The sequence below is a fragment of the Snodgrassella alvi wkB2 genome, from assembly GCF_000600005.1.
GTDB classification, from domain to species: domain Bacteria; phylum Pseudomonadota; class Gammaproteobacteria; order Burkholderiales; family Neisseriaceae; genus Snodgrassella; species Snodgrassella alvi.
In genome coordinates this window covers 57,672-115,342 of the sequence record NZ_CP007446.1, presented here as the reverse complement: position 1 = coordinate 115,342, position 57,671 = coordinate 57,672, and the positions used below count along the sequence as shown (strand labels likewise).

42 protein-coding genes, 3 tRNA genes and 3 rRNA genes (2 of these 48 cut by a window edge) are annotated in these 57,671 nt (G+C 42.8%); 12 read left to right on the top strand and 36 right to left on the bottom strand.

Going from position 1 to position 57,671, the window contains the following annotated elements; all coding sequences use genetic code 11:
* Nucleotides 1–764, top strand: the 3' portion of a protein-coding gene (locus SALWKB2_RS12665) for a tyrosine-type recombinase/integrase (RefSeq protein WP_080690475.1). Its footprint begins 364 nt before the window's first position; only the last 764 of its 1,128 coding nucleotides appear in the window; the start codon falls outside the window, past its left edge; it ends in the stop codon at nt 762–764.
* Here SALWKB2_RS12665 and SALWKB2_RS00455 read toward each other — a convergent pair.
* The 3 genes from SALWKB2_RS00455 to phoB form a co-directional block, all read right to left on the bottom strand.
* Nucleotides 723–798, bottom strand: a tRNA-Lys gene (locus SALWKB2_RS00455). The genes SALWKB2_RS12665 and SALWKB2_RS00455 overlap by 42 nt on opposite strands.
* Before the next feature lie 13 nt (nt 799–811).
* On the bottom strand, nt 812–2,173 hold the full coding sequence (gene phoR, locus SALWKB2_RS00450; RefSeq protein WP_038648572.1) for a phosphate regulon sensor histidine kinase PhoR: 1,362 nt from the start codon (nt 2,171–2,173) through the stop codon (nt 812–814).
* A 38-nt stretch (nt 2,174–2,211) separates the two neighbouring features.
* Entirely contained in the window at nt 2,212–2,898 is a 687-nt protein-coding gene (phoB, locus tag SALWKB2_RS00445) for a phosphate regulon transcriptional regulator PhoB (RefSeq protein ID WP_025329739.1), read from the bottom strand.
* An 821-nt stretch (nt 2,899–3,719) separates the two neighbouring features.
* Between phoB and SALWKB2_RS00440 the strand changes: the two genes are divergently transcribed.
* Together SALWKB2_RS00440 and SALWKB2_RS00435 are read left to right on the top strand one after the other, a co-directional pair.
* Nucleotides 3,720–7,358, top strand: a complete 3,639-nt coding sequence (locus SALWKB2_RS00440) for an autotransporter outer membrane beta-barrel domain-containing protein (protein WP_025329738.1) — start codon at nt 3,720–3,722, stop codon at nt 7,356–7,358.
* A gap of 459 nt (nt 7,359–7,817) precedes the next feature.
* Nucleotides 7,818–8,165, top strand: coding sequence for a hypothetical protein (locus SALWKB2_RS00435; RefSeq protein WP_144353303.1), 348 nt, complete (start codon nt 7,818–7,820; stop codon nt 8,163–8,165).
* A gap of 291 nt (nt 8,166–8,456) precedes the next feature.
* Here SALWKB2_RS00435 and proB read toward each other — a convergent pair whose 3' ends face one another.
* From proB to SALWKB2_RS00360, 15 genes are all read right to left on the bottom strand, one after another.
* Nucleotides 8,457–9,590 carry a glutamate 5-kinase gene (gene proB, locus SALWKB2_RS00430; RefSeq protein WP_038648569.1) on the bottom strand — a complete coding sequence of 378 codons (1,134 nt, stop codon included), beginning with the start codon at nt 9,588–9,590 and terminating at the stop codon, nt 8,457–8,459.
* 129 nt (nt 9,591–9,719) lie between these two features.
* On the bottom strand, nt 9,720–11,162 hold the full coding sequence (nuoN, locus tag SALWKB2_RS00425) for an NADH-quinone oxidoreductase subunit NuoN (RefSeq protein ID WP_025329735.1): 1,443 nt from the start codon (nt 11,160–11,162) through the stop codon (nt 9,720–9,722).
* Nucleotides 11,163–11,172: 10 nt separating this feature from the next.
* Nucleotides 11,173–12,666, bottom strand: coding sequence for an NADH-quinone oxidoreductase subunit M (locus tag SALWKB2_RS00420; RefSeq protein WP_025329734.1), 1,494 nt, complete (start codon nt 12,664–12,666; stop codon nt 11,173–11,175).
* 37 nt (nt 12,667–12,703) lie between these two features.
* Entirely contained in the window at nt 12,704–14,728 is a 2,025-nt protein-coding gene (gene nuoL / locus SALWKB2_RS00415; RefSeq protein WP_025329733.1) for an NADH-quinone oxidoreductase subunit L, read from the bottom strand.
* A 26-nt stretch (nt 14,729–14,754) separates the two neighbouring features.
* Nucleotides 14,755–15,060, bottom strand: a complete 306-nt coding sequence (gene nuoK, locus SALWKB2_RS00410; protein ID WP_025329732.1) for an NADH-quinone oxidoreductase subunit NuoK — start codon at nt 15,058–15,060, stop codon at nt 14,755–14,757.
* On the bottom strand, nt 15,057–15,713 hold the full coding sequence (locus tag SALWKB2_RS00405) for an NADH-quinone oxidoreductase subunit J (protein ID WP_025329731.1): 657 nt from the start codon (nt 15,711–15,713) through the stop codon (nt 15,057–15,059). The genes nuoK and SALWKB2_RS00405 overlap by 4 nt, the downstream gene beginning before the upstream one ends.
* A 9-nt stretch (nt 15,714–15,722) precedes the next feature.
* Nucleotides 15,723–16,202: an NADH-quinone oxidoreductase subunit NuoI gene (nuoI, locus tag SALWKB2_RS00400; RefSeq protein WP_025329730.1), complete on the bottom strand. Its 480-nt coding sequence runs from the start codon at nt 16,200–16,202 to the stop codon at nt 15,723–15,725.
* Nucleotides 16,203–16,220: 18 nt separating this feature from the next.
* Entirely contained in the window at nt 16,221–17,270 is a 1,050-nt protein-coding gene (gene nuoH, locus SALWKB2_RS00395) for an NADH-quinone oxidoreductase subunit NuoH (RefSeq protein ID WP_025329729.1), read from the bottom strand.
* Between the two features lie 2 nt (nt 17,271–17,272).
* A complete protein-coding gene (nuoG, locus tag SALWKB2_RS00390) occupies nt 17,273–19,525 on the bottom strand; it encodes an NADH-quinone oxidoreductase subunit NuoG (RefSeq protein WP_025329728.1) in 2,253 nt (750 codons plus the stop codon).
* A gap of 32 nt (nt 19,526–19,557) precedes the next feature.
* Nucleotides 19,558–20,853, bottom strand: a complete 1,296-nt coding sequence (gene nuoF / locus SALWKB2_RS00385; RefSeq protein ID WP_025329727.1) for an NADH-quinone oxidoreductase subunit NuoF — start codon at nt 20,851–20,853, stop codon at nt 19,558–19,560.
* Nucleotides 20,853–21,326, bottom strand: coding sequence for an NADH-quinone oxidoreductase subunit NuoE (nuoE, locus tag SALWKB2_RS00380; RefSeq protein WP_025329726.1), 474 nt, complete (start codon nt 21,324–21,326; stop codon nt 20,853–20,855). The genes nuoF and nuoE overlap by 1 nt, the downstream gene beginning before the upstream one ends.
* Nucleotides 21,326–22,579, bottom strand: coding sequence for an NADH-quinone oxidoreductase subunit D (locus SALWKB2_RS00375; protein WP_025329725.1), 1,254 nt, complete (start codon nt 22,577–22,579; stop codon nt 21,326–21,328). The genes nuoE and SALWKB2_RS00375 overlap by 1 nt, the downstream gene beginning before the upstream one ends.
* Complete coding sequence (locus SALWKB2_RS00370) at nt 22,572–23,159, bottom strand: NADH-quinone oxidoreductase subunit C (protein ID WP_025329724.1); 588 nt, start codon at nt 23,157–23,159, stop codon at nt 22,572–22,574. The genes SALWKB2_RS00375 and SALWKB2_RS00370 overlap by 8 nt, the downstream gene beginning before the upstream one ends.
* A 13-nt stretch (nt 23,160–23,172) precedes the next feature.
* Complete coding sequence (locus SALWKB2_RS00365; RefSeq protein WP_025329723.1) at nt 23,173–23,652, bottom strand: NuoB/complex I 20 kDa subunit family protein; 480 nt, start codon at nt 23,650–23,652, stop codon at nt 23,173–23,175.
* Nucleotides 23,643–23,999 (bottom strand): NADH-quinone oxidoreductase subunit A, encoded by a 357-nt coding sequence (locus SALWKB2_RS00360; RefSeq protein WP_025329722.1) that lies wholly within the window; start codon nt 23,997–23,999, stop codon nt 23,643–23,645. The genes SALWKB2_RS00365 and SALWKB2_RS00360 overlap by 10 nt, the downstream gene beginning before the upstream one ends.
* 432 nt (nt 24,000–24,431) lie before the next feature.
* On the opposite strand from SALWKB2_RS00360, the gene SALWKB2_RS00355 reads away from it, so the two are divergent.
* Nucleotides 24,432–24,740, top strand: a complete 309-nt coding sequence (locus SALWKB2_RS00355) for a chorismate mutase (RefSeq protein WP_025329721.1) — start codon at nt 24,432–24,434, stop codon at nt 24,738–24,740.
* Between the two features lie 45 nt (nt 24,741–24,785).
* Here SALWKB2_RS00355 and murJ read toward each other — a convergent pair whose 3' ends face one another.
* A complete protein-coding gene (gene murJ, locus SALWKB2_RS00350; protein ID WP_025329720.1) occupies nt 24,786–26,324 on the bottom strand; it encodes a murein biosynthesis integral membrane protein MurJ in 1,539 nt (512 codons plus the stop codon).
* 247 nt (nt 26,325–26,571) lie between these two features.
* Here murJ and asd point away from each other — a divergent pair, with 247 nt between their 5' ends.
* Nucleotides 26,572–27,687, top strand: coding sequence for an aspartate-semialdehyde dehydrogenase (gene asd / locus SALWKB2_RS00345; protein ID WP_025329719.1), 1,116 nt, complete (start codon nt 26,572–26,574; stop codon nt 27,685–27,687).
* A 228-nt stretch (nt 27,688–27,915) separates the two neighbouring features.
* On the opposite strand, the gene SALWKB2_RS00340 is transcribed toward asd, so the two are convergent.
* Entirely contained in the window at nt 27,916–29,304 is a 1,389-nt protein-coding gene (locus tag SALWKB2_RS00340; RefSeq protein WP_025329718.1) for an L-cystine transporter, read from the bottom strand.
* 395 nt (nt 29,305–29,699) lie between these two features.
* Here SALWKB2_RS00340 and thrB point away from each other — a divergent pair, with 395 nt between their 5' ends.
* Nucleotides 29,700–30,620 carry a homoserine kinase gene (thrB, locus tag SALWKB2_RS00335; protein ID WP_025329717.1) on the top strand — a complete coding sequence of 307 codons (921 nt, stop codon included), beginning with the start codon at nt 29,700–29,702 and terminating at the stop codon, nt 30,618–30,620.
* A 28-nt stretch (nt 30,621–30,648) separates the two neighbouring features.
* Here thrB and SALWKB2_RS00330 read toward each other — a convergent pair whose 3' ends face one another.
* Entirely contained in the window at nt 30,649–31,401 is a 753-nt protein-coding gene (locus SALWKB2_RS00330) for an SDR family oxidoreductase (protein WP_025329716.1), read from the bottom strand.
* Nucleotides 31,402–31,489: 88 nt separating this feature from the next.
* Here SALWKB2_RS00330 and SALWKB2_RS00325 point away from each other — a divergent pair, with 88 nt between their 5' ends.
* Complete coding sequence (locus SALWKB2_RS00325; RefSeq protein ID WP_025329715.1) at nt 31,490–31,831, top strand: winged helix-turn-helix transcriptional regulator; 342 nt, start codon at nt 31,490–31,492, stop codon at nt 31,829–31,831.
* 362 nt (nt 31,832–32,193) lie between these two features.
* Here SALWKB2_RS00325 and SALWKB2_RS11500 read toward each other — a convergent pair whose 3' ends face one another.
* Nucleotides 32,194–34,794, bottom strand: a complete 2,601-nt coding sequence (locus tag SALWKB2_RS11500; protein WP_025329714.1) for an autotransporter outer membrane beta-barrel domain-containing protein — start codon at nt 34,792–34,794, stop codon at nt 32,194–32,196.
* A 761-nt stretch (nt 34,795–35,555) separates the two neighbouring features.
* Between SALWKB2_RS11500 and SALWKB2_RS00315 the strand changes: the two genes are divergently transcribed.
* Nucleotides 35,556–37,934, top strand: a complete 2,379-nt coding sequence (locus tag SALWKB2_RS00315; RefSeq protein ID WP_025329713.1) for a glucose/quinate/shikimate family membrane-bound PQQ-dependent dehydrogenase — start codon at nt 35,556–35,558, stop codon at nt 37,932–37,934.
* Nucleotides 37,935–38,042: 108 nt separating this feature from the next.
* Here SALWKB2_RS00315 and leuS read toward each other — a convergent pair whose 3' ends face one another.
* The 4 genes from leuS to SALWKB2_RS00295 all read right to left on the bottom strand — a co-directional run bounded on the left by leuS (nt 38,043) and on the right by SALWKB2_RS00295 (nt 43,470).
* A complete protein-coding gene (leuS, locus tag SALWKB2_RS00310) occupies nt 38,043–40,682 on the bottom strand; it encodes a leucine--tRNA ligase (RefSeq protein ID WP_025329712.1) in 2,640 nt (879 codons plus the stop codon).
* Nucleotides 40,683–41,037: 355 nt separating this feature from the next.
* Nucleotides 41,038–42,795 (bottom strand): phosphoenolpyruvate--protein phosphotransferase, encoded by a 1,758-nt coding sequence (ptsP, locus tag SALWKB2_RS00305; RefSeq protein ID WP_025329711.1) that lies wholly within the window; start codon nt 42,793–42,795, stop codon nt 41,038–41,040.
* A complete protein-coding gene (locus SALWKB2_RS00300; RefSeq protein ID WP_025329710.1) occupies nt 42,795–43,064 on the bottom strand; it encodes an HPr family phosphocarrier protein in 270 nt (89 codons plus the stop codon). The genes ptsP and SALWKB2_RS00300 overlap by 1 nt, the downstream gene beginning before the upstream one ends.
* Before the next feature lies 1 nt (nt 43,065).
* Entirely contained in the window at nt 43,066–43,470 is a 405-nt protein-coding gene (locus SALWKB2_RS00295) for a PTS sugar transporter subunit IIA (protein ID WP_038649119.1), read from the bottom strand.
* 473 nt (nt 43,471–43,943) lie between these two features.
* Between SALWKB2_RS00295 and SALWKB2_RS11785 the strand changes: the two genes are divergently transcribed.
* Nucleotides 43,944–44,147 carry a tRNA (cytidine(34)-2'-O)-methyltransferase gene (locus tag SALWKB2_RS11785; protein ID WP_306216486.1) on the top strand — a complete coding sequence of 68 codons (204 nt, stop codon included), beginning with the start codon at nt 43,944–43,946 and terminating at the stop codon, nt 44,145–44,147.
* A gap of 114 nt (nt 44,148–44,261) precedes the next feature.
* Here the strand turns inward: SALWKB2_RS11785 and rrf are convergent.
* From rrf to SALWKB2_RS00270, 5 genes are all read right to left on the bottom strand, one after another.
* Nucleotides 44,262–44,375 (bottom strand): 5S ribosomal RNA (gene rrf, locus SALWKB2_RS00290).
* Between the two features lie 103 nt (nt 44,376–44,478).
* Nucleotides 44,479–47,368 (bottom strand): 23S ribosomal RNA (locus SALWKB2_RS00285).
* A 326-nt stretch (nt 47,369–47,694) separates the two neighbouring features.
* Nucleotides 47,695–47,770, bottom strand: a tRNA-Ala gene (locus SALWKB2_RS00280).
* 16 nt (nt 47,771–47,786) lie between these two features.
* Nucleotides 47,787–47,863, bottom strand: a tRNA-Ile gene (locus SALWKB2_RS00275).
* 77 nt (nt 47,864–47,940) lie between these two features.
* Nucleotides 47,941–49,479 (bottom strand): 16S ribosomal RNA (locus SALWKB2_RS00270).
* Together the 16S, 23S and 5S rRNA genes with 2 tRNA genes alongside form the textbook arrangement of a ribosomal RNA operon.
* A gap of 1,039 nt (nt 49,480–50,518) precedes the next feature.
* Between SALWKB2_RS00270 and SALWKB2_RS11495 the strand changes: the two genes are divergently transcribed.
* From SALWKB2_RS11495 to SALWKB2_RS00255, 3 genes are all read left to right on the top strand, one after another.
* On the top strand, nt 50,519–51,292 hold the full coding sequence (locus tag SALWKB2_RS11495) for an energy transducer TonB (RefSeq protein ID WP_025329709.1): 774 nt from the start codon (nt 50,519–50,521) through the stop codon (nt 51,290–51,292).
* Nucleotides 51,293–51,375: 83 nt separating this feature from the next.
* The gene (locus tag SALWKB2_RS00260; RefSeq protein ID WP_025329708.1) at nt 51,376–52,041 is read left to right on the top strand and encodes a MotA/TolQ/ExbB proton channel family protein; all 666 of its coding nucleotides are present in this window, start codon (nt 51,376–51,378) and stop codon (nt 52,039–52,041) included.
* 2 nt (nt 52,042–52,043) lie between these two features.
* Nucleotides 52,044–52,460, top strand: coding sequence for an ExbD/TolR family protein (locus tag SALWKB2_RS00255; RefSeq protein ID WP_025329707.1), 417 nt, complete (start codon nt 52,044–52,046; stop codon nt 52,458–52,460).
* 710 nt (nt 52,461–53,170) lie between these two features.
* Here SALWKB2_RS00255 and lpxA read toward each other — a convergent pair.
* The 5 genes from lpxA to bamA all read right to left on the bottom strand — a co-directional run.
* Nucleotides 53,171–53,947, bottom strand: a complete 777-nt coding sequence (lpxA, locus tag SALWKB2_RS00250) for an acyl-ACP--UDP-N-acetylglucosamine O-acyltransferase (RefSeq protein ID WP_025329706.1) — start codon at nt 53,945–53,947, stop codon at nt 53,171–53,173.
* Nucleotides 53,948–54,018: 71 nt separating this feature from the next.
* Nucleotides 54,019–54,477 carry a 3-hydroxyacyl-ACP dehydratase FabZ gene (gene fabZ, locus SALWKB2_RS00245; protein ID WP_025329705.1) on the bottom strand — a complete coding sequence of 153 codons (459 nt, stop codon included), beginning with the start codon at nt 54,475–54,477 and terminating at the stop codon, nt 54,019–54,021.
* 4 nt (nt 54,478–54,481) lie between these two features.
* The gene (lpxD, locus tag SALWKB2_RS00240) at nt 54,482–55,543 is read right to left on the bottom strand and encodes a UDP-3-O-(3-hydroxymyristoyl)glucosamine N-acyltransferase (RefSeq protein WP_025329704.1); all 1,062 of its coding nucleotides are present in this window, start codon (nt 55,541–55,543) and stop codon (nt 54,482–54,484) included.
* A 10-nt stretch (nt 55,544–55,553) separates the two neighbouring features.
* Nucleotides 55,554–56,051, bottom strand: coding sequence for an OmpH family outer membrane protein (locus tag SALWKB2_RS00235; protein ID WP_025329703.1), 498 nt, complete (start codon nt 56,049–56,051; stop codon nt 55,554–55,556).
* A gap of 24 nt (nt 56,052–56,075) precedes the next feature.
* Nucleotides 56,076–57,671: the 3' portion of an outer membrane protein assembly factor BamA gene (bamA, locus tag SALWKB2_RS00230; protein WP_025329702.1), read on the bottom strand. The gene runs 780 nt beyond the window's last position; 1,596 of the gene's 2,376 nt are visible here — the last part of the coding sequence; the start codon falls outside the window, past its right edge; it ends in the stop codon at nt 56,076–56,078.

Sequence of the window (57,671 nt, the reverse complement as noted above, 5' to 3'; positions counted from 1 at the left end):
TAGCCTTGATTCGATCAATCTTAAATGCGTGTGTTCAAGATTGGGATATGCTGGAGCAGGCACCAAAACTCAAACTATTTAAGGAGCCTAAACACCGAATGAAATGGCTAAGGCCAGCGGAAGCCAAACGACTGTTAAATAATTTGGTTCCGTATATGGCTGATATGGCTGAATATGATTTAGCTACTGGTTTAAGGCAGAGAAATATTTTTAATTTGAGATGGTCGCAAATCGATTTTTTAAAACGAACATGCGAATACTATCCTGAAGATATGAAATCAGATAAACCGTTAGTGATACCATTAAATGATACTGCCATAAAAATTCTAGTTAAACAATTAGGTAAACACGATGAATACGTTTTTTTAAATTCACGTCATAAACCTGTTAAATCTCTTAATTACAAACTATGGCGAATTGGTGTGGCTAATGCAGGCATTGATGAAGACTTTAACTGGCATGATTTAAGACATACATGGGCTAGTTGGCTAGTCCAAGATGGAGTTTCATTGTATGCACTAAAAGAAATGGGGGGCTGGAAATCTTTAGAGATGGTGCAAAGATATGCTCATTTGGCACCAGAGCATTTAATTCAGCATGCATCAAAGATTGACAATATCATGGAAAATGAATGTCACAGTTTTGTCACAGGTGCTTGTTTAGATGAAGAAGTAGTAACCCTAGATAAAATGCGTAAAATATTGAAAAATATGGAGGAAAAATGGTGGGTCGTGAGCGATTCGAACGCTCGACCAACGGATTAAAAGTCCGCTGCTCTACCGACTGAGCTAACGACCCAAGAGCGCGCATTTTAGGCAGGAGTGCGGCTGCTGTCAAGTACTTTGCTATTATTCATTTGCGGTAATATGGCACTAAAAGTGCTGCCTTTCCCGGTAATACTTTCAATCTGTAATTTACCGCCATGTTCTGCCAGAGCGTGTTTAGCAATGGCCAGCCCAAGACCTGTACCACCGCTCTCGCGTGAGCGGCCTGAATCTACACGATAAAAGCGTTCGGTAAGATGAGGAATATGCTCCGCAGCGATACCATGACCCGTATCGCTCACTTGAAATACAATTTGCTGACTACAATCCGGCACATTCTGTTCCATATAGAGCCGGATAGTAATAGTTCCATATTGCGGAGTATAGCGTACAGCATTAAACAGAAGATTACTGAATGCATTATATAAATCCTGCTGAATTCCCTCTACCCAGATATCTGCAGCTATTTCACAGATAAAACGATGTTTATTTTCAGACAAAATTTCAGCTTCATATACCACCTGCTCAACCAGAATACTCAGGCACAACGACTGTTTACATAAAGATGCAGTAACCTGATTTTCCAGTCGTGATAAGGTTAATAAATCTGCCAGAAGATGATTCATGCGGGTTCCTTCTTTACTCATCAGTGCAATAAATGACTGACGCTGTTCCTGCGGCAAATCCGGCATATCAGTTAAAGTTTCCAGAAAACCATTGATTACAGTTAAAGGAGTACGCAGTTCATGTGAAACATTGGCCACAAATGCTGTTCTGGTAGCATTCAATTGTTCGGCAGCAGTAATATCCTGAGTAATAATCAGTGTTGCCTGTTCATCAAACGGAGTACGGATAATATTTAATACACGTGGTAATCCGCTATTTATATTTTCAAGTGTAAGCTTTATATTCAACGACTCTGTTACTGGCTCATCCAAAAATCGCCGGAAATCACTATTTTCAATCAGATCAGCTAGCATACTGTTATTGTCTTGTTCAGCAACCAGATTCAGATGTATTGCAGCCAGATGGTTCAGCCACTGAATATGTCCATCCTGCCCGAGGATTAATACGCCCTCTGGTATGGTTTCAGCAATGCGGTTAAAGCGTAACAAGGCGACACCCAGTTTCTGTTTGCGCTTTTTACGGCTACGTGCCTGTAGCATCAAAGTATTGAAAATATTGTTCCAGATCCCGATCCCCTGTGGCACATTACGTAATTTCGGTCTTTCCAGCCACCGAACCAGTTTAAATAAATGATACCAGTAACCCGCCAACCACAAAAAAAACAGGCAGCACAAGCTGATCAGCATGAATTGCAGGCCGCCAGCCAGCAATGACGCTACGACAACCACTATCAGGGTTGCCAGTATTAAATATAAATGATGACGCAGTTCAGACAGAAGCATATCATTTCACAGAAGATAAATTTAAGAAGTATTTCCGGCTATGGTGAAAAGCGATAACCGCTGCCACGCACTGTTTGTATAAGGTGGTCATGCCCCACTGTTTCAAGTCCTCGTCTTAACCGGCGAATATGAACATCTACCGTACGCTCCTCAACAAACACATGATCACCCCAGACAAGATCAAGAAGCTGGCTGCGGGTGTATATACGATCCGGATGTGTCATAAAGAAATGTAATAACTTAAATTCACTGGGGCCGAAGGGAATGGTTTGTCCGTTTACTTGTACACGCTGCTCCTGCGGATCGAGTTCCAGACCATAAATACGCAGTGGTACACTGGTTTTTTGCGGTGCACGCCGGCGCAAAAGTGCATTAATTCGCGCAATCAGTTCTCGTGGTGAGAAAGGTTTAGTAATGTAGTCATCTGCACCTAGATTCAGCCCCTGCTCTTTATCTGTTTCTTCACCTCGTGCTGTTAATAGAATAATGGGTAAATCACGGCTGCGAATATCATTCCGCAGCTGCCGAATAAAATCAAGACCGGAAAGTCCGGGTAACATCCAGTCCACTAGCAGCATGTCAGCCAGCCTGGATTGCAATAACGGCTGTGCTGCTTCTACACTAGGTACACATTGAACAACAAAGCCGGCCTGCTCGAGAGTAAATTGAATCAGGGTAGAAATTGCAGCTTCATCTTCTACAACCAATACCATAACTTCTGCCATATATATTTCCTGACCAGATTAATTATCTATTGTGACAGATTAAGAAAATATAAAGCCAGCAACTCAGCCAAAACCTGTGCCACAACATTCTGTTGCCTACATTGAGTGCCGGACTGACTATTGCAAGGCTAGCAATACAATATAAGCTTACAATACATTAAGAAGCAATATACACAGCCATCCCATATTAATTGTATTGAGCAAACTCCACCATTTAATTTCTTATTATGAACATCAGTAATTAATAAATTTTGATTTATCGTGATTAATAGTATGATTTTCTCAATCAGTTTACTATAAATCTTCAGCCGTCTGCATTTACTAAATAATATGTAACCGGTTACGTTGTTCTACGGGTATAACGATAACGTTATTAAAAATACTGCAGATACTTTTGAAACCAATTTACAACAAATCAAAGATTTAAATTACCTGATTATTATTTTAATCTAATTCCATCTTCATAAAATATAACTGTTTACTCCCAAATCTGCTTACTAAAACATACATTTCAACAAATATATTAATATAAATAAATATACCATAAACATAAAATATCAGGCTAAGGCTTCAGTTATCTGCCATATCTCATAGAAATCCTAATTTTTTTATTTTATTTAATCATTATTATTATTTATATAACTAACAAATAATAACATTTTTTTATTAATTATCAAATAGTTAAATTTTTGACTTAATTGATTTTTTATTGTCGAATTAATACTGGATATGTCTTATTTCTTAATGTCCGATTAAATGATTGTGTAACTAATTGCTGTAACTAAAGCATCATTATTTTTTAACCTGACTATTTTATTAATATGAATAAAATCTACAAACTTATCTGGAATGCACAAGTACAGGCATATGTTGTTACCTCAGAACTAGCTCGTAAAGTGGGTAAAGCAGCACAGCCCAGGCTGGTAAGCATTATAGGTATCAGCATAGCAACCTCTGGTCTGACTTATGCACAATGTCCGCTTTCGTTTCAAAACAGCAAATTTTGTACAACATTCAGGTCAAATACACCTGGTATCAGTACATATGCGGATACCACTATCAGCAATAACCGTATTGAAAACCGGGATCCTTCCAGTCAGACTATCAATACATCTACCGATGAATTAAATCAGACACTTACCATCGTTAATCAAAATGGCGCAGGAAATTTAACCGTAAACGCAAACAATAAAAACATCACTAATATTGATGCAACAAATAATAGCCAGACAGGTTCGATTATCATTAATGCCACCCAAGATATGTTATCTGACTCTGTCAGTGGTATTTATATTAATAATGCCGGTACCGATGCTAAACTTTCAACAGCCTCTATTCATAGCAAACAGCGCAAAGGTATTAGCATTTATAACGGAGGCAGCGGTTCCACACAAATAACAGCTAATGGCACCATTATATCTGATAATGATGATGCCATTTATGCTATGAATAATACTGCAGCAAAAGATTTATTTATTACTACCGGAGCTGTTATTGGTAAAGCACATGGCATTTACGCATACAACAATGGTACAGGATCAGCGACACTTATCGTTAACCAAGTTATTGAATCAGGCACTACCGATGCTATCTGGGTTAATAATGCGAATGTATCAGCCAAAAACATAGCTATTACAACCAAAGATACCGTAAAAGGCAATACCAACGGTATTTATGCATACAATAGTGGTAAAGGTTCTACAACCATTACCACTAACGGCGATATATATGCAAATAATGGTAATGGTATTTATACAGAAAATCATGGTGAGAAATTAACTGTTACCAGTAAAAGTGTTCAAGGTACAAATACCGGTATTTTCGCTATCAATTCTGGTACAGATTCTACTGAAATTACGTCTGAAGGTAATATTTCCGCTACATCCGGTAACGGAATCTTTGTTAATAATGGCAATAATACAAAAGACCTGACTATTAACACTCATGCTATATCAGGTGCTGATAATGGCATATATGCAACCAATAATGGTACAGGCGCAACGACAATCCACAATAAGACATCCGTAACAGCAACCCGTAATACCGGTATCAGTGTAGTAAATGCAAACCAGGCTACGGGATTAAATATTGAATCAGCGGTTATCAATGCCGGAACTAACGGTATTTATGCAATGAATCATGCGTATGGTGCAACAGAAATTACTTCTAACGGATCAATTACAGCTACAAACGGATATGGAATCTGGGCTGAAAACGGAGAACAGGCCACGGATGTCAAAATTACTCAGTTAGATGGAAGAATTAGCGGAGGAATCAGCGCAATTGAGATACACAATTCTGGTTCAGGTAGTACTACACTTACCCTGGCCAATCAAATAAGCGGAGGTACGGAAGCAGGTATTGTTGTTCTGGATAAACCAAACAGTACAACAACTATTACCCTTAATACCGGTACCAGTGTTTCAGCAACTTCTGGTCGGGCTATTCGTGATGGTGATGGTAATGCCAATGTTACGCTGAATAGCGGTTCAAACGTCATCGGGAGTATTGATCTGGGTAACGGTAGTGACACTCTTTCTATCAATCGCGGAGCCATTATCAGTAATATTACTGTAGTCGATGGCGGGGACGATACCAGCAGTAATGACGGAATGACTGATATACTGAATATTAATCAGTCTCTGACTGGTTCTACCACGGGTAATAATAATGGTATTGCTGGAAATATTGCTATTCGTAACTGGGAAAAAATAAATCTTGCTCAAAACAGTATGCTCACTCTGAGCGGAGATTTGAATACTAATCAGCTTAATATCGGGAATGGTACCACAATCAATCTTATCGGTTCCCTAAGACAGGCACAGATTAATGGCGATGTATTTAACTCAGGCAATATTAATCTCAATAGTAATTTCACCGGAGACAATTTAACGATTAACGGAAATTATCAGGGTAATGGCGGTAAACTGACTCTGGATCTGAAACTTAATTCTGCTTTAAAAGATAATGACAGCATTGCTGACAATACTGCCGATAAACTGACTGTTCAGGGTAATGTGACAGGTAAAACCACCATCAGATTTGCCAGCATTGATGGTCTTGGCGGCGATACCGGAAATACCAATGGCATTGAATTGGTACATATTAATGGTAACAGTACCGGAGATGCTTTTGCACTGGAAGGCGATCATTTAGACAGAGGTGCATATGAATACCATTTGTTTAAAGGTGATTTGCAGCAAAACGGGAATAACTGGTATTTACGCTCTCAAAAGCAAACAAACCCGGGGGATGATAACTCCGGGGGCGATAACTCCGGGGGCAATAACTCTGGTGGTAACAACTCTGGTGGTAACAACTCTGGTGGTAACAACTCTGGTGGTAACAACTCTGGTGGTAACAACTCTGGTGGTAACAACTCTGGTGGTAACAACTCTGGTGGTAACAACTCTGGTGGTAACAACTCTGGTGGTAACAACTCTGGTGGTAACAACTCCGGTAACGGCAACTCTGGTGATAGTGGTACGACAACTAAACCATCAAAACTCAGACCACTATACCGTAAAGAAGTACCATTATTTGCCGCAGTTGCCTCTCAGTTACGACAGGCCGACAGCCTGATGCTCGCTAATATGCATCAGCGTATCGGTTCCACTCCTCTGCCCGATGAACGTATGAGCTGGGGCAGAGTGATTGCCAGCCGTTCTGATATTCAGCAAAACGGGCCGGCCAATGCCCGTACTACCGGTAATTATGCCGGTTTACAACTGGGCAGTGATATCTGGAGCAACAACGGCTGGCGTGCCGGCGGATATGTCGGTTATCTGCACGGCAATCTCGATGTTGACGGCTTTACCAGTGGTATTGATACCAGAGCAGGTAAAAACACAACCAAATCTTACTTTATCGGCGCATATGGTAATTACACCCGTGAAAATGGTGCTTATGCAGATTTTGTAATACAGGGTGCCCGCCATCATGTCGATATTAAACCGGATAACAATCCGTCCGGTAAACAGAAAGGTCATGGCGTTACGGCTTCAGTAGAAATAGGTCAGCCGTTTACTCTGGGCAGCAGCAACTGGAAGCTTGAACCGCAGGCTCAGATTATCCATCAGTGGCTGGATTTAAATGATTCTGATATCAGCGGACGTACTACAGTCAGTCACGGACACAATAATGCCTGGCTCTTCCGCCTTGGCGGAAGACTCGAAGGCAGCTATCAACTGAATAAAGGAAGTCTGCGACCCTATGCCCGGGTAAATTTCTTTTACTCACCTGATGGTGCCGACCATACCAGTTACATTACTAATGTAGCCACAACCAGATTAAATGCCGGTGCCTCTCATGCCAGCACTGAGCTGGCAATTGGCGGTACTTACGATATTACAAACAAAGTAAAAGCTTATGGTGAAATCGGCCATACATGGTCTAATGGTGGTGATGCACATACCAAAGCACCGGTAAATGGTTCTGTCGGATTAAAGATTAACTGGTAAGGCTTAATAAATAAAGAAGCCGGTAATTATTTCCAAACTGAATCATTTCTCTTTGTAAAAAACAATACAAATCATATTGGTTATTCTGGTATATGCAGAATAACCAATATGCATTATTATCATCTTTTTCATTTTATATTACATAAAACAATTCAATACTATGCATTATTCCGGATCTAATATTAATTCATAATTTCAGCATCCGCCGGTTTTCTTTTAAAGAAGATATTTACTGCTTAGCATGAATTTATTTTAAATAATTTATTTACAGCCCTAACTAAATAAGCGCCGGTTTAGTTGATCAGGCACAACACTACATTAATTTTAATGGCAATTGTGGCAAACTCATTTTTGTTAATGATATATTATCTATTTGACAATAATTTACTAATATATATGAATAAGCAGAGATTTAACAGAAAAGAGTATATTATAAATAAGTTATGTTTTCTACTGTTTATGTCTGTTATTTTATATTATCCCCTGAAATTTGCTAAATATCATTTATTTGATTTAAGTTATCAGGAAATATTGGAGTTTGCCTGGCGACCCGATAGGTGTGAGTCACATTCTGGAGAATCGAAATTAGAATGTTCCTGCGACCACGGTATCATTGGACTTGACGATAAGAATCATAAAATTACTAAAGATGGATATTTATATTGTAGACATCAGCTCCAGGGTAAAGTGGTGTTAATAGAAAAACCTAGTTTTTTCACAACAGGAGAAATACTTACAGGTGGTTACATGAAAATTATTGATTCAAAAACAGGAGACATTTGTTATTATGATTCTGTCATAGAATAATCGCACCATAGCGATAAACTCAGTACCCATAGCCTGAGAAGATATTTACTACCTATATAGTGGCAATCTGTCTACATGGCAGATTATGCTCAGATATCCATAAATTTACCTGATACTGAAAACGGCACTTTTTGATAACACAGACAAATTTAATGACGGTATATGTATTTATCAGGCTACTTTAATCTGCTTTATTAAAAACAAATCTTAGATTGGTTGCTGTTTAAGCTTACAGCCTGCTGGTATATATTATCTCTTTATCGGATTTGGCAGAATTTTTCAATATCCGCTTCAATCACGACGTAATACCATATTATCCCGATGGATCAGTTCCTGTTCTGCCACATAGCCCAATAATTCTTCTATAGCCTGAGACGGCTGCCGCAATAAACGCCCAATTTCATGATCATTATAATTAACCAGTCCGCGGGCAATTTCTTTACCGGTCTGATCACATACTGCCACTAATGCGCCACGATCAAAATGACCACTTACAGCAACACAACCGATAGCCAGCAGACTGGAGTGCTGTGTTTTCAGTGCCTGTTCCGCACCCTCATCAACGGTTAGCTTACCAGCCAGTTGTACCTGCCCAAGTAACCATTGCTGGCGTGCGCTCAACCGGCTACCGGCCGGGGTAAATAAAGTACCCGTTTGTGCACCTTCCAGTAACCGGACTAATACATTTTCAGCATACCCGTTGGCGATACAGGTTGCAGCACCGCTTAAAGCAGCCCGTCTTGCAGCCAGTACTTTGGTATACATACCTCCGGTGCCCACGCTGCTGCCTGCTCCGCCAGCCATACTTTCCAGGTCTGGATGATTGGCAGCAATTTTATGAATCAGTCTGGCTTCAGTATGCTTACGCGGATCTCTGTCATACAAACCATCCTGATCTGTCAGAATAATCAGTACATCAGCTTCAATCAGGTTAGTTACCAGAGCACCAAGGGTATCATTATCGCCAAGTTTGATTTCATCAATGGTAACTGTATCATTTTCATTAATAATCGGTACTACTCCCTGCTCCAGCAGAGTGCGGATAGTACTACGGGCATTTAAATAGCGGGTACGATGACTCAAGTCATCATGTGTCAGCAGAATCTGTGCTGTCCGGATATGCAGTGATTCAAACGCAATCTCATATGCCTGAGCCAGTCCCATTTGCCCCACTGCGGCGGCAGCCTGTAATTCATTAATTGCTTTGGGACGTACCTGCCAGCCCAGCCGTTTCATACCTTCTGCAATAGCACCACTGGATACCAGTACTACCTGAATACCATTCGCACGTAATTGCGCAATCTGCTGTGCCCAGTTATTCAGGATATTCTGATCTACCCCATGTCCGCCATTGGTCACCAGACTGGAACCTACTTTTACTACCACACATTCAGTCTGGCGGATATCAAATTCTGAGTTATTCATGCTTATTATGCAGTTGTTATGTCAACGGTTGAATAGTTATTTTACCTGTGCGCATTTGTTTTGATAAGTGTGTACGGCTGTTATAAAAACAGCAGCCGTAGTGGCTGCTGTTGAAAGACTAAATTCAGATTAACTATGCAGTAATGCCTGTACACACCAGTTCATTACACCATCAGGCAAAATACCCCATAACAGCAATAATAAACCATTAACAGATAAAACGATTTTACCGAGAAAAGTCATATTGAATGCCGGTTCAGCAACAGAATCCGGACTATCGAAATAGATGGTTTTAACCACACGCAGATAATAGAAAGCACCAATCAGCGACATGATTACTGCATACACAGAAACCCACAGATAGCCGCTGGCCAATAACGCTTTAATAACGGCCAGCTTGGCATAAAAGCCCATCAATGGCGGAATACCGGCCATTGAAAACATCGCCAGCAGCATTAAAAATGCATACCATGCATTTTTCTGGTTCAGACCGGCAAGATCACTGATATTCTGGCATTCAACATCCTTGCCGGAGAGCAGAACCAGAATAGCAAATGCTACAGAGGCCATTAAAGCATAGGTTATTGCATAATACATAGCCGCAGCACAGCCAGACTGACCGGACAGAAGAGCCAGCATAATGAAACCCATATGGGCTACTGTTGAAAAACCAAGCATACGTTTAATGTTGGTTTGCATGATAGCAGCCAGATTACCCACAAACAGTGAGGCAATACCCAGCAGCAACAGTAATTCACGCCAGCTTTCCCACTGAGTCAGCAGACCGTAAACCAGGATACGGAAAGCGAAGACTGTGGCTGCAATTTTCGGTGCTGTACCCACCAGTGCAGCAACTGCAGTCGGCGCACCCTGATACACATCCGGCACCCACATATGAAATGGTACACCACCCAGTTTAAATACAATACCGGCAACAATAAATACCAGTCCGAGTTTCAATAACCACGGATTGGTTGTTTCCTGGCTGGCAGCAAGCACCTGCTGCAGCTGTAATGTACCTGTTGCACCGTATATCAGGGAAATACCGTATAACAGTAAACCTGAGGCCAGTGCACCAAGCACAAAATACTTCAATGCAGCTTCAGCAGCACGACCACTATCACGCTGCAAGGCAATTAAAGCATAAAGCGCCAGCGAAAGCAGCTCCAGCCCGACATATAAAGTCAGGAAGTGGCTGGCTGAAACCATAATATTCATGCCCAGCAGTGCAAACAGGGTCAGCGTATAGAATTCACCCTGATAAATATGTTTAGCACGCAGATAAGTCTGGCTGTAAATAAATAAGGCAATAACCAGTACATACATGCATAACTTGGCCAGTTGAGCCATGCCGTCCAGTACAAACATATCATGGAAGGCATATTGCGGCTGTTCTTTCCATACCAGACACTGTACCGCGGCGGTCAGTATCAGACCGATAACTGACAGGGTACAGGTTATCCAGCGTTGCCGGTCATTAAGCCATAAGTCCACCAGCAATACTGTAAACAGTACTACAGTCAGCACCATATCCGGTGCAGCGGGAAATATTGTTAAATCTGTCCAGTTCATTCACATTTCCTTACAGTTTGCTTTGTGCCGCTTGGACTATCAAATCATTTGCTGCCTGATGCACGACAGCGATAAACGGTTCCGGATACAAACCAAATCCCAGTACCGCTACAGCCAGAATCACCAGAATTAGCAGTTCGCGTTTGTTTACATCTTTTAATTGCGCAACTTCCGGATTTTTGATGGCACCAAAAACAACCCGTTTAAACATCCACAAGGTATATGCTGCACCATAAATCAGGGTTAACGCCGCCAGTGCACCAACCCAGAAATTGGTTTTCACTGCACCGACAATGACCATAAATTCGCCTACAAATCCTGATGTACCGGGCAAACCGGCATTAGCCATAGCAAAGAACAGCATGAAAGAAGCAAATACCGGCATACTGTTTACAACACCGCCGTAAGCTGAAATATCGCGGGTGTGCATCCGGTCATACATCACACCGATACTCATAAACATAGCGGCTGAAACAAAACCATGCGAAATCATCTGCATAATGGCACCTTTAAAGGCCCAGTCATTCAGATAGCCGCCGGTAAACAGGAAAAAGCCTAAAGTGACAAATCCCATATGGCTAATGGAAGAGTACGCCACCAGTTTTTTCATATCAGTTTGTACCAGTGCCACCATACCGATGTAAATTACCGCCACCAGGCTGAGCACGATGATTACCGGCGCAATATAACGTGCTGCATCCGGCAAAATAGGCAGAATAAAGCGCAGGAATCCGTAACCACCTATTTTCAGAGTAATTGCCGCCAGTACCATTGAACCACCAGTCGGCGCTTCTACGTGAGCATCCGGCAACCATGTATGCACCGGCCACATCGGCACTTTAACCGCAAAAGACAGGAAGAAAGCGATAAACAGCAGAATTTGCGCCGTCATCGCAAGGTGCTTGATATTGTGCCATTCTTCAATAGAAAAACTGCCGGTCTGATTAGACAGATAGACAAAACCAACCAGCATCAGTAATGAACCCATTAAGGTATACAGAAAGAATTTGATTGATGCATATACCCGTCTCGGACCACCCCAGATACCGATAATCAGATACATCGGAATCAGCATGCCTTCGAAGAATACATAGAATACGATGGCATCCATTGCTGCAAATGCGCCATTAATCAGTCCTGACATAATCAGGAAAGCGGCCATATACTGCGCAGGCCGTTTCTGGATTACCTGCCAGCCGGCCAGAACAACCAGTAAAGTAGTAAAACTATTTAGAATCACAAACAGAACTGACAATCCATCCACACCTAATGCATAGTTGATGTTGAGACTCTCAATCCAGACATGAAATTCTTTAAACTGAAATCCGCCATTTAAACGGTCGAATTTAAAAAACAGCGGTAAGGTTATGAGAAAAGAAACCAGCGCCCCGATTAAGGCCAGCACTCTGGCTATACCTGCGTGCTTGTCTGAGCCGGTAGCCAGCACTGCGACGCCAGCCACTACAGGCAGCCAAATCGCCAAACTGAGTAAGTTATCGTACATATTTATAGCCTAAAGATACCAAGTTGAATGCCCGCAATTAACCGCCAAACATTGTTTTAAGCAACGGCCAGAAAGTCCATGCCACCAGTACAAACACACCCACAACCATTGCTGTAGCATAGGTATAGATGTATCCGGTCTGAATACGCCGTATCAGCGCTGCTACAGCAGCGACAACGCGTGCAGCACCATTAACAATTAATTTATCAATAATGAAAACGTCGCCAACTTTCCAGAACAACGTTCCCAGCAGACGGCTGCCTTTGGCAAACACGTTATAGTAAATAGTATCCAGATAGTATTTATTATCCAGCAGGGTATAAACCGGACGTATAGATGCAGCAATTCTGGCCGGAATCTGTGGTTTTTTCATATAGAAGAACCACGCCAGTACAACACCGGCAATCACCAGCCATAACACAGGAGTTGTCAGACTGTGCAGAGCCATAGCAAATATGCCGTGGTACTCTTCCTCTACGGATGCCAGTGCAGGATGTGCAGCACTGTTAATAAAAATCACATGCTGATAAAAATCACTGAACAGCATCGGCTTCATTGCCCACATACCTACAAATACTGAAGGGATGGCCAGCAGAATCAGCGGAATGGTTACCACCAGCGGGCTCTCATGCGGATTATCCTGTGGTTTCAGACCATGATGTTCTTCTGCATGATGATGTTCGCTATGTTCGGCTTTGCGCCATTTTTCTTCGCCATGAAATACCAAGAAATACAATCGGAATGAGTAAAATGCGGTGACAAACACACTGGCTACCAGCGCTACATAGGCCACACTGCTGAATGGCAGCGTTGACGCTTTTACTGCCTCAATAATTGAATCCTTGGAATAGAAACCGGAGAAAAATGGTGTGCCAATCAGCGATAATGAACCAATTAGCATACAAATCCATGTTACCGGCATGTATTTACGCAATCCGCCCATATGACGCATATCCTGATCATGGTGCATACCCATAATCACACTACCGGCAGCCAGAAATAACAGAGCTTTGAAGAAAGCATGGGTCATGACATGGAAAACAGCAATATTATAGGCAGAGGCACCCAAGGCTACCGTCATATAACCTAACTGTGACAAGGTTGAATAAGCAATCACCCGTTTAATATCATTCTGAATCATACCCAGAAAGCCCATAAACAGCGCAGTAATGGTACCGGATACCATAATCACACCCAGAGCAGTATCAGACAACTCATACAGGGGTGACATACGAGATACCATAAAAATACCGGCTGTTACCATGGTTGCCGCATGAATCAGAGCTGAAATCGGTGTCGGACCCTCCATTGAATCCGGTAACCAGACATGCAACGGAAACTGTGCCGATTTACCCATTGCGCCCACAAACAGCAAAATGCAGGTAACGGTAATCAAAGACCACGGATGACCGGGAATCAGTTCGATAGTGGCATTTTTGACCTGATCAATATGCTGAAAAACATCAGCATAACGAAGGCTGCCGCCGAAATAAGCCAGTACCAGACCAATACCCAGTACAAAACCGAAGTCGCCGACACGATTAACCAGAAATGCTTTCAGATTGGCAAAAATTGCACTGTCACGTTTAAAGTAAAAACCAATCAGCAGGTAAGACACCAGCCCCACAGCCTCCCAGCCGAAGAACAACTGAATGAAGTTATTACTCATTACCAGCATCAGCATGGAGAAAGTAAACAGTGAGATATAGCTGAAAAAGCGCTGATAGCCGTCATCATCACTCATATAGCCGATAGTATAGATATGCACCATCAGCGATACACTGGTCACAATCACCAGCATAGTGGCAGTAAGGGTATCAATCAGAAACCCTACTGAGAAGTCCAGACCGCCCATGGTCAGCCATGTATACACATTTTCATCAAAGGGCTGACGGGTTCCGGTCATAAAACCATAGAGTACCCAGGCAGACAGTACTGCCGAAACGGCTACGCCTGCTATGGTAACGCTATGTGCACCCTTACGTCCGATCAGCTTACCGCATAAACCGGCCAGTAATGAACCGATGAGCGGAGCCAAAGCAATAATCAGATAAACACTCATAATTTTTCTCTCGTTCCTCTCACCTGTTAGCCTTTGAGACTATCCAGATCCTGTACATTAATGCTCTGACGGTTACGGAAAATCAGAACCATAATTGCCAGACCAATAGCAGATTCTGCCGCAGCAACTGTCAGAATAAAAAAGACGAAAATCTGTCCGGCGGTGTCGCCGAGATAACGGGAAAAAGCCACAAAGTTAAAATTTACCGCTAATAGCATTAACTCTATTGACATCAGTAATACGAGCACGTTTTTGCGGTTCATAAATATACCCATGGCAGAAATAGCAAACAGTATTGCACTGAGCACCAGATAATGGGTTAAGGTAATCATGCTTTCTGCTCCCCTTCAGTTGCTTCTTTACTTGCTTCTTCAGTTACCGGTGCAGTGATTTCAGGCTGCATTTTCACCATACGGAAACGATCTTTTGCCTGTACTTTAACCTGTTCGGCCGGATTGGTACGACGAGGATTGTATGTCTGCCGGTGAACCAGAGCTATTGCGGCCACCATCCCCAGCACCAGCAATACAGCCGCTAGCTCAAACGGTAACAGATAGGTAGTGTAAATCTGCATCCCCAGATCATGCACATTGCTGTAATCTGCAGGCAGCGGAGAATCCTTACCCAGACTCGCCAGATGCAGTTGAGGATTTACCAGAATAACAATCAGTAAGGCAGCAGTCAGGATACCCACTAGTGCTGCAACAGGTGCATGCCGCCAGAAGCCGGCGCGCATCTGCTCAACATCAATATTGAGCATCATGATGACAAACAGGAACAGTACCATCACCGCACCCACATATACCACTACCAGTACAATGCCGAGAAATTCAGCCTGCATCAGAATCCACATCATGGCACTGGCACAGAATGTCAGGACCAGAAACAAAACCGCATGTACCGGATTTTTAGCAATAACTGTATTTATCGCGCCAAACAAAATCACGGCGGCAAATACATAAAACAGAATTAATGGTAAATTCATGACCACCTCTTAACGATATGGTGCATCTGCGGCTTTGCATTTAGCGATATCTTCTTCATAGCGATCGCCAATAGCCAGCAACATGGGTTTAGTGAAATATAAATCACCGCGTTTTTCACCGTGATATTCGAAAATCCGAGTTTCAACAATAGCATCAACCGGGCAAGCTTCCTCACAGAAACCACAGAAAATACATTTAGTCAGATCAATATCGTAACGTGTGGTCCGGCGTGTACCATCCTCACGCTTTTCAGATTCTATATTGATTGCCATGGCCGGACAGACAGCTTCACACAGTTTGCAGGCAATACAGCGTTCTTCACCATTGGGATAACGTCGTTGTGCATGCAAACCACGAAAGCGAACTGATTGCGGAGTTTTTTCTTCAGGAAAATATATGGTTTCCTTGCGCGCAAAGAAGTTTTTCAGAGTTACTTTCATACCCGAAAGCAACTCGGTCATCAGAAAGGTTTTAATTATATTTGCCATATCAGAGCCTTTCCCTGCTTAATGCCATAAATTCAGGGGTGAAATCATCCACAAACCCAGTACAATTACTGCCACAATGGTTACCGGAATCAGTACTTTCCAGCCCAGACGCATAATCTGGTCATAACGGTAACGCGGGAATGTTGCACGTATCCACAGATAAAAGTACAACACCAGTGCCATTTTCAGAAACATCCACAATACACTCGGGGTACCAATGAAACCCCAGCTTTGCGGAAAGGGAGATAACCAGCCACCAAAGAACAGCAGAGCCGTCAGAGCAGCAACCAGAATCATGAAAATGTATTCGGCCAGAAAGAATAACGCGAAAGCAAAACCGGAATACTCTACATGGAAACCGGCAACAATTTCCGATTCACCTTCGGCTACGTCAAATGGCGCACGGTTGGTTTCGGCCACAGCGGAAATCAGATACACCACAAACAGCGGGAATAAAGGCAGCCAGTTCCATGAGAAAATGGAACCACCGGCATAACCTTTTGCCTGAGACATCACAATGTCATGAAAATCCATACTTCCGGAAACCATAATCACACCAATCAGCGCAAATCCCATGGCAATCTCATAGGAAATAGTTTGCGCAGAAGCTCGCATGGCACCGAGAAAAGCATATTTAGAATTGGAAGCCCAGCCAGCAATGATGACACCATAAACAGACAGTGAAGTAATCATCAGAATATAAAGTAAACCGGCATTAATTCGGGTAAGAAACCATGTTTCACTGAACGGGATAACTGCCCAGGCAGCAAAAGCCGGCATCAGTGACATCATCGGTCCGATATAGAACAGTGCCTTATTAGCCTGTGACGGACGGGTAACTTCCTTGAACAGCAGTTTTAATACATCGGCAAACGGCTGGATTAAGCCATACGGTCCGGTAACGTTCGGACCAACCCGCAGCTGCATATAACCGATAACTTTACGTTCGAAATAAGTCAGATAGGCTACGGTAATAATCAGCGGCAGCATGATGATGACAATCTTGACGATGACAGACACCAGTAAACCGAAGTCGTTGCCCAGTAATTGTTGAAACCACGCTTGCATGATTATCCTTTACTCAATTCAACAGTGGTCAATAAAGCACCTAATTGCCAGTTACTCTGATGTAATGGCAAAAACAGTACATTTTCCGGCAAGTTATCATCCGTAGTGATGGTAATCGATACGGTACTATTGCCTTGTTTAGCCTGTGCAGTATCGCCATTAATCAAACCAAACCGGGCCAGCGTCATACTGTTGGCACGTGCAGCCGGAACTGCGGCATGAACTGTACTCTGTAAGGGTTCGGAACGGCGCACAATCGCATCAGTTGCATACAGACTAACGCCGCCAACACGTACCAGACTGATATCGGGATCACTGGTAGCGACTGGTTGAATACGATTGTTCAGCAAAGCCGGTATCAGATCTCTGGTAACCGCATCAGCCAGAATCTGCTGGGTATTTTCATATTCAAAGCCCGGTAATTCCAGTACATTACCCAGTACACGTAATACCTTCCATAAAGGTCTGGCTTCTCTGTAGGCCTGTACAACACCATGAAAAGACTGTAATCGCCCTTCCATGCTGATAAAACTGCCTGAGGTTTCTGTAAATGGCGTAATTGGCAATAATACGTCTGCAACTTCACGCAATACGTCGCTATCGTAAGCAGTGAATGCCATTACTGTCTGAGCCTGTTTCAGGGCTGCAATGGCCGCAGCTCCGTTGGCTACATCCATATCCGGTTCAACATTGAGCAGCATTACTGCCTGTTTAGGCTGCTTAATTTGTGCAGCAATGGTATTTTCTGCTTTACCGGCAGCCACGCCTACGATTTCAGCACCAATACTATTGGCCGCCTGCGGCAATACGCCCAGTATACTGTCGGTAGCTTCAGCCAGATCCTGTGCGGCTGCATAAACTGCTGCTGCATCCGGATGGTTCAAAACATCCGCACCCAGAATAATGCTGGCTTTTTCAGCTTTTAATAAGGCCTGACCTACTTCGCTGTTAAGCGCATCACTAAGCCAGTCAATCCATTGATAAGGATGCAGGCTAAGCTGTGCCAGTAACGGCATGAACAGTTCTTCATCAGCAGCAGCCACCACTGCTACTTTAGTTCCGTTTTTAGCCGCCTGACGGATACGGGCTGTTAATAAGGGCTGTTCCTGCCGTAAGCGTGCGCCAACCAGCAAAATCACCTCATTTTCTGCCAGCTGTTCAATACTCTGTCCCAGCCACTGAGCGCCTTTAGTAGCGGCACCAAAACGTTCATCAAGCTGACGCAGGCGACTGTCAACGGCATTTATGCCCAGCGCATTAGCCAGTTTACGGGTCAGGTACATTTCTTCAACAGTATTGGCCGGATTGACCCACATACCAATTGCATCGGTACCGAAATCATGGCTGACACCGTGCAAACCTTTAGCCACATAATCCAGCGCAGTTTGCCAGTCAACTGTATGCCACTGGTTGTCCTGTTTAATTTGCGGCTGAGTTAAACGCTGCTGATACAAACCTGCATAGGCAAAACGGTCACGGTCACTGAGCCAGCACTCATTGATGGCTTCGTTTTCCAGTGGCAGTACCCGGCGCACGGTATGGTCTTTAGTTTGCACTATCAGATTACTGCCCAGTGCATCGTGAGCAGACACAGATTTACGCCGGCTTAATTCCCATGAACGGCTGTCATAACGAAATGGTTTGCTGGTTAGTGCGCCCACCGGACACAAATCAATCACGTTGCCAGACAATTCGGTTTCCAGTGTTTTACCGTTAAAAGGTGTAATTTCAGAGCATTCACCACGATTCATCATGGCCAGCTCCTGCTTACCGGCAATTTCTTCAGTAAAGCGGATACAACGGGTACAGTGAATACAGCGGCTCATTTCAGCAGCAGAAACCAGCGGCCCCATTTCTTTACCGGCCACAGCATGTTTGGCCTCAGTATAACGGCTGGCACCTTTACCATAACCCATTGACAAGTCCTGCAACAGGCATTCACCACCCTGATCACAAATAGGACAGTCCAGCGGATGGTTAATCAGCAGGAATTCCATTACCCCTTTCTGGGCATCTTTAGTCATGGGCGAATTGGTTTTAACAACCATACCATCGGTGACCGGCGTAGCACAGGCAGGTAATGGCTTGCGCGATTTTTCCACCTCAACCAGACACATACGACAGTTGGCGGCGATGGACAATTTTTTGTGATAGCAAAAGTGCGGAATGAATGTACCGGCCTTATGGGCGGCTTCTATCACCGTACTGCCCTGCTCGACAGAAAGTTGTTTACCGTCAATTTGAATTTGTAACATAGGTTCGCAATCCTAACTAAGCAGATAGTGCCTTAGCACCAGCGATGTTCTTTCATGGGTTTGCCGTGTTCGATGTAGTGCTCAAATTCGGGGCGGAAATGTTTCATAAAGCCCTGTATCGGCATAACAGCCGCATCTGCCAGTGCACAGATGGTACGTCCCGAAATATTACTACCCAGTGATTCCAGCAAATCCAGATCCTCCGGCCGGCCTTTGCCGGAAGTAATACGGTGAATAATGCGATACAGCCAGCCGGTTCCTTCACGGCACGGCGTACATTGCCCGCATGATTCTTCAAAATAGAAATAGCTCAGTCGTTCCAGTGCTCTGACCATGCATACATCTTCATCCATGACAATGACCGCACCGGAACCCAGCATAGAACCTGCCTTGGCTATGGCATCATAATCCATGGTCAGTTCCATCATAATGTCTGCCGGTAATACCGGTGCAGAAGAACCTCCGGGAATAACCGCCTTAAGTTTTTTGCCATTTCGCATGCCACCACACATTTCCAGCAAATCCTTAAACGGCGTCCCCAGCGGAATTTCGTAGTTACCCGGGCGTTCTACGTGACCGGATACTGAAAAGAGCTTGGTACCACCATTATTAGGAATACCTTTATCAGCAAACAGCTGGCCGCCGTCGCGGATAATGAACGGTACAGAAGAAAAAGTTTCAGTATTGTTAACTGTTGTCGGCTTACCATATAAACCATATGAAGCCGGAAACGGCGGTTTGAAACGCGGTTGTCCTTTTTTACCTTCCAGAGACTCTAACAGAGCAGTTTCTTCACCACAGATATAGGCACCATAACCATGATGAGCATGCAACTCAAAGCTGAAATTACTGCCCAGAATATTTTGTCCGAGTAATCCTGCTTCGCGCGCCTGCTGTAAAGCCGTTTCAAAACGCAGATAACTCTCGAAGATTTCGCCGTGTATATAGTTATAGCCGACAGCAGCACCCATAGCGTAGCCGCCGATAATCATGCCTTCAATCAGGGCATGCGGATTGTAGTCGATGATATCGCGGTCTTTGAATGTACCCGGTTCACCCTCATCCGTATTACACACGATATATTTGGTACCCGGAAAAGAACGGGGCATAAAGCTCCATTTCAGCCCGGTAGGAAAACCGGCACCGCCACGACCGCGCAGACCGGAAGTTTTAAGCTCGGCAATTACATCATCCTGCGATACATTTTCGCTGATAATTTTTTTCAATGCCTGATATCCGCCGCGGGCAATATAAGCTTCCAGTGTCCAGCAATTAGGGTCTGAAGTATCAACCTGATCAAAAATCACGCCATTCTGGTACATTGCCATTAGTTCAACTCCGCCAGTTTTGCTTCAATGGCTTCTTCGCTCATAAAGCTACACATTTTATGATTATTGACTAATATTACCGGCGCATCGCCACAGGCACCCATACATTCGCCTTCAACCAGAGTATATTTACCATCGGCTGTGGTTTCACCATAGCGGATACCCAGACGTTTTTGCAGATACTCACCTGCATTTACTCCGCCACGCAGAGCGCAGGGCAGATTTGTACACACAGTAAGTTTATATTTACCTACCGGTTTCAGGTTATACATATTATAAAAAGTAGCAACTTCTAACGCCTGCGCCGGCGGAATACCAATGTAATCAGCCACTTCTTCAATAGTTTCCGGCTGAAGCCAGCCCAGCTCGGTCTGCGCAATACGCAAGGCAGACATAATGGCACTACGGCGCTGATCAGCCGGATATTTTGCCAGTTCTATATCAATCTGTTTTAAGCTGTTAGGGGACAACATTATCTATCCACCTCCCCGAATACGATATCCTGTGTACCAATAATAGCCACCACATCAGCCAGCATGTGACCACGTGCCATTTCATCCATCCCTTGCAAATGAGCAAACCCCGGAGCACGAATCTTCATCCGGTAAGGTTTATTGGCACCATCAGAAATCAGATATACTCCGAACTCGCCTTTAGGATGCTCGGTGGGCACATAAACTTCACCCTCAGGTACATGCATACCTTCGGTAAACAGCTTAAAGTGATGGATTAATTCTTCCATACCGTCTTTCATGGCGGTACGGTGCGGCGGAGCCACAGTATGGTCATCAATAATTACCGGACCGGGATTGGCTTTAAGCCAGTCAACACACTGACGGATAATACGGTTGGCCTGACGCATTTCATGAATACGGCACAGATAACGGTCATAGCAGTCACCATTAATCCCTACCGGAATATCAAAATCTACCTGAGCATAAGCATCATAAGGCTGTTTCTTACGTACATCCCACTCAATACCGGAACCGCGCAGCATCACACCGGTAAATCCTTTTTGCAGAGCACGCTCCGGGGATACTACACCGATACCGACTGTACGCTGCTTCCAGATACGGTTATCCGTGAGCAGATTTTCATATTCATCCACACAGGCGGGAAAGCGGTTGGTAAAGTCTTCAATGAAGTCCAGCAAAGTACCTTCACGACTGGCATTCAGTTTTTGCAGAACTTTGGCATTACGGTATTTACTGGATTCGTATTTAGGCATGAAATCCGGTAAATCCCGGTATACACCACCCGGGCGGAAATAAGCCGCATGCATGCGCGCACCTGATACCGCCTCATAGATATCCATCAGGTCTTCCCGCTCGCGGAAAGCATAGAGAAATACCGTCATGGCACCAATATCCAGCGCATGAGAACCGACACCCATCAAATGATTAAGAATACGGGTAATTTCAGCAAACATCACACGGATATACTGAGCGCGAACCGGCACTTCGATATTCAGCAGGCGCTCCACTGACAGGCAGTATGCCTGCTCATTACACATCATGGATACGTAATCCAGCCGATCCATATATGGCAATGCCTGCAAATAGGTGCGTGATTCAGCCAGTTTTTCTGTGCCGCGGTGCAACAGACCGATATGCGGATCGGCACGAACGATATTTTCACCGTCCATTTCCAGAATCAGGCGCAATACGCCGTGTGCTGCCGGATGCTGCGGCCCGAAGTTAATGGTGTAATTGCGTAACTTAGACACCGTACTGCTCCTCTCTCACCACGCGCGGTGTAATTTCACGCGGTTCAATCGTTACCGGCTGATAAATTACGCGGCCTTCGGCCTCGTCATAACGCATTTCAACATAGCCGGAAACAGGGAAATCTTTGCGAAACGGATGACCGACAAAGCCGTAATCAGTCAGAATACGGCGCAAATCAGGATGGTTGTTAAACAGGATGCCAAACATATCGAATGCTTCACGCTCATACCAGTTGGCACCGTTATAGATATCAACAACAGAATCTACTGTAGGAAAATCTTCAGCCTCAGCCCAGACACGCACACGCACACGCCAGTTATTGGCTACTGACAGCAGATGACTGACTACAGCAAAACGCTTGCCTTCCCATGGCTCATTTTTATAGCTCTGGTAATCGACTCCGCACAGATCAATCAGTGTTTCAAATTTCAATTCATTGTGGTCACGCAGCGTTTGCATAAGCCGATGATAATCAGCTGCTGCACAATCCAGTGTCAGCTCACCACGGTCAAGACAGTAACGTACCTTATCGCCGAAAGTGGCTTCGCACACGGCTTTCAGTATTGCCAAATCTGCCATATTTCCCTCACTTTCATACACGCGCGATAGTGGCGGTACGTTTAATTTTCAGCTGCAATTGCAATAGTCCGTATACCAGCGCTTCAGCAGTTGGCGGACAGCCCGGTACATATACGTCAACCGGTACAATCCGGTCACAGCCGCGAACCACAGAATAAGAGTAATGATAATAACCGCCGCCATTGGCACAGGAACCCATAGACAGTACCCAGCGCGGTTCGGCCATCTGGTCATAAACACGCCGCAAAGCGGGAGCCATTTTATTGCACAGCGTACCGGCGACAATCATCAGATCGGCCTGACGCGGTGATGGGCGGAAAATAATACCAAAGCGGTCAAGGTCATAACGGGCAGCACCAGCTTGCATCATCTCTACGGCACAACAGGCCAGACCAAAAGTAGCCGGCCACAACGAACCGGTACGCACATAATTGAGTACGGTATCGGCAGTAGTTGTGACAAATCCTTTTTTTAAAACGCCTTCTATTCCCATTCCAGAGCGCCTTTTTTCCATTCATAAATAAAGCCGATAACCAGAATCAGCAAAAACACCATCATTGACCAGAATCCGTATGCGCCCAGCTCTTTAAAGACAACTGCCCAGGGCACCATAAAGGCAACTTCAAGGTCAAACAGGATGAATAAAATGGCTACCAGATAGTAACGCACGTCGAATTTCATTCGTGCATTTTCAAAAGCTTCGAAACCGCACTCAAACGGTTCCTGTTTCATTTTGTATGGCCGGTTCGGTCCTAGCAATAAACCGAGAGAGATAAACAGAACACCAGCGGCAAAGCCAACCAGAACAAATATTAATATGGGGAAATAATTCGCCAACATAACTGCGCTGACCTTATGCAAATATTGGTAAAATTGATGTATTGTAACTAATTTCGAACGTTATTAAAAGCGCGTATTACATTAAAAGAAAATAAAAAAATAATGTTTTCAATAGGATATTGAGAATTATTCTCATTAGCATTTATTCAGTATTACGTTTGGTTTCTCATATTTTTTGTAACCAGAAAACAGCAAAAGTCAATCATGGATTTTTTCATTTATTTCGGTCAGTTATACTCATTAAAGTAATTTATGCTTTTGGGTTAAAATAATTAGCATAATAAAATATTACATTTCATATATTTAAATAATTTAATTTATCATATATTTAATAATAATATTAATTTGTAAAATTATCATTTTTTAACTGTACTACCACTTAATATCAGTTTTACAATACAGATATCATGGAAATAAAAATTAATAAATACAATGGCATATAATCAAATATATAAACCTGAGGACTGCCACGGCATAAATGACATTCGTACAGAAATAGATCATATTGATTATGCGGTAATTCAGTTACTTTCCGCCCGCTTTGAATATGTCAAAGCGGCCAGTAAATTTAAAATGAATGCTAAAGACGTACAAGCGAATGAACGTTTTAACAGCATGCTTGAAAAACGCAAACAATGGGCGGATGAGCAGGGACTGAACGGAAATGTAATCAAGTCCCTGTTTTGCGAACTGGTGAAATATTTTATTGCAGAAGAATTAAAAGAATTTGAACACAAATAAATTTGCATGAATTCTTTTCATTTTCGGTATGAGGCTGAAATACCACTATTCTGCTTCAGCCCGCCGGAAATCGCGTACGCGGAACCCCAGAGCAAATAGTGATCCGAAATATAAAATAATACCGGTAACAATCAAAATACTTAATTGCCCTACTTTTGCCAACCCGCTACTGTGCCAGTTAAACGGCAGCCAACGCTGTAATAACCATAACCCCAGACCCATAACAACAAGAGCCACGGTCAGACGCAATAGAAAACGCAGCCAGCCGGGGCTGGGGGTATACAATTTCTGTCGCCGTAACAGAGTAAACAGTAATCCGGCATTAATACATGCGCCAAGACTGATAGCCAGAGCCAGCCCGACATGATGCAGCTTCCAGACAAACAGCAAATTCATCAGCTGAGTCATACATAAAGTAAAAATAGCAATTTTTACCGGCGTTTTAATGTTCTGGCGCGCATAAAATCCCGGTGCAAGTACTTTAATCAGAATCAGACCAATCAAACCAACAGCATAAGCAATAAGCGCGCCCTGAGTCATTATTGCATCATACTCATTAAACTGCCGGTACATAAATAAAGTTGCCACCAGAGGAAATGACAGCACAGCCATACCCACAGCAGCCGGTAAAGTTAACAGCATGCACAGGCGTAATCCCCAGTCCAGCAATGCAGAAAAACTTGCTATATCATTAGTAGCTGAGTGTTTAGACAAAGTAGGCAAAAGAATGGTTCCCAGTGCCACACCAAGCACACCAGTCGGTAATTCCATCAGACGGTCAGCATAATACATCCAGGATACTGAACCGGATTGCAAATAAGAAGCAAAAATCGTGTTTATCACCAGCGATATTTGCGCTACCGATACCCCCAGAATAGCCGGTGCCATTTGTCTGAGTACCCGGTTAACTGCTTTGTCCTTAAAATTGAGTCTGGGCATAGTCAGAAAACCCAGTTTAAATAAATAAGGCAGCTGATACAGCAACTGTAATAATCCACCTACAAATACTGCCCATGCCAGCGCCAGAACTGGAGGATGAAAGTAAGGTGCCAGCCACAGAGCAAATACGATAAAGGAGATATTCAGAAAAGTCGGCGTAAAGGCAGGAACAATAAACTGATGATAAGTATTCAGAATACTGCCAACCAATGAAGACAACGATATCAGAAAAATATATGGAAAAGTAATCCGTAACAGTTGTACCGACAGAGCAAATTTATCGGCATCCTGCTGAAAACCGGGAGCAGAAATATAAATCACGACAGGTGCGGCCAAAATTCCGATCGCCGTTACAATAATCAGAACAAATGAAAGCAGTCCGGCCACATGCTGCACAAAAGCCTGGGTAGCTTCTGGTGATCGTGTTTCCCTGTACTCAGCCAATATCGGTACAAAAGCCTGTGAAAATGCGCCTTCTGCAAAAATACGCCGTAACAGATTAGGCAGTTTAAATGCCACAAAAAAAGCATCAGTAGCCATTCCCGCACCAAAACTGCGGGCAATAATGGTATCACGGATGAAACCAAGAACACGCGACAGCATAGTCATGCTGCTGACTTTAGCCAGAGTACGCAGTAAATTCATCAGAAATGCCAATTAAAAAACAAAGGCGAAAGTGTACACCGGAATGTCAGCCGATTCTATATAATGGGATAACAGTATTGAATTGACACTATAAATCCGGCAAAAGATAAGCTGTACAGCCTGAAATTTACCAGAATAGTAATTATCTGTTTACAAACAGTCGTGATTATGGTTAAAAGACCGGATAGTATTCTGGTATCTGGCAACAGAAATTTTAATTAAATTGAATTGTTTTAAGGAGCACCCGGTGAAAGTAGGTTTTGTTGGCTGGCGCGGCATGGTAGGTTCAGTATTAATGCAGCGCATGCAGGAAGAAAATGATTTTCAAACTATTGCAGATGCGTATTTTTTCACAACATCAGCAGCCGGTGCAGCCGCACCTGATTTTGGTCAGACAGCAAAAACACTGCTGGATGCCCGTAATCTGGATGCTCTGGCTCAAATGGATATTATCGTTACCTGTCAGGGTGGCGACTATACCAAAGCAATCCACCAGCCACTGCGTGATCAGGGCTGGCAGGGGTACTGGATTGATGCTGCATCCACTTTGCGCATGAGCGATAAAGCAGTCATCGTACTTGATCCTGTGAACCGCGCAGTGATTGATAGCGCCCTGTCAAACGGTATCAAAGATTTTGTTGGCGGTAATTGTACAGTGTCACTGATGCTGATGGCTCTGGGCGGCCTGTTTGAACAGGATTTAGTGGAATGGGCTACCAGCATGACCTATCAGGCAGCATCCGGCGCCGGCGCCCAGAATATGCGTGAACTGATTAGTGCAATGGGTGCCATTGAAAATCAGGTTAGTGCAGAACTGGCCGATCCGGCCAGTGCTATTTTAGCCATAGACCGAAAAGTTGCCGATTTTTTACGCAGCGAAGCATACCCGCGGGCTCAGTTCGGCGTTCCTCTTGCCGGCAGTCTGATTCCATGGATTGATGCTGATCTGGGTAACGGTCAGTCTAAAGAAGAATGGAAAGGTGCTGTAGAAACCAATAAAATTTTAGGTCGCAGTGCACAGCCAATCGTTATCGACGGCTTGTGTGTCCGTGTCGGCGCAATGCGCTGCCACAGTCAGGCACTCACCTTAAAACTGAAACAGGATTTACCCATAGCAGAAATTGAGAAAATTCTTGCTGCTGCCAATGACTGGGTAAAAGTTGTACCTAATGAAAAAACCGCATCTATGCATGAGCTGACACCCGCAGCAGTAACTGGCACATTAACTGTACCAGTAGGGCGCATCCGCAAAATGGGCATGGGCGGAGAATATATCAGTGCCTTTACCGTAGGTGACCAGCTTTTATGGGGTGCCGCAGAACCTATCCGGCGTATGCTACAAATCGTTTTACAAAACAGATAAATCTTCAGCAAAAGCCTGACAGGCAGCCTCTACAGCCTGATTACTTGCGACATCATCATAGTATTATCCAAACAGGACAGTTAAATGATTAACTGCCCTGTTTAATTATCTATCTGAAAACCTTAATCCGCTCATACCCATCTTAAAGATTTAAACGAAAAAAATCAGCCGCTCTGCTGACACAGACCGGCTGCTAATTATGACAAATGGTTTTAAATACCTACTGCATTAATGTACCAGTCTGCCGTGCTCTGTACTATTTAATATTTTTTTATTAGTCTGATGCAGCCACTGGCTGGTTAACGTACCTGCTGTCATCGCACCGCTGACATTCAATGCTGTACGCCCCATATCAATCAATGGTTCTACAGAAATCAATAAAGCCACTAGCGTAATCGGCAAACCCATTGCCGGCAGCACAATCAGCGCCGCAAATGTAGCGCCGCCGCCAACACCGGCCACACCTGCAGAACTGATAGTCACCATCCCAACCAGTGTTGCAATCCACCATGGATCCAGAGTATTGATACCTACAGTTGGCGCAATCATGGTGGCGAGCATAGCCGGATACAAACCGGCACAACCATTCTGTCCAATAGTTGCACCAAAAGAAGCAGCAAAACCGGCAATAGTTTTCGGTACACCAAGACGCTGCGTCTGAGCCTCGATATTAAGCGGAATAGAAGCAGCACTGGAGCGACTGGTGAATGCAAAAGTCAGTACCGGCCATATTTTCTGAAAATATTTACCCGGATTGATCCCAAATATGCCCAGTAACAGACCATGTACTCCGAACATCAAAGCCAGTGCCAGATATGAAACCAGTACAAAGCCTCCCAGCTTAATAATCTCCTGCATATTTGAAAAAGCCACTACTTTAGTCATCAGTGCCAGGACTCCATAGGGAGTTAACATCATTACTATCCGTACCAATTTCATTACCCAGCTTTGTAAGATATCAATTGCCCGTAACACCCGCTCACCCTTAGCAGCATCATCTTTTAATAACTTCAATGCGGCCATACCGAGAAATACAGCAAAAATAACCACACTGATAATAGAGGTCGGATTGGCTCCGGTTAAATCAGCAAACGGATTTTTCGGAATAAAAGACAGTAATAGCTGCGGTACATTTAAATCTGCTACCTTACCAACATAATTAGCCTGAATTGCATTAAAGCGCGCAGTTTCAGCTTCTCCCTGAATCAGACCGTTGGCAGTCAGACCAAACAGGCTGGTCAGCAAAGTACCGATCAGCGCAGCCATCGCCGTAGTAAACAGTAACACGCCGATAGTCATCAGACTGATTTTGCCTAGCTGAGCAGCATTATGTAATCGCGCCACAGCACTCAGAATTGAGGCAAACACCAACGGCATAACGACCATCTGCAATAACTGTACATAGCCGTTGCCGACTACATCAAACCATTGTACAGAAGTACGGATTACCGGGCTGGATGCTCCGTAAATCAGTTGCAGCCCTAAACCCAATCCAATACCAAGAATCATACCCAATAATACTTTTTTGGATAAACTCCATTGGGTTGAATGCGTACGGCTCAGTATCCATAATAACAATGCGAACATCATAATGTTCGCGAGCAAAGATAAATTCATTTTATACTCCTGCGCCGGCAAGCTTTCTGCCCGCGTTTGATACCTAGTGCCAGCTAAGAATACGCAAAAGTAAATAAGTTGTGAAATAGCCCTTATGCATTCACTTATTCTATTTTATTATATGCAATAAAGATAAAATACTTTCCGATATAGTTGTACCGTCCGGAATATTGGCTTACAAATTACCCAATTCCTGTTTCAACCCTTTATACGACATACACATCATTCAATTTAAACATCATCAGATAACAAGTTTTCTATAAACTACCGTTCATAAGCAATCATTCCAATAAATACTTGACATCAGCCCTTTATTGCCATCATGCTTGCAATTTGTTTAAACATCCTGTCTCAGGTTTAAACTTTTCGTTTAATTCTGTTTATTGGTTACATTTATGTCGGTTTACACCAGCGTTAGCGACGATGAAATGCGCAGCTTTCTGCGTGATTATCACTTAGGTCGGTTTATTGGTTTACAAGGTATCGCTCAGGGCGTTACTAACAGCAATTATTTTGTAACCACCACACAAGGGCGCTTTGTACTGACTGTTTTTGAAGCCATGACACAGGATGAGCTGCCCTTCTTTTTAGATTTAACCCGGCATCTGAGTGCTCACGGCGTAGCCTGTCCTGCTCCTATTGCCCGAACTGACGGTCGTCTGGACAGCACTCTGGCTGGCAAACCAGCCTGTCTGGTAACCTGCCTAACCGGCAGCGATACCAGCAGCCCATCCGTACAGCAATGTTTCAATACCGGAGCGATGCTGGCTAAAATGCATCTGGCCGGTAGCGAATTCACGCAGAAAATGCACAATCCGCGTTACACTGGCTGGTGGCATGAGGCCAGTACCCGTTTATTACCCTTTCTGGATCCGGAAGATCAGCAGTTATTACAAGCAGAAATTGCTTTCTTTGATGCACATGAATGCACAAATCTGCCTGCGGGTATCATCCATGCCGATTTATTCCGCGATAATGTTTTGCTGGATGATGAACAGGTAGCTGGATTTATTGATTTCTATTATGCATGTAACGGTAATTTCATGTATGACCTTGCCATCGCCGTTAACGACTGGGCACGTCGTGCAGACAATCATATCGACCAAAATCTGCAACAAGCATTTATACACGGCTATGAAAGCATACGCCCGCTGACTTCCGCTGAACAAGATTACTTTCCAATTGCACAGCGAGCTGCATGTATTCGCTTCTGGGTTTCCCGCCTGCTTGATTACCATTTTCCGCAGGCAGGAGAAATTACCTTTATTAAAGATCCGAACGTCTTTAGAGATTTACTACTTAATTTACGCAAATAACATCATTATTTTTATCAAAAAACTAAAATTAGATATTACCTACCCCGCCATCTACCAGTATTTCCGCACCAAGCATAAAAGATGATTCATCCGATGCCAGAAAAACAGCGGCTTTAGCCAGCTCTATCGGTTTGCCCAAACGTCCTAACGGTACCAATGCCTTAATTTCCTGCTGTAAATGTTTGACAGCATCCGCGTCAGTGGTATTTAAATTCATATGCGCCGGCGTGTCTGTCGGGCCGGGAACTAAACAGTTGAAGCGAATATTTCTGGATAACAGCTCTCCCGACAGTGTTTTGGCTAATGAACAGAGAGCAGCTTTACTGGACGCATAAATACTGCTTTGCGGTAAACCGATTTTGGTACTTACCGTACCGCACAAAATAACCGAACAGGGATCAGCCAGCAAAGGTAACAGCGCCTGTATCAGAAAAAACGGCCCCTTGAAATTAGTATTCATTACCCTGTCAAAAGTATTTTCATTCCAATCAGTTACCGGCAGATGAGTGACATCGGCCGCATTAATATATACAGCATCTAATCTGGGCCACATTTTGGTTAACTGTGCAGCCAGAAGCTTTTGTTCTTCAACATCAGAAGTATCACTTTGCAATATTATTACATCTGCACCTAATTCCTGCTTCGCTGCCAGTAATCTGTCTTTATTTCTGCCGGTTATGGCTACTGTCGCACCTTCGGCAATAAATTCTCTGGCAGTTGCCAGCCCTATTCCACTGCTTCCGCCTGTAATCAGTGTATATTTACCCGTTAATCTGTTCATAGATTCCCTTTCAAAAATAAAATTCAGTATAATTTAACGGGTTTACTTATGAAAGTAGGTACCAAATAGATACTAATGGAAAATAGTTATGCACACTGAAAAAAATACCCCTGATATTTATCATTGTCCTATGGTTAAATTTGTTAATTTAATTTCAGGAAAATGGGCTATTCCTATCCTGTATCGCCTGATTATTACTGATCAACCCATTCGTTTCGGCGAATTAAGGCGAGCCATCGCACCAATTACTCAGAAAGAATTAACAAAACAGCTAAAGCTGTTTGAGCAAAAAGGATTAATTACCAGAAAGCTCTACCCCGAAGTACCGCCTAAAGTTGAATACCAGATAACAGCGCTGGGAAAAACTCTAAAACCGGCTTTGGTTTCCATCGCAAACTGGATGGAGCAGTATGAAAAAGATTTACTCTGAATACTATTCACCTATTCAGACAGGCTGTAACTTAAACAGCAACAGGTATCCGGCAACAGCTGATAAGTATCAATCAAAGAAAAATTAATTATGCATTTTAAATAATTAAATTGTTTATACTCAACCATTGATATCACTACTAAACGCATCCATTTAAAATACATAACTGCGTATTCTCTGACTAATTCATAATTACATTCAATAAATTAATATTAATAGCCATATTTCCTATATACATTGACCAATAATCAACTAAACACCAAAATGGTGGCACCGGAATTATCCGGCACCACCATGATTAAGCCTGCTTTTAAACATCAGTCTTTGCTAAATTTTAGCTTTAGTCAGCAATAACATTCTGGTTAAAAGTTGTAACGATATCCCGCATTAATCTGCTTCTGATTAAATTTGTTTCCTGCAGAATAAACCATATCACCATAAATATGATGTTTCCCATTCAGCCGCACATTAATTCCTATACCGTTATCCCACCAGTTACCACCAAAATCATATTTTTCTTTTGCAATACGATTAAAGGTATAAGAAGTTTTTCCATCAAACTCCCTCAGATAACCTGTTTTAAAATAAATATCTACCGGATTTTTATTGTTTTGAATGGTATAGCCTAAAATAAGACTCGCCCGCCCTATTAATGAATTATAACTACCCAGTCTGGTTCTTAACCCATTGGTTGCATTAATAGTGGCACCATTCTGATGCGAAAAAGTAAGCTGAGCCTGTGGTTCTAAATACCAACCCTGTTCTGCCTCTTCTGCAGAAGTCAGACGGATACGTTTGCCCATTTCAGCGCCCAGAGAAAAACCATTGGTATGACCGTCACCATTCACTCGGTAACCACCACCTGTCAAAGTATTAAACTTGTTGGTCATATGCATATACTTGACTAAACCATCAAGATAAAAACCATTCTGGCTTTGTAACGTACCATATAATCCTAGAGAATAACTTTTAGTACTGCCGTCACCAACGTTGTGATCAACTTCACCACGGCTTAATCCGCCCATTAAACCATAATATAGGTTCACTTTATCGTAATTCAGTTTACGGTCCAGCCCCATCTGTAATCCATAATAATCCATATCAAAACCAGACAACCGATTATCATTAAATGAGTTCAGTTTCCCTGTATATATACGCCCCCATACTTTACCGCTCGCTGTATCATCGGTACGGATTTGTCCCATACGCTGCAATAAAGTTTGTGTTTCAACATAACTCATTAAATAATTTGAATTAAGAATATTGGCCGCATTTTTCGCTGTATTAGTTAAATTCGGTTTGGAATCTGGTTTTGGTTTTGGTTTCATACCTGAACCTGAATCTCCTGCTGACCCGTTGTCATTATTGCTATCTGAGCCGCCTGATGTCTCCCCACCTTGATTGCCATCAGAATTTGAAGATGCAGACAATATCCAATCTTTACCGTCAGGATTAGAATTGTCAAATTCGTCTAAAGTATTAAACTCATAGCCACCAATATCTACTGCTGAGGACGATAAACTAAATTTAGCATCGCCACCATTGGTTTCAACCAGTTTAATTTTTTCTTTGCCAGTTACTGTAGCGGAGCCAGTTTTAGCATCAATAACAGCAATTTTATGATTACCCTTTGCCTGTTGTAATCCGGTTATTTTCAGCAAATCATTATCTATATTTTTACCAATCGCTGCTCGCATTTTAAATACGCCATTATTACCCTTTAACGAATCAGTTTCTAATACCATTGCGTTGTTCCCGTTAAGGCTGGTAACAGCATCGGGAGTAGCATAATCATAACCAAAACTGACTTTGGCATCATCACTGAGTTCCAGAGAGTTAATATTTGAGCTGCCGGTCATTTTCCACTGGCTGTGACTACCGAAAAGGCCAAGATTAATCTCACCTGCACCACCATCATTGTCCAAAGAGCTTAATAACATTGATCCGTCAGCCAGAGTTAATTTAACTACTCCTTTATCCCGAAGCTCATCATTTTCACTTGAAACAATATCTCCAATAATTTCCGATTTACCATCAATAATCACTTTGCCAGCTATTGCTTGTATCGCATTAAAGCCTTCAGGATCCTTAACAACAATACGGATATCATTTGAACCATCAGTATCCCTAATCTCTAATTCACCCTTGTGCTGGTTCATTGAAATTGCGGTACCACCATCAACAGTAAGTTTAAGCCCTTTATTGAATTGTATAAAATCGCCTTTGCCGGTGAAGGCGCCTGGTTTTGGTGGTAATTGATCTACATAAATTCCAGCAGTATTAGGATTTGAAGAAGAATCTTTTACATCAATCACCGCTTTATTGTTAAAAATTAGTTCATTTCCTTCTGCTGTTAGACTCTGAGTTCTCTGAGACCAAATACCCCGACTTCCCTCACCATTGGTATTTATTTTTACTTCATTCTTAAATAAACTTTTTGTACGGCGTGGGACTGAACTGGTATAAGAATGTATTCCTATACTTCTGTTTCCAGTTTCTATATTTACTTTCCCTCTAAACTCGCCCATTGCTCCATCAGCTAGATAAATACCCTTACCACTTCCAATATTTATGTCAAGATCAGTCTCTGAAACTAAATTAGTTTGATTTCCTAGGTGAATACCATAAAAATCTGTATAACTCTTAGATATCTGACTTCTAATTTTAAATGAGTCGCCGCCAGTAATAGTTGTGTATTTGTTGGAAGACGATCGAATACCAATCCATGCTCTACTATTCTGATCAATATCAATATGTGGTTCAGAGTCGTTTGTTTTACTTATCTTTATTTCTACATTGTCGAAGATATCAATTCCAGTTTTTTTGTAATTCCCGATATTATTATCATCAATAACTGTAGTTGCATTTACTGATATTGGAAGTAGTGCCAGGGTTCCTAGTGAAAGTTTAAATACTAATGTATGTATAATTGAATTTAATTTTTTCTGCTTAAAGTTATTCATTCTTATTCCCCAAATCAATTTTTTACATTGTTCATAATTAAAATTCTTGAAAAGAATAAATCTATTTCTACATATTAATTTATATTTTTAATAAAAAAATTTACTTTATTAATCAATAATTAATATATATATATTATGCAATATTTAGCCCCAAAAAGAATATAAATTTTATCCTTATATATCAGTAATATAAATATATTATTCTTATTATAAGTAAACTTTTATTAATAAAAATACAGCAAAACAATTTAATAAGCCTTAGAAAATTATATATATATTGCATAATCGCAAAAATAAAATTAAAAATTCAAGTAACCGCAAGATAAAAAATTCAAGCAAAAGTAATTACTCCGTTTATTTACTAATTATCCATACAATAAATTAATCATTATTTGATCTAAAATTTATTATCTGAACAAATAAATCAGATTATTCGGAATTAATTACGCCATATTATTTCTTAGTTACAGCAATTTAAATATTGAAAAGCCATTCTGAATTCACTTAGACATTACAATTTACACAGATTGAAAAAATAAACTAATTTTTATTGCTTCCTAAAAATTACCCGTATTTGCAATAAAATCTGCTAAAAATATTACTGTATTTCTAAAAACTGTTTGCTGATTCAAGATCAGATTCGAAATTTTCCGACTGTAAATTTTTTAATCATTAATATATACATTTGCATCTTATATATTGTTTATTATAATAATTTTTATCTTTAATTTTTATTATAAAAATAAGCTAACAGACGCATTATGAAAGCATATACATCGTTTTCTCTCGCCAGAATAATGACTTTGATAGTACTTTGGCTAACTGTTATCTATCTGCTTATAGGAGGTATATGGTTGATATGGCTGGGCGGTTCAGCATTTTATGCCATTATTGCCCTAATTCTATGTTTGTTTACAACTCTATACCATTATCAGCGCAGTAGCTGTCTGTGGCTATATGCAATTACTCTATTTATCACACTAATCTGGGGTTTATGGGAGTCCGGCACCGATTTCTGGGCATTAGCACCACGTTTTGACTTGCTATTTCTGTTTGGATTATGGCTTTTAACTCCGTGGCCAACACGGCATATATCTGCTTCACGAAGTGGAAAATTAATTATTACATTAGCATTAATTGCGATACTAAGTGTGATGTTCTACAGCATCAGTCATGATCCGCAGCAAATTAATGGCACCATTACTCGCCTCCAGCCGGCACCAGCGGCAGACGATAATGGTGTAGCAGCAGAAGACTGGCCGGCGTATGGTCGTACTCAGGGCGGAACACGTTATTCACCATTAACTCAAATCAATACCGCTAATGTTAAACAGCTTAAAGTAGCCTGGACTTACCGTACCGGTGATTTCAAAACTACTAATGATTCAGCAGAAACCACTAATGAACTAACACCGATCAAAATCGGCAAGAAACTCTTTATCTGTACACCACACCAGTTTCTGGATGCTCTGGATGCCACTACCGGCAAACGTTTATGGCGTTTTGACCCTGAATTGCGCAGTAACAGAACTTTTCAGCATCTGACTTGTCGTGGTGTCAGCTATTATGATGCTACGACAGCACACAGTTCTGAGACCACCGCATCCGCTATTTGTCCGCAAAAAGTTTTATTACCGGTTAATGATGGCCGTTTAATTGCCGTCAATGCACAGACTGGTCAGAAATGTCCGGATTTCGGTCATAACGGTGAAATTAATCTGCAAGCCAAAATGCCTTATGCTTTTTTGGGAGGATATAATCCGACCTCACCGCCTGTTGTAACACCTAGTACGATTATTATCGGTGGTTCGGTAACGGATAACCTCTCAACTAAAGAACCTTCCGGGGTAATTCGTGGTTATGATGTCAATAACGGTCAATTAAAATGGGTATTTGATACTGGTGCGGAAAACCCGAATGCGATGCCGGGTGAAAAGACCAATTTCGTGCATAATTCACCCAATGCATGGGCACCTCTGGCCTACGACCAGCAGCGTAATATTGTATATATACCCACAGGAGTGAGCACACCGGACATCTGGGGCGGTCACCGTAATAAGTTAAAAGAACGTTATGCCAACTCTCTTGTGGCACTGAATGCCTCAACCGGTAAACTGCTATGGCATTTTCAGACTACTCACCATGATCTTTGGGATATGGACGTACCGGCTCAGCCTTCACTGATGGACATTACAATACCATCCGGTAAACGGATTGCTGCTATTTATGTGCTGACCAAAACCGGTAATATTTTTGTCCTCAACCGTGAAACCGGTCAACCCATTGTGCCAGTTACTGAACAATCGGTACCACAGACTCTGAAACATGGTAAACCGACACAGGGTGAACATTATGCAGCTACTCAGCCTTTCTCAGCTTTAAGTCTGATGCCGAAAGACAAACTGACTGATAAAGATATGTGGGGAGCAACCATGTTTGACCAGCTTCTGTGCCGCATCCAGTTTAAACGCTTAAATTATAATGGCATTTATACACCACCTTCTGAAAATGGCACACTGGTATTTCCTGGTAATCTGGGGGTATTTGAATGGGGTGGTATATCTGTCAATCAGGATCGGCAAATTGCTCTGATGAACCCAATCGGACTGCCCTTCGTTTCCCGCCTGATTCCGGCTAATCCCGACAGGGCTCAGCAAAAACAGGGTGCCGGTACTGAGAATGGTATCCAGCCGATGTATGGCGCTCCTTATGGGGTAGAAATTAGCCCTTTTCTTTCACCAATAGGTTTACCTTGTAAACAACCAGCATGGGGATTTGTAGCTGGTGTTGATTTGCAGACTAACCAAGTAGTGTGGAAAAAGCGTATTGGCACGATTCGTGACAGTCTGCCGAAATTATTTGAATTACCACCATTAAAAATTGGCGTTCCGGGTCTGGGTGGCTCAATATCCACAGCGGGTAATATTATGTTTGTCAGTGCAACTCAGGACAACTATCTGCGTGCATACGATACCAGTAACGGAGATTTATTATGGCAGACACGTTTGCCTGCCGGCGGACAGGCTACACCAATGACGTATGCCGTTAATGGTAAACAATATGTAGTACAAATGGCTGGTGGTCATAGCTCATTCGGTACGAAGATGGGAGACTATCTCATCGCCTATACTCTACCCTGAATTATTTATGGTACAGGCGCCAAATAATCTAGGCGTATTTCGCCGTAATTAATTTATGTAATAAAAAAAGACATGTTAATAACATGTCTTTTTCATCGGATGATGCGATCAGACAACAATATTGACTAATCGTTTTGGCACAACAATAACTTTTTTCGGTGTTTTACCATCCACAAATCGCTGTATGGCCGGATCAGCCAATGCTGCTGCCTGTACTTCATCATTACTACTATCGGCAGAAACTGTAATCTGTCCGCGCAGCTTACCATTTACCTGAACCATCAGGGTAATTTCATCCTGTACCAGTGCGGCTTCATCAACACATGGCCATGCAGCATCCCACAGTGTTTTCTGCGGAGACAGCTCATTCCATAATATTTCACACACATGAGGCACAATCGGCCATAACAGACGCAATACGCACTCCAGCACTTCCTGTGCCACGGCGCGCCCTGCTTCTGTAGTGCAATCAGTCCGGTCATACTGATTCAGCAATTCCATAACCGCAGCAATTGCGGTATTAAATTGCTGCCGGCGACCATAATCATCGGTTACTTTGGCGACTGTGCTATGCAGTTTCAACCGCAGCGCTTTCAGGTCGGCAGACAAATTATCCTGACTGCCGGTAAATGCAGTTACACCTGCACCCTGCTGTAAATAATCATATACAGTACGCCACAAACGGCGCAGGAAGCGATGCGCACCCTCTACCCCGGCATCTGACCACTCCAGTGATTGCTCAGGCGGTGCGGCAAACATCATAAACAATCGCGCAGTATCCGCTCCATAGCGATCAATCAGCTCTTGCGGATCCACACCATTATTCTTGGATTTAGACATTTTCTCAATGCCACCGATACACACCGGTTTACCATCTGCTTTCAGGGTTGCAGCCAGAGGCCGGCCTTTATCATCCCGCTGCAAATCTACATCTTGCGGTGCAATCCATTCTTTGCTGCCATTAGCACCTTCACGATAATACGTTTCACATACCACCATACCCTGAGTAAGTAAGCGGGCAAATGGCTCATCTACATTTAGCAGCCCCTCATCGCGCATTAACTTTGTAAAGAAACGGGCATAGAGCAGATGTAAAATAGCATGTTCAATACCACCGATATACTGGTCTGCATTCATCCAGTAATTAGCAGCCTCTTTATCCACCATTGCGGTATTGCAATGTGGTGATGCATACCGTACCGCATACCAGCTCGATTCAACAAAAGTATCCATAGTGTCAGTTTCCCGACGAGCCGGTTTACCACAGCATGGACAGGTAGTTTCGTAAAATTCCGGCATTCTGGCTAACGGAGAACCGGCACCATCCGGTACCACATTTTCCGGTAATACAACTGGCAACTGTTCTTCCGGAACAGTGACATCACCACAATCATCACAATGGATAATCGGAATCGGGCAACCCCAGTAACGCTGCCGGGAAATACCCCAGTCACGCAGGCGATATTGTGTTTTCGGTGCACCGGCATTTTTAGCCTGTAAAATTTCACCAACACGCTCAAATGCCGCATAAAAATCCAGACCATCCAGTTCACCGCTGTTAACACACTGTGTCTGCTCTTTACTGCCATACCATTCCTGCCACGCGCTTGCATTAAAAGCATCTGTATTCTGCGTAGAGGCAATTACTTGTTTTACTGGTAGCTGATATTTAGTGGCAAATTCAAAATCACGTTCATCATGCGCCGGAACAGCCATTACCGCACCATCACCATATCCCCACAGCACATAATTGGCCACCCAGACCGGCAGTACATCGCCATTAAGCGGATTGATAGCAAAGCGTCCGGTAGGCATACCTTTCTTCTCCATCGTGGCCATGTCTGCTTCAGCCACAGAACCGGCCTTGCACTCAGCAATAAACTGCTGTAACTGAGGGTTATCAGCAGCGGCAGCTGTCGCTAGCGGATGTTCTGCAGCAACAGCAACATAAGTTGCTCCCATCAGCGTATCAGGACGTGTGGTATATACCTGTACAAAATCTGCATACTCACCGGTTAATCCTGCTTTACTGTCTTCAGCCAGTGCAAACCGTACCTGCATCCCGCGTGACTTGCCAATCCAGTTGCGCTGCATGGTTTTTACCTGCTCAGGCCAATGTTCCAGTGTATCCAGACCATTGAGCAGTTCTTCAGCATAATCTGTAATCCTGAAGTAATACATCGGGATTTCACGTTTTTCTACAATGGCACCAGAACGCCAGCCTCGACCGTCCACAACCTGCTCATTAGCCAGTACAGTCTGATCCACCGGATCCCAGTTTACTGTTCCGTTTTTCTTATAAATAACGCCCTTCTGGAATAAACGCACAAACAGCCACTGTTCCCAGCGATAATATTCCGGTGTACAGGTCGCAATTTCCCGTTCCCAGTCAATCGCAAAACCCAAACTCTGCAACTGCTTTTTCATATAAGCTATGTTGTCATAAGTCCATTGTGCCGGTGCTACCTGATGTTTCATTGCAGCATTTTCAGCAGGCAAACCAAATGCATCCCAGCCCATCGGCTGCATCACATTAAACCCATTAAGCAAGCGATAACGGCTCAGTACATCACCAATAGTGTAGTTACGCACATGTCCCATATGTAACTTACCTGAGGGGTAAGGGAACATCGACAGACAATAATATTTAGGTTTCGGACTAAAATCTTTAGCGTTAAATAAACGGTATTCCTGCCAGCGTGCTTGTGCAGCCGGCTCAATCTTTTCGGGACAATAATGTTCTTGCATCATGAATTATCAGTTTATTGTATAAAAATAGGCCACTATTATAACAGTTTACTCAAGACACAAACTTGCAATTAATCATTCTGGCAATATAGTTATTGAGTTTAATCCATCAACACTACAATATCATATTAATTGCATGAATCATTTTTAATATTTATATAGCATATATAAAAATAAATAAAAATAAATAAAAAAAACCACCGATACCAAGGGAGGGAATATCGGTGGACAATTTGCGGGAAAACACTACTTACTCAATACTGATTGTCAGGCAAAAACAATACTGACAAAAATATTATAGAAAAATCATCATTAAACGCAGTTAAACTGTGCTAAGTCAGACAAAACAATTTATTTAATCCGCACTTTCAGATAATTCATGTGAAGAATTTAATTTTTTCAGTAATTTTAATGCTTTATCTGGATCATCATTACGTAATATTTTCTGTACTTCTGTTTCAAGCATTAGCAGATCACTTTGAATAATCTGATTTTTCACCGCCAGAATATTATTTGCATTCATCGAAAACCGGCGCAGCCCCATCGCCATCAATAACCGTGTATATTGAGCATCACCAGCCATTTCTCCGCACACGGATACTGGTTTATTCAGACGTGCAGCGGTACGGATAACATGCAACAGTAATTTCAGTACCGCAGGATGACCCGGCTGATATAAATAACTCACACTTTCATCATTACGGTCTGCCGCCAGCGTATACTGAATTAAATCATTAGTACCGACTGAAACGAAATCAATCATCTTCAAAATAGAATTAACTGTTAGTGCAGCTGACGGAATCTCTATCATCGCCCCAACCTGAATATTTTCATCAAAGGTTTCAAAGCGATCATGTAACTGTTGTTTGGCTGTATTTAAATGAGTCAAACACTGCTGTATCTCTGTCACTGATGAAATCATTGGCCACATCATGCGCACAGGCCCCAAAACCGCAGCCCGCATAATTGCCCGCATCTGAGTACGGAACATCACAGGTTCAGCCAGACATAAACGGATACCGGTCAATCCCAAAGCCGGATTCATCGTATGACTAGGACCAAACCAGCGCGGATTTTTATCTACACCTAAATCTATTGTTCGTATGGTTAATGTTTTACCCTTCAGCCTTTTAACCACATCAGCATATTCGGTATACAGTTCATCTTCTGTAGGCAGAGCATCACGGTTCAGATAAAAAAACTCACTGCGATATAGTCCGATACCATCCATACCCAGACTATGCAGTGCTTTTATGTCATTAGCACTTTCAATATTACCCAACAACTCAATATTGATTCCATCTAATGTTGTTGCTGCCGTATTCTTAAGTTTATTTAACTGCCGTCTTAAGCTGCGAAATTCCCGCAAACGTCGGCGATATTCCTTTAAAATAACATCATCAGGTGCAATAATAACTACACCCATTGTGCCATCTACAATAATCAGCTCATCTTCATTAATTAATTCCCGCGCATAGCCCAGTGCAATCACAGAGGGAATATCCAGGCTACGCCCTAGAATCGCGGTATGACTGGTTGGCCCGCCGGCATCAGTAACAAATGCAGCAATACGGCTGTCTTTAAAAAACACCGTATCTGCCGGCGATAAATCGTGGGCAACAAGAATCGTATCTTCTTCAAAATCTTCCGCTTCAGTCACGACTTCTGTCGATAAACCTATCAGATTTTTAAAAATACGCTCAACTACTTGCAGCATATCCTGCTTGCGTGCGCGTAAATAATTATCTTCAATTGCATCAAACTGATCTGAAAGTTTATCCGTTTGCAGTTTTAATGCCCACTCTGCATTAACACATTGTGCTTCAATAATATCTACAGGCTCTCTGGACAGACTTACATCACCTACCAGCATCAGGTGCAGAGAAATAAACGCTCCCAGTTCTGAAGGTGCATTTTGCGGAATATCTGTACGCAACTGCTCTAACTGACGGCGAGTTGTTTTGATTGCCTGCTCATAACGGGCAACTTCTGCGGGCACTTCTTCAATCGACAACTCCTGATGTGGCACATCATCCATACCGCGCACCACCAGATGAGCACGACCGATAGCAACACCGGCCCCTACTGCAACACCATGCAGGACGATACTCATTATTCGTCTTCACCAAAATAATTATTAATCAGCTCAACCAGTGCTTGCATTGCCTGGCTTTCGTCAACACCGTCAGTTTCCAGCTCAACTACACTACCTTGTGCCGCAGCCAGCATCATTAGTCCCATAATGCTTTTACCATTAACGCGGCGATCTTTCCGGGTTACCCATACTTCGCACTGAAACCGGCTGGCTACCTGAGTAAATTTATTTGACGCCCGTGCATGCAAACCAAGCTTGTTAATAATCTCAATTTCCTTTTTTACCATTTCAAAGCTCATCCTGATTAGAAATAGTCATAATGCCGGCAATAGCAGCAGCTTTAACTTCATCTGCAAATTTATGTACATCATCTGCTTTAGTAAAATGTTGAAGTGCCTTAACCAGCATTGGAGCATTAAGACCAGTTAGCAGAATTACATTGTCACTCTGAATTAACCGGCGCACCAGATTACAAGGTGTAGCGCCGAAAATATCAGTGAGAATCAATACACCGTGACCATAATCCAAAGAAGCCAGTTTTTCTACAACCTCAGCATGTATACTTTCAACTGAATCACTACTACGTACCCCGATTAAAGTAACTTTATCAGGTACAGAGCCAAAAATATGCCGGATTAATTGCATATTTGCCTGCCCTACTGTCTCGTGGGTAACAATCATCAAACCTATCATTGTATTACCTATTACCATTTGGGTATTAAATGTACTGAATAAACTCATTCAATGAGAAATAATCGTACTGACTTTTACTACCCGACAAACAATTGGCTTAAAATTTCTGCCTATAAATCTCCCAGTCAAAACTTATCATACTAATCACATAACAGGAAGAGTCTGTCAGAAGAAAACACGGACGGAATAAACAATATGCAAAAAATGGTTCACAATAACTGCTTACTACTACAGGGCAGCACAATAATTATATAAGTGAAACAATATTTAAGTCTGACCAGAATCTATTTCAGAACAGTTAAATAGTTATCGAATCGTTTATAGAGCAATCATCTATATAAACAGTAATCAAAAGTTTTTAATTTTTCCTAAATTATATTTCAGCCACTAAAGCTTGTATCCAAAGCTATAGTACATAGTACTTATAGCAGTGAAATTTAAAATGTTCATCGGGATAACCGAAACTCAGACTAATTCACAAGTCTACCTGTCAGCAAATCTACTTTCTCTTCGGTCGCGAAACCACCGGACTGCCCCAAGCATTCGCACAGGCACGCGCTGAGCAGTGTCTGCGAATTCCGCAGTCAGAGCACATCCGCTCACTGAACCTGTCCAACGCCGCCGCTATCGTCCTTTACGAAGCACTGCGTCAGCAGTCCTTCCCCTCTCTGACCTAGATACAGCAACAGCAGCCATCAGGCTGCTGCGGTATTGTTTTTTCTTCTGTGGTACTTCTCAGTACTTAAAGTAAGAAACCCGGTTGACTAATCAACCGGGTTCTTCTATGGGGAGTCTGGCGGTGTCCTACTTTCACATGGGCAATCCATACTATCATCGGCGCTAGGTCGTTTCACGGTCCTGTTCGGGATGGGAAGGCGTGGGACCAACCCGCTATGGCCGCCAGACATTAAACTGTCAAATCAGAAAGCCTTAATCTCGGTGATGATGTGTATTCATCAGTAAGCTTTATCATTCTGTGCATTTACTGCACGAAGTTCTTCAAATGATAGAGTCAAGCCTCACGAGCAATTAGTATCGGTTAGCTCCAAGTGTTACCACTCTTCCACACCCGACCTATCAACGTCCTGGTCTCGAACGTCTCTTCAGAGGGATTAAATCCCTGGGGAAGTCTCATCTTCAGGCGAGTTTCACGCTTAGATGCTTTCAGCGTTTATCTCTTCCGAACTTAGCTACCCGGCGATGCGACTGGCGTCACAACCGGTACACCAGAGGTTCGTCCACTCCGGTCCTCTCGTACTAGGAGCAGCCCCCGTCAAACTTCCAACGCCCACTGCAGATAGGGACCAAACTGTCTCACGACGTTTTAAACCCAGCTCACGTACCACTTTAAATGGCGAACAGCCATACCCTTGGGACCGACTACAGCCCCAGGATGTGATGAGCCGACATCGAGGTGCCAAACTCCGCCGTCGATATGAACTCTTGGGCGGAATCAGCCTGTTATCCCCGGAGTACCTTTTATCCGTTGAGCGATGGCCCTTCCATTCAGAACCACCGGATCACTATGTCCTGCTTTCGCACCTGCTCGACTTGTCGGTCTCGCAGTTAAGCTACCTTGTGCCATTGTACTATCAGTCCGATTTCCGACCGGACCTAGGTAACCTTCGAACTCCTCCGTTACTCTTTGGGAGGAGACCGCCCCAGTCAAACTGCCTACCATGCACGGTCCCCGATCCAGATTATGGATCCGGGTTAGAACCTCAAAGTCACCAGGGTGGTATTTCAAGGACGGCTCCGCAAGAACTGGCGTTCCTGCTTCTTAGCCTCCCACCTATCCTACACAAGTGACTTCAAAGTCCAATGCAAAGCTACAGTAAAGGTTCACGGGGTCTTTCCGTCTAGCAGCGGGGAGATTGCATCTTCACAACCATTTCAACTTCGCTGAGTCTCAGGAGGAGACAGTGTGGCCATCGTTACGCCATTCGTGCGGGTCGGAACTTACCCGACAAGGAATTTCGCTACCTTAGGACCGTTATAGTTACGGCCGCCGTTTACTGGGGCTTCGATCCGATGCTTGCACATCTTCAATTAACCTTCCAGCACCGGGCAGGCGTCACACCCTATACGTCCACTTTCGTGTTTGCAGAGTGCTGTGTTTTTATTAAACAGTCGCAGCCACCTATTCTCTGCGACCTCTCATAGCTTACGGAGTAAATCCTTCACCATAAGAGGCATACCTTCTCCCGAAGTTACGGTATCAATTTGCCGAGTTCCTTCTCCTGAGTTCTCTCAAGCGCCTTAGAATTCTCATCCTACCCACCTGTGTCGGTTTGCGGTACGGTTTCATTCAAACTGTAGCTTAGTGGCTTTTCCTGGAAGCGTGGTATCAGTCACTTCGTGTCCGTAGACACTCGTCATCACTTCTCGGTGTTGAGCACCCGGATTTGCCTAAGTGCTCCACCTACCGGCTTAAACGATCTATTCCAACAGATCGATGACCTAACCTTCTCCGTCCCCACATCGCATTTGAATCAAGTACAGGAATATTAACCTGTTTCCCATCGACTACGCATCTCTGCCTTGCCTTAGGGGCCGACTCACCCTACGCCGATGAACGTTGCGTAGGAAACCTTGGGTTTTCGGCGACAGGGCTTTTCACCCTGTTTATCGCTACTCATGTCAACATTCGCACTTCTGATACCTCCAGCATGCTTCTCAACACACCTTCTTCGGCCTACAGAACGCTCCCCTACCATGCCAGTTAACTGACATCCGCAGCTTCGGTTACAGATTTGAGCCCCGTTACATCTTCCGCGCAGGACGACTCGACCAGTGAGCTATTACGCTTTCTTTAAATGATGGCTGCTTCTAAGCCAACATCCTGGCTGTCTGGGCCTTCCCACTTCGTTTACCACTTAATCTGTCATTTGGGACCTTAGCTGGCGGTCTGGGTTGTTTCCCTCTTGACACCGGACGTTAGCACCCGATGTCTGTCTCCCGAGGAACCACTTGATGGTATTCTTAGTTTGCCATGGGTTGGTAAGTCGCAATGACCCCCTAGCCATAACAGTGCTTTACCCCCATCAGTGTCTTGCTCGAGGCACTACCTAAATAGTTTTCGGGGAGAACCAGCTATCTCCGAGTTTGTTTAGCCTTTCACCCCTATCCACAGCTCATCCCCGCATTTTGCAACATGCGTGGGTTCGGTCCTCCAGTACCTGTTACGGCACCTTCAACCTGGCCATGGATAGATCACTCGGTTTCGGGTCTACACCCAGCAACTCAACGCCCTATTAAGACTCGGTTTCCCTGCGCCTCCCCTAATCGGTTAAGCTCGCTACTGAATGTAAGTCGTTGACCCATTATACAAAAGGTACGCAGTCACGGATTGCTCCGCTCCCACTGTTTGTATGCATCAGGTTTCAGGTTCTATTTCACTCCCCTCCCGGGGTTCTTTTCGCCTTTCCCTCACGGTACTGGTTCACTATCGGTCGATGATGAGTATTTAGCCTTGGAGGATGGTCCCCCCATCTTCAGACAGGATTTCTCGTGTCCCGCCCTACTTTTCGTATACTTAGTACCGCCTCTGAAATTTCGAATACGGGGCTATCACCCTCTACGGCCAAGCTTCCCAGCTTGTTCTTCTATCTCAGTGACTATCATATACTGGCTCCTGCGCGTTCGCTCGCCACTACTTGCGCAATCTCGGTTGATTTCTTTTCCTCTGGGTACTTAGATGGTTCAGTTCTCCAGGTTCGCTTCTCTGTACCTATGTATTCAGTACAGGATACCATGCTTATACATGGTGGGTTTCCCCATTCGGATATCGCGGGATCACAGCTCTATTGCCAGCTCCCCCACGCTTTTCGCAGGCTTACACGTCCTTCTTCGCCTATCATCGCCAAGGCATCCACCTGATGCACTTATTCACTTGACTCTATCATTTCAAGAACCTCCTGACTTCGTCAGCATACCGTTGACTAGTATCTCTGACTTAAGGCCTTTACTCTCATAAAGCTTACTGCTTTGGTTGTCTGAACAACGCCTTTTGTGCTCGTTGTTCAGCGATACAATCATCACCCAATTCTTGCAGCACTTCTCTTCTTCTGTCTCCAGAATCAGTTCTATGCTCCAATCTTTGTTTGTTGATTTCGGCTTTCCAATTTGTTAAAGATCGATGCGTTACTTCGCAAATTAAAATCAGCTCTCTGAACTGCCTTTAATTTCCAAAGTATTTTACTGAACCCAACCTCCTCAGAGTGGTGGTGGAGGCAAACGGGATCGAACCGATGACCCCCTGCTTGCAAAGCAGGTGCTCTACCAACTGAGCTATGCCCCCTCTGTCCTTAAATAAGTGGTGGGTCTGGGAGGACTTGAACCTCCGACCCCACGCTTATCAAGCGTGTGCTCTAACCAGCTGAGCTACAAACCCAGTTTATTCAGTCTCTTCTCGCATCTTTTCAGTTTACCGATAAGTGTGAATGCCAATCAGCCCCTTCTTTTCTCTAGAAAGGAGGTGATCCAGCCGCAGGTTCCCCTACGGCTACCTTGTTACGACTTCACCCCAGTCATGAAGCATACCGTGTTAAGCGACCTCCTTGCGGTTAGTCTACCCAATTCTGGTATCCCCCACTCCCATGGTGTGACGGGCGGTGTGTACAAGACCCGGGAACGTATTCACCGCAGTATGCTGACCTGCGATTACTAGCGATTCCGACTTCATGCACTCGAGTTGCAGAGTGCAATCCGGACTACGATCGGCTTTCTGAGATTGGCTTCACCTCGCGGCTTCGCTACCCTCTGTACCGACCATTGTATGACGTGTGAAGCCCTGGTCATAAGGGCCATGAGGACTTGACGTCATCCCCACCTTCCTCCGGTTTGTCACCGGCAGTCTCATTAGAGTGCCCAACTTAATGATGGCAACTAATGACAAGGGTTGCGCTCGTTGCGGGACTTAACCCAACATCTCACGACACGAGCTGACGACAGCCATGCAGCACCTGTGTTACGGTTCCCGAAGGCACTCTCCTATCTCTAAGAGATTCCGTACATGTCAAGACCAGGTAAGGTTCTTCGCGTTGCATCGAATTAATCCACATCATCCACCGCTTGTGCGGGTCCCCGTCAATTCCTTTGAGTTTTAATCTTGCGACCGTACTCCCCAGGCGGACAATTTCACGCGTTAGCTTCGCTACTAAGACATCTAGTGTCCCAACAGCTAATTGTCATCGTTTAGGGCGTGGACTACCAGGGTATCTAATCCTGTTTGCTACCCACGCTTTCGAGCATGAACGTCAGTGTTATCCCAGGAGGCTGCCTTCGCCATCGGTATTCCTCCACATCTCTACGCATTTCACTGCTACACGTGGAATTCTACCTCCCTCTGACACACTCTAGTTAACCAGTTTCAAATGCACGTCCCAAGTTGAGCTCGGGGATTTCACATCTGACTTAATTAACCGTCTGCGCTCGCTTTACGCCCAGTAATTCCGATTAACGCTCGCACCCTACGTATTACCGCGGCTGCTGGCACGTAGTTAGCCGGTGCTTATTCTTTAGGTACCGTCAGCACCAGGTGGTATTAACACCCGGCTTTTCTTCCCTAACAAAAGTCCTTTACAACCCGAAGGCCTTCTTCAGACACGCGGCATGGCTGGATCAGGGTTCCCCCCATTGTCCAAAATTCCCCACTGCTGCCTCCCGTAGGAGTTTGGGCCGTGTCTCAGTCCCAATGTGGCGGATCATCCTCTCAGACCCGCTATGGATCGTCGCCTTGGTAGGCCTTTACCCCACCAACTAGCTAATCCAACATCGGCCGCTCAAATAACGCGAGGTCTTTCGATCCCCCGCTTTCCCCCTCAGGGCGTATGCGGTATTAGCCATCCTTTCGGACAGTTATCCCCCATTACTCGGTACGTTCCGATGCATTACTCACCCGTTCGCCACTCGCCACCAGAGAGCAAGCTCTCCGTGCTGCCGTTCGACTTGCATGTGTAAAGCATGCCGCCAGCGTTCAATCTGAGCCAGGATCAAACTCTTATGTTTAATCTTAGCTTTTTGTAATCCCGAAGTTCCCTCCGGTTTCACTGGTCTGCTTCAAAGTTATTGACAAGAAATGTTTTTATCTTGTCTCTCTGAATCAGTGTGAGGCCGCTTGGCACTCACACTTATCGGTAATCTGTTCTGTTAAAGAGCGTTGCTTTCGACTGCGTTCTACTTTAAACTGTTCGTTTGTTTCGTGTCGCGTCATCAGCGAAGAAGGCGAACTATACGCCTCCACAAATCCCCTGTCAACTCCTGCCTGCATTTATTTTTGACTTTCTCCTCATTCAACTGTTTTTCCTGTGTTTATTTTTGGTGCCTTTGACTCAGTCTTTGCTGTTTTATTTGACTCCGCTATCTGCCGATAGGGATGTTGACTTGTTTATACCCTCTATTTCCTTTTACTTGTGACTAGATGACTCTTCTTATATTTATTTGTATTTGGCACTTTCATATACTCACTTTAAATTATTGTGAACTACTTCGACTCAGGCTTTATTGATTAAACCAAATTTAATTTAGATATATTTAAGGCTATCGTTTCTATAATAGAGCTTCAGTAAACTTTTTTGTTGTTAAAATATATCAATTAAATAATTAACTTAACTTTTATCTTGTACTTTATGAACTCTATACTATATAGATGTATCCTATAGCTATTTTTCTAACTTTAGTCTGTTGCTGTTTTTTTATATTTTGATTTTGTCAGAATAGTATTAGCTAAATTTAGAGATATAGATATATATAAAGATAAAGCGGTTTTTCTGTTACCTTTAATTAATAGTTCTAAATTAATTCCGATAATCAGATAATTTTCTATTTTAATTAATCTTATATTTTGTTTTTAAATATTAAGTAGAATCAAGTCATAATTATATTGTTTTGATAATTGTATATAGGTGTATTAATTAAAGCTTTAAATACGATCTGTTTACGCTTTAACAAGCTTATAAATTGCCCAATCTAACTGATTAACGCACTCTTATGTTTTAGTGTTAAGTTATATTGCAAATAATAATGGTTTCTATTATCATGCAATGATATGGAAAACCAACGCAAAGTCAATTTTTTAATTGTTATTTTAGTGCTGGGCGTACATGCTATTTTATTTTGGACAATAGCATTTAATGAACAGCAGATTAAAGTTGATAATAATATACAAGCACTGAATTTTGTTGATTTAGGTATAAGCTCGGATATGGCTGGCAAGATTGCTGACGATGTTCCTCAACAACCCGAATCTCAACAGCATGTTGTGCATAAACAGACGGTAAAAACACCGCCTAGAAAAGTGCTACCTGAAAAAACTCTGATAAAACCTGTAGCAACTAGCAAAGTACAAAGTCAATTTAAAGTTACTCCACCCAAAGAGGATGAACCGAAGCTGATACCTGCAGTAGCAAAATCATCGCCAATAGCGCCTGCACCTAGCAACAATGTTCCAGATGCTACTTCTGCAAATACTGGCGGAAAATCAGATTCCAAATCTGCAAATGGTAAAAACAGCAGTGATCAGTCTGCTGGTAGCTTAGTTGTGCCAAAAGAATATCAGGGAGGTTATCTGGCTGCATTAAACCCGGATTATCCGTATGATTCTCGGAGTAATGGGGAAGAAGGTGTGGTGGGTATAAAGGTTTATGTAGGTGCAGACGGAAAAGCACTTAATGTCACTATAAGTAAAAGTAGTGGCTATAGCCGTCTTGACCGGGCTGCTAAGCAGGCAATACTGAGATATCGTTTTAAACCAGCTACGCGCGGTGGTATTCCAATCTCTTATAACTATCAGTTTAATATAAAATTCAAAATATCAGATTGATAAAAAATAACGATAAGTAATGTAATTTTTGTATTTTAAATGATTTAGTTAAATCATTATTAACTTTGAAGGTAATTATTCTTATGGATGGTAATATTGCTTCAATTTATGCTCAAAGCGGTTGGATTTTGCTAACTGTTCTGGCTATTCTTGTCTTGATGAGCATTATAACCTGGATTATTGCTTTGGTTCGATGCTGGAGTTTATGGTGCGCAAGGCGGGATAATCGCATAGCTTTAAATTGCTTTGAGACAGCTGAGAATCTGGTTCAATTGCAACATGAACTGGCTGAAAACCATTCACCGGTGGCTTTACTGACTCGTGATGCATTACACGCAAGTAAGCTTTATCATGATAAAGCTAATCATTCTTTGGCTGCGGCCATGCCTTTTAACCGCTACCTTACCAGTCAGATTCGTAATAGTATGGAACAGATTATGCGCCACTATGAGAGTGGACTGACTGTATTGGCATCAATAAGTTCAAGTGCTCCATTTATCGGATTATTTGGTACTGTATGGGGTATTTATCATGCTTTAATTAATATTGGCCATAGCGGACAGATGAGTATTGCTGCTGTAGCTGGTCCTATAGGTGAGGCATTAATTTCTACCGCCATAGGTTTATTTGCAGCGATTCCGGCTTTACTGTTTTACAATGGTCTGGTACGCAGCAAGAAAAATTTAAGTCGTGATCTTGATGGTTTTGCTCATGATTTACATGCACAATTATTAAATAATGAGGAATAGTGATGGCATTCGGTCATTTCAGTGATGATGAGGTACATGAATCAGCTGATATTAATGTAACGCCGCTGGTTGATGTAATGCTGGTACTCTTGATTGTCTTTATGATTACGATGCCAGTATTAACTCATTCCATCCCGTTAACTTTACCTACCACCGCTAATCCTACGGAGCAAACAGAACCAAAATCTCCATTACGCTTATCGATTGGTGCTGACGGGCAATATAAATTAGGCGAACAAACACTTTCCCTAACTCAACTAAAAAATGATTTACATCTAAAGGCTCAGGCAGATCCAGAACTAGTACTGGCGATAGCTGCTGATAAACACGTTGCTTATGATCATGTTGCTCAGGTATTAGCCGCTGCTCGGGATGCAGGTTTGGTAAAAGTTGGCTTTGTTACGGAAGATAAATCGTAAATTAAATATCTCAATATAATTCTATTAAATGGACTTTCTATCGAGGAAAGTCCATTTTTTAATAGATTATTTTTATTTCAATACATTTAATTAAATAATACTACAATAAAATTTGACATCATAATTAAATACCTAAACTATTTTTGTATCCGTTTGCGCATATTAAATAATTATTCATAATTACTGATATCAATATAGTTGCGTATATTATTTCTAGTGGGAAGGAATATCATATTACTGAGTGGAGACTATTCATATAATCGATAATATAGGCACTAATAAAATATACATGATGTCATTTTTTCCTTAGTCTTTTATCACCGCCCTTTTCTTTTTTATTTGTTTTTAGAAAAGTGCTGAACTGATGATGTCCAATATTTCAAAAAATATATTTATAACCATTCAAACGATTGATTCTCCCTTTTATATTTATAATGAAATTTTCACGATATAAGTATTAATAAAAGCAATATATCAATATTGCTTTCCAGAGTTATGGAATAACAGAGTTTATTATTCAGCAGATTTTTCTGAGGTACTTATTAAAATAACTTGTAAAATTTAGATATTGTTATGTAGTAAATTTGATGTAAAAATTTTCTAGATTATTAAATAATCCATCTATTAAATATCTGTATCTGGATTTCTATCTTTAAATGTAAAACAGGTAGATTAATTGTTGATTATCTACCTGTTGTATTTCGCCTGATCTAACGAATAATGCCACGTGTTGATTGTGCAAAAAATTCTTTAAACACATGTAACTCAGGTGCTGAATCTGCTTCAGCAATAATTCTGGCTTTAGCATCAGCATAAGCCAATCCCTGGCGGTAAAGAATTTTATACAGACGTTTGATGTTGGCAATTTGTTCTGATGTAAATTGGTGCCGGCGTAAACCTTCAGTGTTAAGTCCGGCTGGCTCGGCACGATAACCAGCAGCCATAACATACGGGGGCACATCTTTATGCACACCGGCAGCAAAAGCTGTCATAGCATAATCGCCAATTTGACAAAATTGATGTACAAGTGAGAAGCCACCCAGTATTACATAGTTACCGATGACAACGTGTCCTGCAAGTGATGCATTGTTGGCAAAAACTGTATGATTGCCGACAACACAGTCATGAGCCAAATGAACATAAGCCATTATCCAGTTATCATCACCTATACGAGTTTCACCAATACCGGTAACGGTACCCGTATTGAAAGTGGTAAATTCACGGATGGTGTTATGGTTACCAATAATAAGTCTTGTTGGTTCCCCATGGTATTTTTTATCTTGCGGGATTGCTCCCAGTGAAGCAAACTGAAAAATTCGATTGCCTTCACCAATAGTAGTGTGCCCGTCAATAACAACATGCGGTCCGATATCGGTATTGGCTCCAATCTGCACATTTGCACCGATTATGGTATAGGCTCCCACAGATACGCTACTATCGAGTTCTGCTTTGGGATCAATAATGGCTGTGGGATGAATCTGCGTCATGTATATTTCCTGCTGTCGTGGTTAACGACTAGTTTAATCATAGATGATTAATATTTTTAGTGATGTATTTTTTATTTTTCTACCTTGCGTTTGGCACACATGATTTCAGCTTCTGCTGCAACCTGATTATCTACTAAAGCAACAGCCTTGAATTTACCGATATCACGTTTGTTTGCCAATAATTTAACTTCGAATTTCAGCTGATCGCCGGGGACAACCTGACGCTTGAAACGGGCATTATCGATGCCTACAAAAAAATAAATTTCATCATCGTCACGACCGCCATGACTTAAAATAGCCAGTGTTCCACATGCCTGTGCCATAGCTTCAATAATCAACACACCAGGCATAACCGGAAAATCAGGAAAATGACCAAGAAAAAAGGGTTCATTAGCTGTGACATTTTTAATTGCACTCAAAGTCATGGCTTCACTGTCGTAAGCGATAACACGATCAATCAGTAAAAACGGATAACGATGAGGTAATAATTTCTGCAGGGTACGAATATCTAAAGGTAAAGACCAATCCATTGCTTTAATCCTGTTGGTTTGATGAATTGCCGTTTAATTCGGCTAATTGATGTTCCAAGGCTTTTATTTTTTGACTCATTTCATGTAAATGACGAATATGGGCAGCATTTTTTACCCAGTCACTATGTTTTTGTAACGGAAAAATAGAAGCATAGTATCCGCTTTCCTTAATACTGTGACTGACAGCTGTAGCAGCACCAATAGTTGTTTTCGGCGGAATGTGTAAATGACCACCAATCATTGCTGCACCGCCGATAACTGAATAAGCACCAACTTCTGTACTACCGGCAATGCCTGTACAGGCTACAATAGCTACATGAGCACCGATTTTGCCGTTATGGCCAATCATCACCTGATTATCAATTTTGGCATCATTTTCTATGATGGTGTTTTCAATTGCTCCGCGGTCAATTGTGGTGTTGGCTCCAATTTCGACATCATCGCCAAGAATCACGCAACCGGTCTGAACAATTTTAAACCATTCATTTTTCTGTTTGTCCCATGCAAAACCGAACCCATCAGCACCAATAACACATCCCGAATGCAGTTCTACCCGGTTACCCAGTATACAACCATGATAAATGGTTACATTAGCATGAATAACACAGTCATTACCAACCGTACAATCATCTTCAATAACAGCGCCAGCCAGAATGCGTGTGTTTTCACCAATGATACAGCGCTCGCCAATAACAACATGAGCACCAATTTCGCAACTGGCTGCAATTTTTGCAGATGGTGCAACTACTGCACTGGGATGGATAGATGCTTTAGCCTGAATGCGAGGATGAAACAAACGGGCAACTTGGGCAAAGTAGAGATAAGGATCATCAGTAACAATCAGTGTACGATCAGTTAAAACTTCGGCAGATTTTTCGGTAACTATCAGTACTCCAGCCTTGCTGGCCAATGCCTCTGCACGCAAGCGGGGATTACTGAGAAAGCTGATATCGTTTGCCTGTGCCTGTTGTAATGAAGTGATTCTGGTAACAATGACATCACTGCCACGCAATTGTCCGCCCAGTTGTTCAACTAGAGCGGCTGCGGTTATTGGGTTTACAGCCATATAATTCTGCCTACTGTTTTTGTGCGTTTAATGCTTTGATAACGGCATCAGTAATGTCAAATTTACTGTTGACAAATATGGCATCCTGAATGATAAGGTCATAACCCTCTTTTCGTGCCATTTCGATAATAACTTTATTGGCATTTTGCTGAAGTGAGGCAAACTCTTCATTACGACGCAGGTTGTAATCTTCTGCCAGTTTTGCAGCTGCTTCTTTATATTGTTCATCCATTTGCAGCATTTGTTTTATTTTTGCTTCTCGTTCGGCCGCCGGAACTTTCCCTGATTCAATTGCTTCTTTTAATTTCAGCCCTTCAGCTTGCATGACTTGCAGTTTTTTCTGCAACGGCGCAAATTCTTTATCAAGATCTTTCTGAATAGACTGAGCCTGAACAGATTGCTGATAAACACGGCTGGTATCAATAAAGCCGAGCTTTTGTATACTTTCTGCCCATGCAAAAGAGCAGGAAAGCACAGCAGCAAATGTTAAAACAATTTTTTTAAACATAAATTTGTCCTTATCTAGCTGCGATTAGAACGTAGTTCCCAACTGGAACTGGAAGCGTTGTATCTGATCTTCCGATTTCTTATGAATTGGATAAGCATAACTGAATTTCAGTGGTCCCATAGGTGACAACCAGGTAACAGCTAAACCAGCAGAATAGCGTACTTCGTTACCAATACTTGATTTATGTGTTTTGGAGCCGCCATAAGGATTTTTTTCATCATAATAGTTATAAGTTTTGTTATCCCACACACTACCGGCATCTGCAAACATGCTGAGGCGAACAGTATGCTGATCTTTAATTCCCGGAAACGGGAACAACAGTTCTGCAGTTGCAGTAGCAATATAATTACCACCATAACTGCTGGAATCACTACTATATGAACCGTCACTGTATCGGTTAAAGTATTTCGGACCAAGTGTACCAGACTCATAACCCCGTACTGAACCTAAACCACCGCCATTAAAAGCATACATAAATGGCAAATCCTTGGTTTTTCCATAGCCATCCGCATAACCAAGCTGTCCGTATAGCATAAGGGTAAAGTTTTTATTTATCGGGAAATACCAGCGCTGGTCATGACTAATGCTGTAATATTGTAAATCGCCGCCGGGTAAACCACTGTTAATATTAGCATTCATTATGTAGCCGCGAGTAGGCCATAATGAACTGTCTGTAGTGTTACGACCCCAGCCGACAGTACCTTTTAATATCCAGTTATCTTTACCATATTTCTGAACAAATTCAGCATAACGCTGCGGCGCATATTCGCCATATAAGTTAACGGCCAGATGCTCTGCACCAAGACTAAAATTAACCCGATCATACTCGGTAATCGGTACGCCCATGGTCATTGCTGCGCCGATGGTTGTGGTTTTATAGTCCATTGAGTTACTGTCTGATTTGCTGGGGTTATAACCACGGTAGTATAGGTTATACCCCAGACTGACACCATCAGGAGTGAAATACGGATCAGTAAAGGAAAGAGCCGCAACCTGATTAACCTTGGAGCGGGATAGTTGCAGACTGGCCGATTTACCAGTACCAAACAAATTATCCTGTGCAATACCTGCTGACAGCAGCAAACCGTCATCCTGCGCCCAGCCGGCACCAACATTAATAGAACCGGTTGATCTCTCTTTGACACTCATATCCAGATCAACCTGATCTGGTGTACCTGCTACAGGCTTAACATCTACTTGAGCATTATCAAAATAGCCTAATTGCTGAACACGCTCTTTGGAACGATTAATTTTCGATACATCATAGGGAGCGCGTTCCATTTGCCGCAATTCTCGCCGTAGTACCTCATCACGGGTTTTGTTGTTACCTGTAATATTGATCTGATTAACATAGACTTTACGATCAGGAACAACATTCAGTACAAAATCGACAACATGTGTATTCTCATTAGTTACAGAACGAACATCTACCTGACAGAAAGCATAACCTGAGCTACCCATTTTGTCCTGAATGGCTCTGATAATATTAATCATCTGTGAGCGGTTATACCATCTTCCCGGTTTGATTTTAACCAGTTGCTGTAATGATTCTGCTGGTACTTCACGGGTATCACCGCCAACAGTTACATTACCCCAGCGATAGCGTTCGCCTTCATTTAC

Bases quoted from the DNA above. Each gene is read 5' to 3' on its own strand.
- phoR (WP_038648572.1), bottom strand. From the start codon at position 2,173: ATGCTTCTGTCTGAACTGCGTCATCATTTATATTTAATACTGGCAACC.
- phoB (WP_025329739.1), bottom strand. From the start codon at position 2,898: ATGGCAGAAGTTATGGTATTGGTTGTAGAAGATGAAGCTGCAATTTCT.
- SALWKB2_RS00440 (WP_025329738.1), top strand. From the start codon at position 3,720: ATGAATAAAATCTACAAACTTATCTGGAATGCACAAGTACAGGCATAT.
- SALWKB2_RS00435 (WP_144353303.1), top strand. From the start codon at position 7,818: ATGTCTGTTATTTTATATTATCCCCTGAAATTTGCTAAATATCATTTA.
- proB (WP_038648569.1), bottom strand. From the start codon at position 9,590: ATGAATAACTCAGAATTTGATATCCGCCAGACTGAATGTGTGGTAGTA.
- nuoN (WP_025329735.1), bottom strand. From the start codon at position 11,162: ATGAACTGGACAGATTTAACAATATTTCCCGCTGCACCGGATATGGTG.
- SALWKB2_RS00420 (WP_025329734.1), bottom strand. From the start codon at position 12,666: ATGTACGATAACTTACTCAGTTTGGCGATTTGGCTGCCTGTAGTGGCT.
- nuoL (WP_025329733.1), bottom strand. From the start codon at position 14,728: ATGAGTGTTTATCTGATTATTGCTTTGGCTCCGCTCATCGGTTCATTA.
- nuoK (WP_025329732.1), bottom strand. From the start codon at position 15,060: ATGATTACCTTAACCCATTATCTGGTGCTCAGTGCAATACTGTTTGCT.
- SALWKB2_RS00405 (WP_025329731.1), bottom strand. From the start codon at position 15,713: ATGAATTTACCATTAATTCTGTTTTATGTATTTGCCGCCGTGATTTTG.
- nuoI (WP_025329730.1), bottom strand. From the start codon at position 16,202: ATGGCAAATATAATTAAAACCTTTCTGATGACCGAGTTGCTTTCGGGT.
- nuoH (WP_025329729.1), bottom strand. From the start codon at position 17,270: ATGCAAGCGTGGTTTCAACAATTACTGGGCAACGACTTCGGTTTACTG.
- nuoG (WP_025329728.1), bottom strand. From the start codon at position 19,525: ATGTTACAAATTCAAATTGACGGTAAACAACTTTCTGTCGAGCAGGGC.
- nuoF (WP_025329727.1), bottom strand. From the start codon at position 20,853: ATGGCAATGTACCAGAATGGCGTGATTTTTGATCAGGTTGATACTTCA.
- nuoE (WP_025329726.1), bottom strand. From the start codon at position 21,326: ATGTTGTCCCCTAACAGCTTAAAACAGATTGATATAGAACTGGCAAAA.
- SALWKB2_RS00370 (WP_025329724.1), bottom strand. From the start codon at position 23,159: ATGGCAGATTTGGCAATACTGAAAGCCGTGTGCGAAGCCACTTTCGGC.
- SALWKB2_RS00365 (WP_025329723.1), bottom strand. From the start codon at position 23,652: ATGGGAATAGAAGGCGTTTTAAAAAAAGGATTTGTCACAACTACTGCC.
- SALWKB2_RS00360 (WP_025329722.1), bottom strand. From the start codon at position 23,999: ATGTTGGCGAATTATTTCCCCATATTAATATTTGTTCTGGTTGGCTTT.
- SALWKB2_RS00355 (WP_025329721.1), top strand. From the start codon at position 24,432: ATGGCATATAATCAAATATATAAACCTGAGGACTGCCACGGCATAAAT.
- murJ (WP_025329720.1), bottom strand. From the start codon at position 26,324: ATGAATTTACTGCGTACTCTGGCTAAAGTCAGCAGCATGACTATGCTG.
- SALWKB2_RS00340 (WP_025329718.1), bottom strand. From the start codon at position 29,304: ATGAATTTATCTTTGCTCGCGAACATTATGATGTTCGCATTGTTATTA.
- thrB (WP_025329717.1), top strand. From the start codon at position 29,700: ATGTCGGTTTACACCAGCGTTAGCGACGATGAAATGCGCAGCTTTCTG.
- SALWKB2_RS00330 (WP_025329716.1), bottom strand. From the start codon at position 31,401: ATGAACAGATTAACGGGTAAATATACACTGATTACAGGCGGAAGCAGT.
- SALWKB2_RS00325 (WP_025329715.1), top strand. From the start codon at position 31,490: ATGCACACTGAAAAAAATACCCCTGATATTTATCATTGTCCTATGGTT.
- SALWKB2_RS11500 (WP_025329714.1), bottom strand. From the start codon at position 34,794: ATGAATAACTTTAAGCAGAAAAAATTAAATTCAATTATACATACATTA.
- SALWKB2_RS00315 (WP_025329713.1), top strand. From the start codon at position 35,556: ATGAAAGCATATACATCGTTTTCTCTCGCCAGAATAATGACTTTGATA.
- leuS (WP_025329712.1), bottom strand. From the start codon at position 40,682: ATGCAAGAACATTATTGTCCCGAAAAGATTGAGCCGGCTGCACAAGCA.
- ptsP (WP_025329711.1), bottom strand. From the start codon at position 42,795: ATGAGTATCGTCCTGCATGGTGTTGCAGTAGGGGCCGGTGTTGCTATC.
- SALWKB2_RS00300 (WP_025329710.1), bottom strand. From the start codon at position 43,064: ATGGTAAAAAAGGAAATTGAGATTATTAACAAGCTTGGTTTGCATGCA.
- SALWKB2_RS00295 (WP_038649119.1), bottom strand. From the start codon at position 43,470: ATGATAGGTTTGATGATTGTTACCCACGAGACAGTAGGGCAGGCAAAT.
- SALWKB2_RS11495 (WP_025329709.1), top strand. From the start codon at position 50,519: ATGGAAAACCAACGCAAAGTCAATTTTTTAATTGTTATTTTAGTGCTG.
- SALWKB2_RS00260 (WP_025329708.1), top strand. From the start codon at position 51,376: ATGGATGGTAATATTGCTTCAATTTATGCTCAAAGCGGTTGGATTTTG.
- SALWKB2_RS00255 (WP_025329707.1), top strand. From the start codon at position 52,044: ATGGCATTCGGTCATTTCAGTGATGATGAGGTACATGAATCAGCTGAT.
- lpxA (WP_025329706.1), bottom strand. From the start codon at position 53,947: ATGACGCAGATTCATCCCACAGCCATTATTGATCCCAAAGCAGAACTC.
- fabZ (WP_025329705.1), bottom strand. From the start codon at position 54,477: ATGGATTGGTCTTTACCTTTAGATATTCGTACCCTGCAGAAATTATTA.
- lpxD (WP_025329704.1), bottom strand. From the start codon at position 55,543: ATGGCTGTAAACCCAATAACCGCAGCCGCTCTAGTTGAACAACTGGGC.
- SALWKB2_RS00235 (WP_025329703.1), bottom strand. From the start codon at position 56,051: ATGTTTAAAAAAATTGTTTTAACATTTGCTGCTGTGCTTTCCTGCTCT.